This window comes from Microbacterium sp. NPDC076911 (assembly GCF_040687125.1).
GTDB lineage: Bacteria > Actinomycetota > Actinomycetes > Actinomycetales > Microbacteriaceae > Microbacterium.
Genome location: NZ_JBFBMP010000005.1, coordinates 1 through 57,535 on the forward strand (window position 1 = coordinate 1; position 57,535 = coordinate 57,535).

General features: G+C 62.0%; 52 protein-coding genes, 1 tRNA gene and 3 pseudogenes (1 of these 56 cut by a window edge). 35 read left to right on the top strand and 21 right to left on the bottom strand.

The features are described from left to right. Nucleotides 1–521 precede the first annotated feature (521 nt). A complete protein-coding gene (locus tag AB0O81_RS08915; protein WP_363583380.1) occupies nt 522–803 on the top strand; it encodes a DUF4031 domain-containing protein in 282 nt (93 codons plus the stop codon). On the opposite strand, the pseudogene AB0O81_RS08920 reads toward AB0O81_RS08915, so the two are convergent. After that, nucleotides 800–961, bottom strand: a pseudogene (locus tag AB0O81_RS08920) (hypothetical protein); the annotation flags it as partial. The gene AB0O81_RS08915 and the pseudogene AB0O81_RS08920 sit on opposite strands and share 4 nt — an antisense overlap. A gap of 61 nt (nt 962–1,022) precedes the next feature. Between AB0O81_RS08920 and AB0O81_RS08925 the strand changes: the two are divergent. From AB0O81_RS08925 to AB0O81_RS08935, 3 genes are all read left to right on the top strand, one after another. After that, complete coding sequence (locus AB0O81_RS08925; protein WP_363583382.1) at nt 1,023–1,367, top strand: hypothetical protein; 345 nt, start codon at nt 1,023–1,025, stop codon at nt 1,365–1,367. A gap of 227 nt (nt 1,368–1,594) precedes the next feature. Next, a complete protein-coding gene (locus tag AB0O81_RS08930; RefSeq protein ID WP_363583384.1) occupies nt 1,595–1,873 on the top strand; it encodes a helix-turn-helix transcriptional regulator in 279 nt (92 codons plus the stop codon). Continuing rightward, nucleotides 1,870–3,210, top strand: coding sequence for a type II toxin-antitoxin system HipA family toxin (locus AB0O81_RS08935; protein ID WP_363583386.1), 1,341 nt, complete (start codon nt 1,870–1,872; stop codon nt 3,208–3,210). Before AB0O81_RS08930 ends, AB0O81_RS08935 begins: the two co-directional genes overlap by 4 nt. A gap of 31 nt (nt 3,211–3,241) precedes the next feature. On the opposite strand, the gene AB0O81_RS08940 is transcribed toward AB0O81_RS08935, so the two are convergent. Then, a complete protein-coding gene (locus AB0O81_RS08940) occupies nt 3,242–3,373 on the bottom strand; it encodes a hypothetical protein (protein ID WP_363583388.1) in 132 nt (43 codons plus the stop codon). Nucleotides 3,374–3,744: 371 nt separating this feature from the next. On the opposite strand from AB0O81_RS08940, the gene AB0O81_RS08945 reads away from it, so the two are divergent. Beyond that, a complete protein-coding gene (locus tag AB0O81_RS08945) occupies nt 3,745–3,876 on the top strand; it encodes a hypothetical protein (RefSeq protein WP_363583390.1) in 132 nt (43 codons plus the stop codon). A 62-nt stretch (nt 3,877–3,938) separates the two neighbouring features. Here AB0O81_RS08945 and AB0O81_RS08950 read toward each other — a convergent pair whose 3' ends face one another. Next, nucleotides 3,939–4,964, bottom strand: coding sequence for a LacI family DNA-binding transcriptional regulator (locus AB0O81_RS08950; RefSeq protein WP_363583392.1), 1,026 nt, complete (start codon nt 4,962–4,964; stop codon nt 3,939–3,941). Between the two features lie 172 nt (nt 4,965–5,136). On the opposite strand from AB0O81_RS08950, the gene AB0O81_RS08955 reads away from it, so the two are divergent. From AB0O81_RS08955 to AB0O81_RS08975, 5 genes are read left to right on the top strand one after another with little or no spacing between them, the layout of a single operon-like run. Continuing rightward, on the top strand, nt 5,137–6,432 hold the full coding sequence (locus AB0O81_RS08955) for a sugar ABC transporter substrate-binding protein (protein ID WP_363583394.1): 1,296 nt from the start codon (nt 5,137–5,139) through the stop codon (nt 6,430–6,432). Between the two features lie 57 nt (nt 6,433–6,489). After that, nucleotides 6,490–7,446 carry a sugar ABC transporter permease gene (locus AB0O81_RS08960; protein WP_363583396.1) on the top strand — a complete coding sequence of 319 codons (957 nt, stop codon included), beginning with the start codon at nt 6,490–6,492 and terminating at the stop codon, nt 7,444–7,446. Continuing rightward, nucleotides 7,443–8,315 carry a carbohydrate ABC transporter permease gene (locus tag AB0O81_RS08965; protein WP_363583398.1) on the top strand — a complete coding sequence of 291 codons (873 nt, stop codon included), beginning with the start codon at nt 7,443–7,445 and terminating at the stop codon, nt 8,313–8,315. Before AB0O81_RS08960 ends, AB0O81_RS08965 begins: the two co-directional genes overlap by 4 nt. A 7-nt stretch (nt 8,316–8,322) precedes the next feature. Continuing rightward, entirely contained in the window at nt 8,323–9,342 is a 1,020-nt protein-coding gene (locus AB0O81_RS08970; protein WP_363583400.1) for a hypothetical protein, read from the top strand. A 56-nt stretch (nt 9,343–9,398) separates the two neighbouring features. After that, a complete protein-coding gene (locus AB0O81_RS08975) occupies nt 9,399–12,659 on the top strand; it encodes a discoidin domain-containing protein (protein ID WP_363583402.1) in 3,261 nt (1,086 codons plus the stop codon). 389 nt (nt 12,660–13,048) lie between these two features. Here the strand turns inward: AB0O81_RS08975 and AB0O81_RS08980 are convergent. After that, nucleotides 13,049–13,122: transfer RNA gene (locus tag AB0O81_RS08980), tRNA-Gly, on the bottom strand. 67 nt (nt 13,123–13,189) lie between these two features. Here AB0O81_RS08980 and dcd point away from each other — a divergent pair. Then, complete coding sequence (gene dcd, locus AB0O81_RS08985; RefSeq protein ID WP_363583404.1) at nt 13,190–13,795, top strand: dCTP deaminase; 606 nt, start codon at nt 13,190–13,192, stop codon at nt 13,793–13,795. Between the two features lie 105 nt (nt 13,796–13,900). Here the strand turns inward: dcd and AB0O81_RS08990 are convergent, their stop codons facing one another. After that, the gene (locus AB0O81_RS08990; protein ID WP_363583406.1) at nt 13,901–14,659 is read right to left on the bottom strand and encodes an SDR family oxidoreductase; all 759 of its coding nucleotides are present in this window, start codon (nt 14,657–14,659) and stop codon (nt 13,901–13,903) included. Beyond that, a complete protein-coding gene (locus AB0O81_RS08995; RefSeq protein ID WP_363583408.1) occupies nt 14,656–15,507 on the bottom strand; it encodes a fumarylacetoacetate hydrolase family protein in 852 nt (283 codons plus the stop codon). The genes AB0O81_RS08990 and AB0O81_RS08995 overlap by 4 nt, the downstream gene beginning before the upstream one ends. 198 nt (nt 15,508–15,705) lie before the next feature. Here AB0O81_RS08995 and AB0O81_RS09000 point away from each other — a divergent pair, with 198 nt between their 5' ends. After that, nucleotides 15,706–16,683, top strand: coding sequence for an aldo/keto reductase (locus tag AB0O81_RS09000; protein ID WP_363583410.1), 978 nt, complete (start codon nt 15,706–15,708; stop codon nt 16,681–16,683). 19 nt (nt 16,684–16,702) lie between these two features. Here AB0O81_RS09000 and AB0O81_RS09005 read toward each other — a convergent pair whose 3' ends face one another. Beyond that, nucleotides 16,703–17,443, bottom strand: a complete 741-nt coding sequence (locus AB0O81_RS09005) for a FadR/GntR family transcriptional regulator (RefSeq protein ID WP_363583412.1) — start codon at nt 17,441–17,443, stop codon at nt 16,703–16,705. 91 nt (nt 17,444–17,534) lie between these two features. Here AB0O81_RS09005 and AB0O81_RS09010 point away from each other — a divergent pair, with 91 nt between their 5' ends. Both AB0O81_RS09010 and AB0O81_RS09015 read left to right on the top strand, forming a co-directional pair. Further along, a complete protein-coding gene (locus tag AB0O81_RS09010; protein WP_363583414.1) occupies nt 17,535–18,428 on the top strand; it encodes an amidohydrolase family protein in 894 nt (297 codons plus the stop codon). Continuing rightward, nucleotides 18,425–18,748: an L-rhamnose mutarotase gene (locus tag AB0O81_RS09015; protein WP_337336603.1), complete on the top strand. Its 324-nt coding sequence runs from the start codon at nt 18,425–18,427 to the stop codon at nt 18,746–18,748. The genes AB0O81_RS09010 and AB0O81_RS09015 overlap by 4 nt, the downstream gene beginning before the upstream one ends. Before the next feature lie 8 nt (nt 18,749–18,756). Here AB0O81_RS09015 and AB0O81_RS09020 read toward each other — a convergent pair whose 3' ends face one another. From AB0O81_RS09020 to AB0O81_RS09055, 8 genes are all read right to left on the bottom strand, one after another. Beyond that, nucleotides 18,757–20,175 (bottom strand): FAD-dependent oxidoreductase, encoded by a 1,419-nt coding sequence (locus tag AB0O81_RS09020; RefSeq protein WP_363583417.1) that lies wholly within the window; start codon nt 20,173–20,175, stop codon nt 18,757–18,759. Continuing rightward, nucleotides 20,172–20,987 (bottom strand): uroporphyrinogen-III C-methyltransferase, encoded by an 816-nt coding sequence (gene cobA, locus AB0O81_RS09025; RefSeq protein ID WP_363583419.1) that lies wholly within the window; start codon nt 20,985–20,987, stop codon nt 20,172–20,174. The genes AB0O81_RS09020 and cobA overlap by 4 nt, the downstream gene beginning before the upstream one ends. A gap of 30 nt (nt 20,988–21,017) precedes the next feature. After that, complete coding sequence (locus AB0O81_RS09030) at nt 21,018–22,331, bottom strand: GTP-binding protein (protein ID WP_363583421.1); 1,314 nt, start codon at nt 22,329–22,331, stop codon at nt 21,018–21,020. Continuing rightward, entirely contained in the window at nt 22,331–23,254 is a 924-nt protein-coding gene (cysD, locus tag AB0O81_RS09035) for a sulfate adenylyltransferase subunit CysD (protein WP_363583423.1), read from the bottom strand. The genes AB0O81_RS09030 and cysD overlap by 1 nt, the downstream gene beginning before the upstream one ends. Beyond that, on the bottom strand, nt 23,251–23,994 hold the full coding sequence (locus AB0O81_RS09040) for a phosphoadenylyl-sulfate reductase (protein WP_363583425.1): 744 nt from the start codon (nt 23,992–23,994) through the stop codon (nt 23,251–23,253). The genes cysD and AB0O81_RS09040 overlap by 4 nt, the downstream gene beginning before the upstream one ends. Then, a complete protein-coding gene (locus AB0O81_RS09045; RefSeq protein ID WP_363583427.1) occupies nt 23,991–25,694 on the bottom strand; it encodes a nitrite/sulfite reductase in 1,704 nt (567 codons plus the stop codon). Before AB0O81_RS09045 ends, AB0O81_RS09040 begins: the two co-directional genes overlap by 4 nt. Before the next feature lie 135 nt (nt 25,695–25,829). Then, nucleotides 25,830–26,531, bottom strand: a complete 702-nt coding sequence (locus AB0O81_RS09050) for a CbiX/SirB N-terminal domain-containing protein (protein WP_363583429.1) — start codon at nt 26,529–26,531, stop codon at nt 25,830–25,832. Between the two features lie 99 nt (nt 26,532–26,630). Then, a complete protein-coding gene (locus tag AB0O81_RS09055) occupies nt 26,631–27,230 on the bottom strand; it encodes a hypothetical protein (RefSeq protein ID WP_363583431.1) in 600 nt (199 codons plus the stop codon). 112 nt (nt 27,231–27,342) lie between these two features. Here AB0O81_RS09055 and AB0O81_RS09060 point away from each other — a divergent pair, with 112 nt between their 5' ends. Continuing rightward, complete coding sequence (locus tag AB0O81_RS09060) at nt 27,343–27,891, top strand: MarR family winged helix-turn-helix transcriptional regulator (RefSeq protein ID WP_363583433.1); 549 nt, start codon at nt 27,343–27,345, stop codon at nt 27,889–27,891. A 148-nt stretch (nt 27,892–28,039) separates the two neighbouring features. Then, nucleotides 28,040–29,761: pseudogene (locus AB0O81_RS09065) on the top strand (BCCT family transporter). Nucleotides 29,762–29,765: 4 nt separating this feature from the next. Here the strand turns inward: AB0O81_RS09065 and AB0O81_RS09070 are convergent. Then, a complete protein-coding gene (locus AB0O81_RS09070; protein WP_363583435.1) occupies nt 29,766–31,142 on the bottom strand; it encodes an MFS transporter in 1,377 nt (458 codons plus the stop codon). Nucleotides 31,143–31,364: 222 nt separating this feature from the next. On the opposite strand from AB0O81_RS09070, the gene dnaK reads away from it, so the two are divergent. The 6 genes from dnaK (at nt 31,365) to AB0O81_RS09100 (ending at nt 37,285) form a co-directional block, all read left to right on the top strand. Further along, complete coding sequence (gene dnaK / locus AB0O81_RS09075) at nt 31,365–33,236, top strand: molecular chaperone DnaK (protein ID WP_363583437.1); 1,872 nt, start codon at nt 31,365–31,367, stop codon at nt 33,234–33,236. Nucleotides 33,237–33,238: 2 nt separating this feature from the next. Next, nucleotides 33,239–33,838 carry a nucleotide exchange factor GrpE gene (locus AB0O81_RS09080; RefSeq protein WP_363583439.1) on the top strand — a complete coding sequence of 200 codons (600 nt, stop codon included), beginning with the start codon at nt 33,239–33,241 and terminating at the stop codon, nt 33,836–33,838. An 18-nt stretch (nt 33,839–33,856) separates the two neighbouring features. After that, nucleotides 33,857–34,852 (top strand): DnaJ C-terminal domain-containing protein, encoded by a 996-nt coding sequence (locus AB0O81_RS09085; RefSeq protein ID WP_363583441.1) that lies wholly within the window; start codon nt 33,857–33,859, stop codon nt 34,850–34,852. Nucleotides 34,853–34,889: 37 nt separating this feature from the next. Beyond that, the gene (locus AB0O81_RS09090; protein WP_363583443.1) at nt 34,890–35,339 is read left to right on the top strand and encodes a MerR family transcriptional regulator; all 450 of its coding nucleotides are present in this window, start codon (nt 34,890–34,892) and stop codon (nt 35,337–35,339) included. Between the two features lie 83 nt (nt 35,340–35,422). Beyond that, nucleotides 35,423–36,490 carry a hypothetical protein gene (locus AB0O81_RS09095; RefSeq protein ID WP_363583445.1) on the top strand — a complete coding sequence of 356 codons (1,068 nt, stop codon included), beginning with the start codon at nt 35,423–35,425 and terminating at the stop codon, nt 36,488–36,490. A gap of 3 nt (nt 36,491–36,493) precedes the next feature. After that, entirely contained in the window at nt 36,494–37,285 is a 792-nt protein-coding gene (locus tag AB0O81_RS09100) for an ion channel (protein WP_363583447.1), read from the top strand. A 15-nt stretch (nt 37,286–37,300) separates the two neighbouring features. Here AB0O81_RS09100 and AB0O81_RS09105 read toward each other — a convergent pair whose 3' ends face one another. Continuing rightward, complete coding sequence (locus AB0O81_RS09105) at nt 37,301–37,423, bottom strand: hypothetical protein (RefSeq protein ID WP_363583449.1); 123 nt, start codon at nt 37,421–37,423, stop codon at nt 37,301–37,303. A 51-nt stretch (nt 37,424–37,474) separates the two neighbouring features. Between AB0O81_RS09105 and AB0O81_RS09110 the strand changes: the two genes are divergently transcribed. Further along, complete coding sequence (locus tag AB0O81_RS09110; protein WP_363583451.1) at nt 37,475–38,560, top strand: AI-2E family transporter; 1,086 nt, start codon at nt 37,475–37,477, stop codon at nt 38,558–38,560. A gap of 85 nt (nt 38,561–38,645) precedes the next feature. Next, entirely contained in the window at nt 38,646–40,115 is a 1,470-nt protein-coding gene (cls, locus tag AB0O81_RS09115) for a cardiolipin synthase (RefSeq protein ID WP_363583453.1), read from the top strand. Nucleotides 40,116–40,177: 62 nt separating this feature from the next. Here cls and AB0O81_RS09120 read toward each other — a convergent pair whose 3' ends face one another. From AB0O81_RS09120 to AB0O81_RS09130, 3 genes are all read right to left on the bottom strand, one after another. Continuing rightward, nucleotides 40,178–40,537, bottom strand: coding sequence for an SHOCT domain-containing protein (locus AB0O81_RS09120; protein WP_363583455.1), 360 nt, complete (start codon nt 40,535–40,537; stop codon nt 40,178–40,180). A gap of 2 nt (nt 40,538–40,539) precedes the next feature. Next, nucleotides 40,540–40,971 (bottom strand): DUF6325 family protein, encoded by a 432-nt coding sequence (locus AB0O81_RS09125; RefSeq protein ID WP_363583457.1) that lies wholly within the window; start codon nt 40,969–40,971, stop codon nt 40,540–40,542. Between the two features lie 103 nt (nt 40,972–41,074). Next, complete coding sequence (locus AB0O81_RS09130; protein WP_363583459.1) at nt 41,075–41,668, bottom strand: hypothetical protein; 594 nt, start codon at nt 41,666–41,668, stop codon at nt 41,075–41,077. Between the two features lie 126 nt (nt 41,669–41,794). Between AB0O81_RS09130 and AB0O81_RS09135 the strand changes: the two genes are divergently transcribed. The 3 genes from AB0O81_RS09135 to AB0O81_RS09145 all read left to right on the top strand — a co-directional run bounded on the left by AB0O81_RS09135 (nt 41,795) and on the right by AB0O81_RS09145 (nt 45,785). Next, nucleotides 41,795–43,012, top strand: coding sequence for a glycosyltransferase (locus tag AB0O81_RS09135; protein WP_363583936.1), 1,218 nt, complete (start codon nt 41,795–41,797; stop codon nt 43,010–43,012). Nucleotides 43,013–43,015: 3 nt separating this feature from the next. Continuing rightward, nucleotides 43,016–44,269, top strand: a complete 1,254-nt coding sequence (locus AB0O81_RS09140; protein WP_363583461.1) for a glycosyltransferase — start codon at nt 43,016–43,018, stop codon at nt 44,267–44,269. 541 nt (nt 44,270–44,810) lie between these two features. Further along, on the top strand, nt 44,811–45,785 hold the full coding sequence (locus AB0O81_RS09145) for a helix-turn-helix domain-containing protein (protein ID WP_363583463.1): 975 nt from the start codon (nt 44,811–44,813) through the stop codon (nt 45,783–45,785). 202 nt (nt 45,786–45,987) lie between these two features. On the opposite strand, the gene AB0O81_RS09150 is transcribed toward AB0O81_RS09145, so the two are convergent. Beyond that, entirely contained in the window at nt 45,988–47,025 is a 1,038-nt protein-coding gene (locus AB0O81_RS09150) for a 2-oxoglutarate and iron-dependent oxygenase domain-containing protein (RefSeq protein WP_363583465.1), read from the bottom strand. Between the two features lie 228 nt (nt 47,026–47,253). On the opposite strand from AB0O81_RS09150, the gene AB0O81_RS09155 reads away from it, so the two are divergent. The 8 genes and pseudogenes from AB0O81_RS09155 to AB0O81_RS09190 form a co-directional block, all read left to right on the top strand. After that, nucleotides 47,254–48,216 (top strand): hypothetical protein, encoded by a 963-nt coding sequence (locus tag AB0O81_RS09155; RefSeq protein ID WP_363583467.1) that lies wholly within the window; start codon nt 47,254–47,256, stop codon nt 48,214–48,216. Nucleotides 48,217–48,308: 92 nt separating this feature from the next. Then, nucleotides 48,309–49,277, top strand: coding sequence for a PDR/VanB family oxidoreductase (locus AB0O81_RS09160; RefSeq protein WP_363583469.1), 969 nt, complete (start codon nt 48,309–48,311; stop codon nt 49,275–49,277). Nucleotides 49,278–49,418: 141 nt separating this feature from the next. After that, the gene (locus tag AB0O81_RS09165) at nt 49,419–50,465 is read left to right on the top strand and encodes an ABC transporter substrate-binding protein (protein ID WP_363583471.1); all 1,047 of its coding nucleotides are present in this window, start codon (nt 49,419–49,421) and stop codon (nt 50,463–50,465) included. Further along, nucleotides 50,462–51,283 carry an ABC transporter ATP-binding protein gene (locus AB0O81_RS09170; RefSeq protein WP_363583473.1) on the top strand — a complete coding sequence of 274 codons (822 nt, stop codon included), beginning with the start codon at nt 50,462–50,464 and terminating at the stop codon, nt 51,281–51,283. Before AB0O81_RS09165 ends, AB0O81_RS09170 begins: the two co-directional genes overlap by 4 nt. Further along, nucleotides 51,280–52,929: an ABC transporter permease subunit gene (locus AB0O81_RS09175; protein ID WP_363583475.1), complete on the top strand. Its 1,650-nt coding sequence runs from the start codon at nt 51,280–51,282 to the stop codon at nt 52,927–52,929. The genes AB0O81_RS09170 and AB0O81_RS09175 overlap by 4 nt, the downstream gene beginning before the upstream one ends. Then, entirely contained in the window at nt 52,926–57,149 is a 4,224-nt protein-coding gene (locus AB0O81_RS09180) for a hypothetical protein (protein WP_363583477.1), read from the top strand. The genes AB0O81_RS09175 and AB0O81_RS09180 overlap by 4 nt, the downstream gene beginning before the upstream one ends. Before the next feature lie 62 nt (nt 57,150–57,211). Next, a pseudogene (locus AB0O81_RS09185) lies at nt 57,212–57,427 on the top strand (helix-turn-helix transcriptional regulator); the annotation flags it as partial. 3 nt (nt 57,428–57,430) lie between these two features. Further along, on the top strand, nt 57,431–57,535 hold the beginning of the coding sequence (locus tag AB0O81_RS09190; protein WP_363583938.1) for a cupin domain-containing protein. It continues 264 nt past the right edge of the window; the window shows 105 of its 369 coding nt (coding positions 1–105); its start codon is at nt 57,431–57,433; its stop codon lies off the right edge, out of view.

Genomic DNA, 57,535 nt, shown 5'->3' on the forward strand with positions numbered 1-57,535 from the left:
TGAACTCTTCCGAATACCTCATCATGATCAATTATTCCGATCTCGCCACCCTCGCGGGAAGCGGACAGGAGTCAACCAAACCTTCAGCAGACCCGTAATGCACCGCGTCGACCGCCCCAGTGGATTCGACCAGCCCCTGAACAGTCAGAACGGAATGACTCACCCGCACGGCACCCGTCTCGGAAGCGCGGTATGAGACGTCCCGAAGCCGCTCCAGCGTGCGTCGGGCCGTAAAGTCTTCGCTCACGAACTCGCTGAGCAGCTCCTCTGGCTGGAGTCCCCGTCGACGTGCAGCAGAGAGTAGTCGGAACGCCGGAGACGCCGATCCGCCCAATCGCGGACGGGCGCCCGTCCAGCCCGGCGTGCGGTGGATAGGTTTGCATGCGTGAGACGAGCAGACGAGGATCTCAGAGACTACGGGCGCGGTAGGCGCGCCCGCGGGGTCAACGTCGGTGCACCGCATAGGGGAACCGGCTGGAGCAACGAGCTCCGGCCCCGAATCGCCGAGCGCGGGGAGTGACATGACGGTGTACGTGGATGACATGCGGCGCATGGCCACAGTTGCGGGTCGCAAAGATCGCTGGTCGCACTTGATGGCCGACACGCCCGAGGAACTGTTCGCGTTCGCTGTGGCCATCGGGTTGAACCCGGAGTGGGTGCAGAAGCCGGGGACCTATCGTGAGCACTTCGATGTCACGGACGGGATCCGTCGGCGGGCCTTGGCCCATGGCGCGGTGGCCGTGGACTTCCTCGAACTCGGCAAGTGGGCCAGGCGGCGTCGGGCGACACTGAGCCCCGCCTAGTTCGCCTCGCTCAGCTCTCGGACGCCAGCGATGAGCGGGATGACATCAGGTCTGACGGTCCCGGCTTGCCTGAGGCGACTTCCGAGGTGCGTCGCGCTGATCCATGCATAGCCACCATCGCCCCACTGCGCGCCCCAAGAGTTGCGGAGCAGGAACCATGTCTCTTCGCGTACTGGGCGGAGGTCTCCATCTGTTGTCGGCGGGCGGACCTAGCCTTGTGTGACGATCTCGGATGGAGAAACCGACCCGGCATTGGGAACGAACCGCAGGTACAGCGACAGCATCGACCGTGACCTCGCGAAGGCGCATCTCACCCGTGTCGCCGCGGCCGGTCAGCTTGAGACGCTCACCACGGCTGAGCTACAGCTCGACGCTGTGGCTAGAACGGTCGACCCTGTCCCCAAGCCCGTCCGCGCCTGGGTGCGTTTTGGCGGTGAGCCTACGCTCGTTTACGCCGAGGCGTGTATGTGGACACCCCGCGCCGTCGCCATCCGGTTCAAGATCGGTGAGCGCGAGTACCGGTGCTGGGTGTGGGCATCCGCCGTTGAAGCTCTTAGCGAATGAGTAAGGCCAACCCGAGACCGCGATTATCGGGAATCGACCACGCAACCTGGTTTTCCCTTCGAGGGTCCGTGCTGCTGTTCGTAGCCCGGGTGTGGGGTGTCCGGGTGCGGACCCACCACCTTAGTCATGAGCGTATGTCGAGACATGGATGCGCATAGACTAAATGGCGGATATGATCGTCACAATCGTCATATTTGACGACTGCAGCCGTCAAGCCAGGAGTGAAGATGAGCGACAACCAGAACCTCGTGGACTTCGGACGGAATATCAGAGCCTGGCGCACGCTCTCCCGACTGTCAGCCACTGTTGTCGCTGAGCGCGCTGGCATTACCCGCGACACTCTGCGCTCACTGGAGCGGGGAGCGGGCTCGGTCAAGCTCGAAAATGCCTTCGCCGTACTGGAAGCCCTCGGTCTCGACAACAAGCTAAGTCACGCCCTCGACCCCACCTCCGATGAGCGCGGCCGCGCGCTACTTCGCCGCCACACCGGAGGAGGTCGCCGATGAGACTGGAAATCTCCGTTGTCCTCCCCTCGGGAGACGAAACGAGCGCCGGAACCGTGGACGACAGCGGCGGGGTCGTTGCATTCGAATACTCCCGCGAATACCTCTCCCATCCGGACTCCTACCCTTTGGCTCCTTCTTTGAGACTGGGTCGCGGCGAGTTCATCCCCGCTGGCACACGTCCCATGCTCGCGGGCCTTGCCGACGCGCAACCGGACACCTGGGGACGTCGCCTCATGCAGTCCATCGAACGTCGCACTACCGGTCGTTACCAGCACCTCCCTGAGCTAGACGTTCTCAGGCGCGTCGGTGACGCAGAGCGCCTCGGCGCGCTGCGCGTCTCCATGGACGGTGTGTACCAATCGCCACCCGACTACAAAACCGCTCGGCTGGCCGATCTTCCGGCGCTGATCACTGCGGCGAAAGCTTTCGAGCGCGGGGAGGAGGTCCCCGCTGACAAGCTCACGCTTCTGCAAGCTGGAACGAGCATGGGTGGCGCTCGACCCAAGGCCACCGTCCTCAACTCCCATGGTCAACTCGCGATCGCAAAGCTGCCGGCGCGAGAAGACTTCGGTGATGCGATGGCATGGGAGGCCACCTGCCTCGAGCTTGCTCGACGCTCTGGGATGAAGACCCCTCGCTTCGAGCACCACCGGTTTGAGTACAACTCCGTCTTGGTCGTGGAGCGCTTTGACCGGGCTGGTGGCCGTCGCTACGGGTACATCAGCGCGGACGGGATGTTGAACAAATCTCACGGTGAGTATGTCGACTACATCCGGATGGCAAGCGCCATGCAGAAGAACTCCGCGGGCGCAGACGCCGACTCGGCGGAACTGTTCCGACGGATCGCTTTCACACTTCTCGTCAACAACGTGGACGACCACATGCGAAACCACGGCTTCCTCCGCGAACGCAACGGATGGCGGATCGCTCCCGCCTTCGACATCAACCCGTTCTACAAGCTCGGCACATTGGAATCCACTCCCGTGAGTGCCGACGACGACCCCCGTGACCGGGACATCCGCCTGCTGCTGAAGAACCATGACGCATTCAGGCTGTCCGAGCCTGCTGCGTCCGACATCATCAGCGCTGTCGAAGCAGCAACCGCTGGCTGGCGGGACGTCGCTGTGGGTTTCGGGGTCGCTCCGGAAGCGCTCGGCACCATGTCTAACGCATTCGACGGCCCCAACCGGCAGCGCGCACACGTGCTCCCCCGCGGCAACAAAGGTCGCCTCTCCCCTGTCGAACCCAGCACCGAACCTCAACCACGTAACGCGGACGGCCGGTTTGGCCGAAAGAACTTGTCAGTGCCGGAGATTTCCCTTCCTGATGCCAACTGACGGACACGCTCGTCAATTTCTAACATTTTGGCTACTCCGTCCGCCAGTATTGCAGTGAAGGCATGGTGCTGAGGGCCAGGGGCACCACGGGGGTGCAAAGCACGATGGCGATGACGAGCGGCACGGTCGCTTCAAGAACGCTCACCCGGAGCGGGTCAGCCATGTGCGGGTCTAGCCGATTCATAGCAGCTCTATTGCCTCGATGCCTTTGAGTCCATATACGCGAAAGAGCGGGGTGCTTTTGAGTGCGGATAGCGCGCTCACGCGTGTTTGTTATTTCGCGGGCACTGCGTTGTGTGGGGTCAGAATCGGGTGGATGCACACCGTCATGCACGGGCGACGACCAGGCCCCCGGACTGTCGAGCCACGGGGACGCGCACAACGTTTGTGACCCCCTGACCCGGCGCTTGCGCTGGCCGGCACAGCCACGTGCACCGCGACCTATGAGGTCGTCGCGATGGATCCGACCGGCGCCGACCTGTCGAACACCGCCGTTGTCGAGGCCCTTTCGGTGCAGGGAGGCGCTGTCTGAAGATGACCACAGCGGTTGTTGCGGCGCAGAAGCTCGTGACGACCACGCAGCTTCCCGTCACCGGCGGCAGCAACACAGCTGCGATGCTGGTCGCCACGAGAGCTGCGGTGTTGCCGCTCTCGGACTGCGCGTGATGATCCGTGCGGGACGATGCAACCGCGACGTCTAGGACGCTTTCGGCTGTGTGCAGCGCGAGCTATCGCGCCGCACTCGAGGCGCGGGGGATGAATCGCGTGGGTACGCGTCGAATCCCGCCAGGACTTCGGCCTTCGGCCACCGCTCGGAGAAGCTCGTTCGCCGCCGCGTGACCCACATCGGTGAGGTTCAGGTCGACTGTAGACAGGTGGGGATTCGTTGCTTCGACCATTACGTCCCAGTTATCCAGACCCACGACCGCCACATCGCGCGGCACAACACGGCCCCGTTCGGTGAGGGCTTCGACAACGCCGCGCGCGAGCTGGTCGTTCCCGCAGATGATGCCGTCGACGTCATGGCCCGAGGCCAGCAGCTGGGTTGCCGCCAGTCGCCCCCAACTCTCTGTCCACTCCCCAAACAGCGGTTCGTGAACGAACTCGAGACCGTGCACGGCGAGTTCTGAGCTGATGGCCGACAAGCGTGCCGCAGTGCTGTCGTCGACGTCGCTGGGACCTGACACAAACGCAAGACGGCGGCGGCCGGTGGCCAACAGGTGGCGGGTCGCGGCCGCGACACCACCGGTGTCATCCGGGACGATCGACACATCGTCGGCTGAACGGGACCACGCCAGGGCGTAGATGACAGGCACGGGCTGTCGTCCGATCGAATTGCGGGCAGATATTCCGGTGCCTGTGACGAGAATGCCATCCACGTCCCTGCGAAGAAGCGAGTCGATAAAGTGCTGCTCACGAATCGCATCCCCTCGTCCATCGCAGACGATCAGTGCGATCTCGTGCTCTGCCAAGGTGTCAATCGCTCCGAGAACGACGGGCACGGTCAGGCGGCCGAACCGATCGCTTGTGATGAGTCCGATTGTGCGTGCGGACGCTTTCTGCTGACGGGGAGAGCGGATCTCATAGCCGAGTTCTTGTGCCCGTTCGATGATGCGCCGCCGCGTTGCCTCGTTCACAGAGCCGTTGCCCGAGAATGCTTTCGATACAGTGCCGACGGTGACGCCGGCGGCCGCGGCGACGTCTTTCGCCGTGACCTTTCGGCCGGTTCCTCCGGTCGGGGTAGGTTCAACCATGGCTGCAGTTTAGCAAGGTTGGAAATGTTTCTGATCGCTTCCGTGCCGACTTTTCTTCACTTCGGCCTTGATCTGTACTGTTCTTGTGCTGTAGCTTCCCATTGGAGGAAACAGTTGCCGACCGCACGGAAATATTTCCTTCCTGCATCACTCACGAACAATGGAGTTACTCATGAGAGCACATCCCACTCGAGTCCTCGCGGGGCTTGCGGGCATCGGAATGCTTGCCACCGCAGTCACCGCGTGTTCTAGCGGCAGCGCAGACACCCCCGACACCACCGAGATCACGGCAGCCGACACTGGCGCCGAGCTCAACCTCTGGGTACGTCCCGGCAACGAAGCCGTCACCGACGAGGTCGTCGCCGCGTACAACGAGACCCACGACAACCAGGTCACGATCACTCACGTGCCCGCCGATCAGTACATGACGAAGTTCGCGCAGTCCGCGCAGACGGATTCGCTGCCCGACCTGCTGGCAACTGACCTTGTCTTCATGCCCCAGGTCATCGACACCGGGGCGTTACTCGACCTCACCGAGTTGCTCGAACAAAGCGGCGCCGCCGGAAACCTCACACCCGCACACATCCAGGCGTCCACCCACGACGGCAGCGTCTACGGCGTCCCTTATGTCGCCGACACCAGCCTGTACCTCTACAACAAGGACCTCTTCGAGGAAGCAGGCCTTGACCCCGAAGCGCCGCCGACCACGTGGGAAGGCATCGCTGAGGCCGCGCTCGCCGTGAGCGAACTGGGCGACGACTACCAAGGCTTCTATGTCAGCGGTGGATGCTCAGGGTGCCTCTCGTACACACTGAGCCCGCTTTTCTGGGCGCAGGGCGCCGAGGTCGTCGATGCCGATGGCAAGTTCCACTACGACACCACCGACGTGCAAGACTCGCTGGCCTTTTTGCAGGGCCTCTCTGAAGCGGGCACCATCTCGCCCTCGTCCAAGACCGACACCGGAGAAGGCTTTTTCGCGGTGTTCGCCGCGGGAAAGACCGGCATTAACTTTGCCGGTGGAAACGGCGTGAACACCTCGACGATCGGCAGCGACCCCGAATTCGACTTCGGTCTTGCCCCCATTCCCGGACCGGTTGAGGGAGAGTGGGCCACCTTCTCAGGTGGCGACGCCCTCTCTATCGCCGGTGCGTCGCAGAACCTCAACGAGGCCTGGGACTTCGTCAACTGGCTCACCTCGCTCAGCACCTCCGAAGACGTCTACTTTTCGCTGCCGGCGATCCCGCCGCGCACTGACACCCAGGCACCGGAATCACTGGGAGAGCAATTCACGATTCCCGCCGAGCTCGTCAAGTCCGGCCAGACCTACGTCTCGCCCTGGTACAACGACGTTGTCGCCTCAGCGCAGGGTCCGTGGCTGGAAATGGTGCAAGACGCCATGTTCAATGGCGTTGACCCGGTAGAAGCAACGCGCACAGCGCAGCTTCGCGCTGACGAGATCACGCAGTAATCCCCCATTTGGCCGGTCGGCGTCGCGCCGACCGGCCCTTCCCCCTGAGGAGCCCCCTTGACGCTCACAGCTGGGCCCGCGACAACGCCCCGCCCACCGCATCCAGTCCCCGTCACGCTCCGTCCACGCCGACACGCTTCGGCGGCGCGACGCGAAGCGATCACCGGCTGGGCATTGGTGGCACCGACCGCCGTGCTGGTCGTGCTGTTTTTTCTGGTGCCTTTCGCCCTGACGATCTGGATGTCGTTCTTCGACTGGCCCACCTTTGGTCAGCCGGAGCCTGTGGGCTTCGCCAACTACGCAGACCTGCTGCAGCAATCCAGGTTCGGTGACGCGGTGGTTTTCACTCTCGCCTACACAGTCATCACCTCGGTCGTGGGAATCGCTCTGTCGCTGGGCCTTGCTCTGCTGGTGCGACCGCGCTTTTTCGGCCGGACCACCAGCCGCGCGGCGCTCTTTGCGCCGGTGACGATCGGGTTCGTCCCCGCAGGGTTGTTATGGCTTTCGATGAGCAATGCGCGCACCGGGGTCTTGCCCTGGATCGCCCAGCAGGTTGGGCTCGCGTCGAGCGGCGTCGATTGGTTTGCCGAACCCTTATCCACGCTCGCCATTGTCGTCATCATGACGGTATGGAAGACAGCCGGACTTGCCATGCTCGTGCTGCTAATCGGTATGGACTCGATCTCGCCGGAGATCTACGAGGCCGCTCGTTTGGATGGCGCCAACGCGTGGCACACCCTCACCCGGATCACTCTGCCGCTCATTGCAAAGCCTCTCTCGCTGGTGATTCTGATCACCGTGACGACAACGTTCTTGGCGTTCGACCAGTTCTACACGATGACCAAGGGTGGCCCCGACGGTTCGACCGTGACGGTCGTCTATTACCTCTACAACACGGCATTCGTCAGCTTTGATCGCGGATATGCCGCCGCCATCGCCGTTGTCATCGTCGTCATCATGGCCGTCTTCACAGTCATACAGGTGCGCCTGCAGCGCGGAAAGGCCGGATCATGACCCTCCTCTCCACGCGCGGCGATGCAGTAACCCGTCGGCGCCCGAAATCGAAGCGTGGCGTTCGCCCCCTTGTGGCCGGGGTGCTTGCAGCGCTCTTCGCCTTTCCCGTTGTCTGGACGGTGATCGGCAGTTTCAAGCCCTTCGCCGAAGCCAACGCGTCGCCGCCGGCCTGGTGGCCGAGCGAGCTGAGCTTCGAGAGCTACGAAAAACTTGGCGGAAGCTCGGGATCACTGTGGCTGTATGTCACGAATTCGCTCATGGTGACGCTCATGACCGTGGCCATCACTACGGTGGTAGCGACCCTCGGAGGCTACGCATTCGCCCGCTTTCGCTTCCCGGGCAAGGGTGCGTTGTTCGGCCTCACCGTCGGGATGCTTCTTGTGCCCTACCCGGCCCTGCTGGTGTCGCTATTCACCGTCATGATCTGGTTCGGCCTCACCAACTCCCTGTTCGGGTTGGCGCTGATCTACTCCACCTTCCAGATGCCGTTTGCCATCTACATGATGAAGAACTCGTTCGAGAGCATTCCCGGCGAGATCATCGAAGCAAGCGAGATAGACGGCTGCAGCCCGATCAATGCCCTCTATCGCTTGTTGTTGCCCCTCGTGGCCCCCGGCATGGTTACCGTCGCGCTCTTTGCCTTCCTTGCAGGCTGGAATGAGTTCATCGCGGCGCTCGTACTGCTCAACGACAACGCGATGTTCACTCTCCCGATCGCGCTGGTCAATGCGCAGAGCGGGCCCCTCAACACCATTGACTGGGGTGCTCTGCAAGCAGGCATCACCATAACCATGATGCCCTGCATCGTGCTGTTCATCGCTCTTCAGAAGTACTACGTATCCGGTCTGATCGCCGGTGCAGGAAAGTAGGCGCCGGATGACCACTTCGTCCCAGACATACCCCGCACATCGCATCCATACCCCGCACCGAGAAGGGCGTCTGATTGTCGCGCCGTCTGGGGTCGCAGGGCGCTTCGACTCTCACGCCGTGGACTGCCCGTTCGTCTTTACGGTCGACGGCAGGCGAGGGATGACCTATGTGGGTTGGGATGGCCTCGGATACCAGACGGCCCTTGCCTGGCAGCAACCAGACGGCAGCTGGCGCCATGAGGCGATCATTCTCACCCGTGAGCCTCATCATCCTCACCGTCGTTTTAATGCCGCCCTCACCTCGATCATGCGTGACAACGATCTCTGGTCATCCGGCGAGCTTCTGCGCATCGACGGGTGGTACTACGGCACGTACCACGCATACCCCGCGCAAGGCTACGAAGCGGGACCGGGAATGATCGGTATCGTGCGCAGCCGTGACTTGCTCAGTTGGGAAGACGTTGGTGCAACCCTTCACTCGGAGGATGGCGCGCCCTGGGAGCGTGGCGGACTCTACAAGTCATGGCTCATGATGGTAGACGGCGTTTTTCATCTCTTTTACAACGCGAAAGAAGGAGATGACTTCGGTTCGATGGCAGTGCCGCCACCGTGGATCGAACAAACGGGGCTTGCCACATCCACCGATCTCACGACATGGACTCGCGTCGCAGCGCAGCCGGTCTTACCGGTCGGTGGCGCCGGGGCTTTCGATGAGAGGTTCGCGTCCGATCCCTGTGTCCTGCGGGATGCGGACCACTGGGTCATGTTCTATTTTGGTCTCGCCGCGGACGGTCACGCACGCGAGGGCTACGCGACATCGCGTGACTTGGTGACCTGGACGAAGTCCGCTGACCTCCTGCTGGATGTTGGCACGCCCGGGGAGATCGACGCGCAACACGCACACAAGCCCGCCGTCGTCTACTGGGACGGGCGGCTTGAGCACTACTACTGCGCCGTCTCTTTGCCCGGTGCACCGCACACACTCGCACGCCCTGTGCGCGGCATTTCCCGGGCAACCAGCGCGTAGCCCCACATCGAGTACTCGACACGATCACACACTCGCCAAGATCAAAGGAGATCACGATGGTACGTTTCTCACGCCCACTCATGGCCTGCGCCGCACTCGCAATGGCGGTGGGCCTCGTTAGCGCGACGGGGCAGGTGCCAGTCGCCGCGGCGGCACCCGCGGACGTTCGGGTTGACGAAGTAGCCCATCAGGTTGAGCTTGTCTCTGACGATGTGGCGATGGTCATCGACTATGACGACGCACTTCGTATCACCTCGTTGCGACTGGGTGATGCCGAAGAGGAGGTGATGTCGATCACATCCGCGCAGGCGTCGTACACGTTCTCCCTCGACTCCGTGGGTCAGGTATTCGATGGCCAAGTCTCGTTCGGAGAAAGTCCCCGCAACCGTTGGACGTCGTACAGGTCTGCGAACGATGAAGACTGGATTGAGCTACACCTGGGCGATGAGCAGTTCGTGTCTGGCCTCGATGTTTCGGTCTGGGCAGACGGTGGCGGGGTCGTCGCTCCCGCCGCGATGTGGGCCGAGGTGTGGGTTGATGGAGCATGGCAGCCGGTTGCCGGTGCGACATCGAGCCCTGCGACTCCCACGGCTGGCTCGGTCAATGAGCTCAGGTTTATCGCGCAGCGCACGGATCGCGTGAGGTTGTGGCTCGAGAAGTCTGGTGGCGCGACCGGGGTGACGGAGGTTGAGGTTGTCGGCCCGGCTCAGCAGGTGGAAACGCTCGATTCCGCGCACCCCGCGGTGTCTGCAGTTCTTCCGGGGGCTGCGCCGCAGACCTCCTACACCTACACGGGGGATTCGGTCGCACACGTGACAGACGGAATCGTGTCGTACACCGAGTCACCACGCAACCGCTGGACGGCATACAAGTCACCCAACGCGTCAGACTGGATCACAGTGGATCTGGGATCTATCATCACGGTGGACGAACTCCACATTGATTTCTTTGAAGATGCAGGCGCCGTCCGTGCACCATCTTCGTACACGGTGGACTATTGGGACGGCGCGGCGTGGGCCGCCGTAACCGGTGTTGGCCGCGTGCCGTCATCTTCGACGGGAAACACCACGAACACCGTGAGTTTCGATCCCGTGAACACCTCACAGGTGCGGTTGACGATGGTGCACGCCGGATCGTATCGCAGCGGAGTGACCGAGCTCGTTGCCGCCGATTCCGGCACGCCCGTGGGACCAACTTGGGTCGGTACGCATGACCTCGCTTCGTCGCCGACGTTAACTGTTTCCGGATCGTCGGTCGTGTTCAGTGACGTGAGCTACGGGGGGATCGTCTCTGAAGAGTGGTCGTTCGATGTGGCACCTGACGGCATCTCTGTGGAGATTGATCGCACTTTCGATGTTGCGACGAACGTGAAAGACCAGACGTTTGTTGGGCTCGGGTTTCACGAAAAAGCATTCGACGTTGTGCAGCGCGTCGAAGACGGCGGAAGCCTGATTCTGCTGGATGACGACCGGGACACGAACAGATTCTTGTCGGCAGAGCCGTTACCCGAGCACACTACGGGAAGCTGGTTCGGCAACACGCAGTACGCAATTTACACGACCGATGTCGACCTCGTAGACAAGGCCAACGATCGGATTCTCAGCATTCGCGCTGCCTCTAGTGGAGAGAAGGGTCTCGTGATGCATCGGGACCCGGACCCGGCTAGCGAGAGAGCGCTGGAGCTCGACTTCGCGGTGGCCCCCACTCTGTCGCACCCCTCCGGGACCTACCTGCCCTTGGCCGTCTTTCAGACGGAGCGGTTCAGTGAGCGCAGTGTGGCTGCCGCTCACACGGATTCGATAGCCATGACCTTCTCGGGCGATCGACCGTTGGCCCACTACTACAACACACTCGAGATTCCCGCTGCCATGGGAATGAACTCGGAGACCATCTCGGGCATGCTCAACGACCTGTTGCGCTCCTCTGTGATTGACCTCAACGTGGGCATGGGCGACACCGACGTGAGCGGCATGGGTCCCTACGAGACGTGGTGGTATGCCCAGAACGCGACAGCGTTGCAGGCCGCGGGGGACGAGGGCTACCTCGACACGCTCAAGAACTTCGTGCGATTCATTGAGAACGAGAACTACCCGATTCATGGCACCGGACAACTGTGGGCGGTAAGCGCGCGAAACACCTCGTGGTACAAGGATTACTTCTTCGACACGTACGGCCAGTATGTCGCGGGCGTCGCGGCGATCTACCACCTGTCGGGCGATGACGCATGGTTGCTGGAGGTCGCACCGAGCGTTCGGGACTCTCTGGACTGGGTGCTTGCACGCGACACCAACTCCAACGGACTTGTCGAATCGTTCGGTGTCGGCATCACACAGTGGGATGATCAGACACAGATCGGCCAAGAGAGCGCATACGCCAATATCTTCCTTTACAAGGCACTGCACGACTGGGCGCAACTCGAAGAGGATGTCTTCACAGACGCCACCCTCGCCGCCCAATATCGTGCTCGCGCCGGTCAGATCGCGACCACACTCAACGCCGACACCTCGTCCGGTGGCTTCTGGTCATCGACAACGAAGTCGTATGTGCACTCGCGTGACCTTGCCGGCAACGTCCGAGGCGACGTCGCGCACGTGCACGACAACGCGATGGCTGTGAGCTTTGGGGTTGCCGATGAGGCACGATCGGTGGCCATCATGAACGAGTACAGCTCGTTCTATGACAGTAACGCGCTTACGCTCTTCCCGGCGCAGCGATTCAACTACACCGGCGGAGAGAACACCAACGCATTCCCCTCCTACCTCAACGGCAACGTCTTTCCGCAGATGACGCTTGAGATGATGAGTGCCTATGTGAGTGTCGGGGAATATGACCGCGCGACCGATCTGCTCGCTGAACTTGCAGCGCAGTACGACATCGATCAACTCGTGTACAACACGTACAACTGGGACATGTCCGCCGACAGGCGGCGAGAGCCATGGTTCGCGGCAAACGCACGTCCTGCCGCAGGACTGTATACGCAGCTGTTGGGCATCAGGCCAGCGGCAGACCACCTCGTTTTCGGCCCAATCCCGCACAGCGACCTCGATGGTGCCGAACTCAGCTATCACACCCAAGGGCACCAGTTCGACCTCGCAATCGTTGACATCGACACCCGCACCGTCAGCACGGACCAAAGCGGATACCCCGTCGTTTTGCAATGGCGCGATCTCACCCCCAACGCCGACTACGACGTTGAAGCCACCAACCACACGACAGGAACCACCGTCGTGACCGTGACCGCAACAGCCGAAGGGGAACTCTCGTACTCCTCCGCACAGGTCGGAGAGACCGAGTACTCGATCTCGTTAAGCCCCTAGGTGTACTGCCCAGGGACGTTGGTTGCGGTGTGACGCGATGGACGGGTGAAGACCTCCTGGTCGAGAGCGGAGCTGTCTAGGGCGTGTCTGACAATGTGAGGCGGGTGACCGTAGTGTGGGCGCAGGAGTCCAAGCGTTCCGCGTGTCGTCACCGTTCGCAATGGTCAAGTGCAGCCCAGCGGATCCTGGCTCTACGTCTGGATCGACGTTGACACTGACGTGATCGCCTATGTGGGCGGCACTGGGGGTGTCTTCTCGCAAGACCCGCCCCAAATTCTTCGCGATGAAGGCAGCCTAAATGGAGCGGAGATGGGTTGATCTGCGGAATCATCAGTCCGAACTACCTCTGGAAAGTCCGGAATACCTTTGGAAGTGACACTTCGGAGCTTTGGAGGGGATGACGGGAATCGAACCCGCGCTATCAGCTTGGGAAGCTGAAGTTCTGCCATTGAACTACATCCCCGTAGGCCGGGTAAAAGGCGTTTCGCCAGCATAACAAACCCCACCGGTCGCGCCGATAGGCTGAACCCGTGCTGCTCTCAGACCGCGACATCCGACTCGAGCTCGACGCTGGCCGCATTGGCCTTGACCCGTGGGATCCCGCCATGGTGCAACCCTCGAGCGTTGACGTTCGCCTCGACCGCTACTTTCGGCTGTTCGACAACCACAAATACCCCTTCATCGACCCGGCAGTCGACCAGCCTGAACTGACCCACTTGATCGAGACGGCGCCGAACGAGCCGTTCATTCTGCACCCCGGTGAGTTCGTGCTCGGCAGCACCTTTGAACAGATCACGCTGCCCGATGACATCGCAGCACGCCTCGAGGGCAAGTCTTCACTCGGCCGGCTTGGCCTACTAACTCACTCGACGGCCGGCTTTATCGACCCCGGCTTCTCGGGCCACGTGACGCTCGAACTCTCCAACGTCGCAACGCTTCCGATCAAGCTGTGGCCCGGCATGAAAATTGGTCAGGTCTGCTACTTCCGGCTGTCGTCGCCGACCGAGACTCCATACGGTTCGGGGCCCTACGGCAATCGGTACCAGGGACAACGGGGACCGACAGCATCCCGATCGTTCCAAAACTTCCACATCACCAACGTCGGCACGACTGACGCAGGCTCGCTCGGCGGTTAGCCTGCAAGCGTGCTCCGCACCGCGACCCACAGGGCCCAACGACATCAGGCCCAGAGCAAACCCGGCGATTGCCGGTTGCTCTGAGCCTGACAGCCTTCGTTGGCGTTACGACTTGGGGCGCACGCGAAGGTGGGTCACGCCACCATCAACGTCAAGCGCGATGCCGGTAGTCGAGCCCGACAGCGGGCTTGCGAGGTACACCACGCCACCGGCGACCTCTTCGGGTGTGACCATGCGACCGGTCGCCTGGCGGGCGTCGAGCGCGGCGCGCTCTTTCACCGGGTCGTCGAACTTCTGCAGCATCCGGTCGACAAACGGAGTCGACACGGTGCCGGGGCTCACACAGTTCACGCGCACACCCTCAGCAACGTGATCGGTGGCCATCGCAAACGTCAGCGCAAGAATCGCGCCCTTCGAGGCAGAGTAGACCGCGCGCTGCGGAAGTCCGTTGAGCGCAGCGATCGAGCAGATGTTGACGATGACAGCGTGATCCGACTTGCGCAGCCAAGGCAGCGCCGACGCGCTGACGCGTGCGGTGCCGGTGACGTTGATGTCGAGCACGCGAGCCCAGTCACTGTCGGTGGCTTCTTCGACGGTGCCGATCGCGCTGATACCCGCGCTGTTGACGACAATGTCGACGCCGCCGAACTTCTCAGCGATGGCAGCCATCGCAGCATCCACTGATTCGCGATCCGTGACGTTTCCGACAAACCCGGTGAGGTGCTCAGGCAGGTCTGCGGGGTTGAGGTCAAGCACGGCAACCTGCGCTCCGCGCTCGGCAAGTGCCGACGCCGTGGCTAGGCCGATTCCTGACGCTCCGCCCGTGACGACGGCGACAAGTCCGTCGAACTCGCCGGCGCTCATGCCTGCACCATCGTCTGACGTGAGCGGCCGAGGCCGTCGATCTCAAGCTCGACCACATCGCCATCGCGGAGATATGGCTGGCCTTCGATTCCGAGCGCAACACCGGCAGGGGTGCCTGTGTTGATGACGTCTCCTGGACGAAGAACCATGTACTGCGAGAGGTACCAGATCACATAGGCGATCGAGAAGATCTGTGCTGAGGTGTTGCCATTTTGATGCTGCTGGCCGTTTACCCAGAGGCGCAGACCGAGGTTTTGTGGGTCTTCGACCATGTCGGCGGGCACCAGGTCGGGGCCGAGCGGGTTGAAGGTCTCGCAGCTCTTGCCGAGATCCCATTGCCCGCTCTTCTCGAGCTGAAACTCCCGCTCCGAGACATCGTGAGAAAGCACATAGCCGGCGACGTGAGCAAGAGCCGCCTCGGGTGAATCGACGTAGCGCGCTTCGGTGCCGATGACGACACCCAGCTCGACCTCCCAGTCGGTCTTGACCGACTTGCGGGGGATCAGCACGTCGTCAAACGGGCCGCCGACGGTCGACGCATCTTTCATGAAGACGACGGGCTCGGCCGGAATGGCTGCGCCGGTCTCTTCGGCATGGTCGTGATAGTTCAAGCCGATGCAGACAACTTTGCCCGGGCGGGCGATGGGGGTTCCGACGCGCATCTCTGCGGCGCCGGCGAGCTCGGCAAGCTCACCCGCAGCGGCGGCCGCGCGAGCACGGGCGATGCCGTCGCTGGCGAGGAACGCACCATCGATATCGGCGGTCAACGAACGCAGGTCGAGTACGCGTCCTTCGTGGCGGATGACGGGAATCTCTTCACCGACGTTTCCGAGGCGTCCTAATGTCACGGTGTCTCCTTTGGATCAGGTGTGTTTAACGGTGGTCGGCGTGGCAACCCGCAGTCTGCTTTGACGCACCCGTTAAAGATCAGATGAATTCTAGCTCAGTTGCACCGGTTTTGGGGAAGAGGTCGAATCTTGGTCAGTCCGGCGATGACTTTCATCGTATGAATCGCTTAGAGTGGTGTGACTGACGGAGGGATCACCATGCGTACTCGCGCAACGCCGCGCGGACTTCAGCTGACAGAGCTGGGTCTTGGCGCCGCACAACTGGGCAACTTGTTTCGAGTCACTACCGAGCAAGAGACCGTTGAAACCGTTGATACCGCGTGGAACGCTGGCATTCGCTACTTCGACACGGCCCCGCACTACGGCCTCGGGCTTTCCGAGCGACGACTCGGCGAACAGCTGCGCTCACGACCGCGTGATGAGTATGTCGTCTCCACAAAAGTCGGACGACTGCTGGTGCCGACACCCGAGACTGCCGATCAACGCGACACTGAGGGCTATGACGTTCCCGCCGACCCCACACGGGTGTGGGACTTCAGTCGAGATGGAATTCTGCGCTCGGTCGAAGCATCGCTAGAGCGCACGGGGCTCGACCGCTTCGACATCCTCTATCTTCACGATCCCGAGAACCACTTTGAGCAGGCCTCTACCGAGGGCATCGGCGCGCTGATCGAATTGCGCGAGCAGGGCGTCGTTTCGGCAGTGGGCGCGGGCATGAACTATGCCGAACCGCTCGCTGAGCTGATTCGACGCGCTGACATCGATCTCGTGATGTGCGCGGGCCGGTTCACGCTGCTCGATGACACCGCAGTGGCTGACCTGCTGCCGCTCGCGCAGGAACGCGGCGTCGGCGTCGTCGCGGCGGGCGTCTACAACTCGGGGCTGTTGAGCAAGCCGCGCCCCGCCGCCGATGCCATGTTCGACTACCAGCCCGCACCCGCGGATTTGCTCGCTCGCACCAACGCCGTCGCCGATGTGTGCGAACGCCATGGCGTGACGCTGCCCGAGGCAGCCATCGCCTACGTGTACCGGCACCCGGCTGTCGTCAATGTCGTGCTCGGTGCTCGTGGCGAGCGGCAGGTGCAGTCCAACGTCGACCGCGCCGCGACTGACATTCCTGACGTGGTCTGGCGTGAGCTCGCTGACGCTGGGCTCATTCCGGCCGCGTTCGCGTGAGCGCGCACTCCGTTTCTGTTTAGGACGCTTCAGGGTCTTCGTCGGCATGCGCAGCGCTGAACTCTTCGACACCGAGCAGGTGCACCGCCATGCGGATGCGGGCTCGTTCGGAATCTCGTCGCACGAGTTCGTCGAGGATCGCGCGATGCTCGGCCTGAGTCTCTCGCACCGAACCGCGATGCGAGATCGCGCGCCAGAGTCGGGCACGAAAAGTGCGACCAACGAGCGTGTCGATCACCGCGGCCAGGGGAGGATTGCCGCTTGCGCGAGCGATCGTTCGATGAAAGCGGGTGTCGGCGTCGATGAACGACTCCAGATCCATCTCGGCGTCGGCTTGCAGGCTCTCATCAACTCCCGCCAGAATCGCTTCGAGTTCCGCGAGTTCGGTTTCGCTGAGTCGAGTCGCAGCGAGCGCCACGCTCTCGGTTTCAAGAATTCGGCGCACGGCCAGCAGATCGGCGGCGTGAGCGGGCTGTTGCAGGTCGGCAAGAAAGCCCAGGGGGCTGAGCAGGTTGCCGGGATCAAGCGCGGTCACATAGGTGCCGTCGCCCTGTCGAGTCTCGAGCACCCCGAGCGTCGCGAGCGCTCGCACTCCTTCTCGCAACGACCCTCGAGACACCCCCAGCTGAGTCGCCAGGTCTTTCTCGATGGGCAGACGCGAACCGGGCACCAGCGCGCCGCTCGTGAGCATTTGCTTGATGCCGCCGATTACTACATCGGTCTGCGAGCGGGCACCGCCCACCGCGTCGTCGTCGATCATGTCTGTCAGTGTACGGTTTTCCCGAAGTCATCCGATGTTCCCGCATGCTCGCGGGTCGAAGTCGAACGCGAGCCCACCATCAAGGAGAAACATGACCTTTCCGGTGATCGATGCCCACCAGCACGTCTGGGATCCCGGCCGCGCCGAATACGCGTGGCTGGGCCCCGAACTCGCGCCGATCAACACCGCGATGAGCTTCGAAGACGTCGCTCCCGAACTGCAGGCGTGTGGCGTCGGCTACACGGTGCAGGTGCAGTCCGCCGATAACGCGGAAGACACCGTGGTGATGCGGGCGTCGGCGGCTGCTCACGCCGAAGTCATTGGGGTCGTTGGCTACGCGCCCCTCGACGATGCCGCATCGGCAGAAGCCACCCTGAACTCGTGGGCCAGCGACTCGCTGATGGTGGGTGTGCGCATCTTGATTCACAACAAACCAGACCCTGACTGGCTGTTGCGGGCCGACGTGGCAGACGGGCTGGCACTGCTGCAGGAGCGCAATCTGGCGTTCGATGTGGTGGCCGAACTTCCGCGTCACCTCGAGATCGTGCCGATTCTCGCCGAACGCTTTCCCCAGTTGCGAATGGTGATTGACCACCTCGGCAAGCCGCCCATCGGCCTCGATAGCAATGAACCCTGGCACACTCTCATCACCGAGGCTGCCGCCTGCCCGAACGTATACGGCAAGGTCAGCGGACTCTATTCGGCGACGGGTGACCTCGACTCATGGACGACCGATACCGTGCGTGCGTCGTTCGAGCGTGCGGTAGAAGTCTTCGGCGCTCAGCGACTGATGTATGGCGGCGACTGGCCGGTTTCGATCCTCGCCGGCGGATACACCCGGGTGTGGAATGGGCTCAAGCCGCTGTTCGACTCGGTAAGCGAACAAGAGCGTGAATGGATGCTGGGTCGCACCGCCGCGCAGTTCTACCGACTCGACCCGCAGCGATTCGCTGCTGACCAAGATGCGACGAAGGAGAACCGATGAAGCGTGTGGCTTCGGTGATTGGCCTGCCCGCTGAAAACCGCGAAGAGTATGAGCGCTATCACGCTGCCGTGTGGCCGACGATTCTGGCCCGGTTGACGGCCAGCAACATCCACAACTACTCGATCTACCGACACGGCGAGCTGTTGTTTTCGTACTTCGAGTACACCGGTGATGACTACGAAGCCGACATGGCTGCCGTTGCCGCCGACCCCGAAACCCAGCGCTGGTGGGCCGTGCAAGAGCCGTTGCAACAGCCACTCGATGATCGCGCTGAGGGCGAATGGTGGAAAGAGCTACCCGAGGTGTTTCACCACGACTGACGTTCGGCTCAGGAGTCGATGAGCGCGCCGCTGCGCGAGATTTCCACCTGCTCGTCGCGCGGAACGACCTTCACGCGCTCGCGCGAGTGTTGGTGGTTCTCGCCGAGGGTGCGCTCGTGAGCGTCAAGCGCGCGCCAGCCGTCCCATGTTGTGAACGCGACGTCGCGAGAAGCAAGCAGATCGAGCACGTCTCCGCTGTCTGCGGGTGCCTCGAGCAGACCAGCTTGTGCGTCTGAGACCAGGTGCGCGATGGTCTCCATTGCGTCTGACTTGGTGTGGCCGATGAGCCCGACCGGGCCGCGCTTGATCCAACCGGTGGCGTAGAGTCCGCGCACCGCGGTGCCGCCGTCTTCAGCATCCAGTGCCGATGCGATATCGGTCACTCGCCCCTCAACGTTTGGAATGACTCCACGCACCTCGTCGAACGGAACTCCCAAGACGGGCGAGCCGAAGTAGCCGACGGCGCGATAGACCTGATCGATGTCGAAGTCACGGAACTCGCCGGTGCCGACCACGCTGCCATCGCCAGTCGGCGTGGTGCGCTCGAAGCGAAGGCCCTCAACCTTGGTCTTGCCGATGACTTCGACGGGTGCGTGATAGAAGTGCAGGTGCAGTCGGCGTGACGCTCCGGTCGACTCGCGCGTGCGCCAGCTGTTGAGCACGCGCAGCATGACCTTTAGCTGGTTGTTGGCGGGCACAACGCCTTCGAGATGAGCGAAGTCTTCGTCAGAGACGACGATGTCGACGTTGGGAACCTCGCCGAGCTCGCGCAGCTCGATCGGAGTGAACTTGATGTCTGCCGGTCCGCGTCGTCCGAAGACGTGCACATCGGTCACTTTCGAGGCCTCGAGACCGGCCAGCACGTTGTCAGCGATCTCGGTGGAACGCAGGTCTTCGGCATGCTTGGCCAGCACACGGGCAACATCGAGCGCGACATTGCCATTGCCGATGACGGCCACCTGGGATCCATCGAGGGTCCAGTCACGGGGTACGTCGGGGTGTCCGTCGAACCATGCCACGAAGTCGGCGGCGCCAAACGAGCCGGGCAGATCGATTCCGGGAATGTTCAGCGCAGCATCCCGAATCGCCCCGGTGGCGAACACCACTGCGTCGTACCGCTGCTGCAGCTCTTCGAGCGAAACATCGCGGCCGACCTCAACGTTGCCGATGAAGCGGATGGTGCGACCCGAGCCTGACTCATGCTGTGCGTCGAGCATTTCGTGCAGCGAATTGACGATGCCCTTGATGCGCGGGTGATCTGGCGCGACGCCGTAGCGGATGAGCCCGTACGGCGCGGGAAGGGACTCGAGCAGGTCGATCGCGACGGTGCCGCCGGCATCGCGCACAGCGTTCGAGAGAATGTTGCCCGCATAGATGCCGGCGGGTCCGGCGCCGATGATCGCGACGCGCAGATTGAGATCAGTCACTGCTTGATGCCTTTCAGGGAGTGCTCCGCGGTGAGTCGCGCGGAAAAGTCTTGTGACACCTCGAGTGAGCTGACTGCCCACTCGGCAGGGGCAAGAGGACTCACCCGAACGACGTCGCCGACAACGACGACCGCGGGTGAGCGAATACCTCGCTCGGCGGCTTGTGCCGCGATGGTGCCTAGGGTTCCAATGGTAATCCGCTCTCGTGGCCCGTGTGCGTCTTCGATCACCGCAACCGGGCAATCGCTGCCGCGCTCGCCGCGAGCGAGGGTCAGCGCCGAGTGTGCGAGCGTGCCCACGCCCATCAGCAGCAGCACGGTGTGATCGCGTCCGCCCGAGAGCTGCGCGATCTGGTCGTGGCCCGTGATCACCGTGAAGGCGGTGGCGAGGCCGCGGTGAGTCACGGGGATGCTCGCCACCGCGGGTGCAGCAATGGCGGAGGTGATTCCCGGAACCACTTCTACCTCGATGCCGGCCTTGCGGCACGCGTCGATTTCTTCACTGCCGCGCCCGAACACGTATGGGTCGCCGCCTTTGAGTCGAACCACATTCTTGCCCTGCAGTGCAAGCGTGACCAGCAGCTCATTGATGTTGTCTTGGGGCACCACATGGTTGCCGGGGCTCTTGCCCACGTCGATGATCTCGGCGGCGATGACGGTGCCCAGCGCCACGATGCCCTCAAGCACGCTGCGCGCGCCAAGACGATCGGCAACGATCACATCCGCCTGTTGCAGTGCGCGAAGACCCTTGAGCGTAAGCAGTTCAGGGTCGCCAGGTCCTGCGCCAACGAGCGCTACCTTTCCATGCGACATGAGATCTCCTTAGATAAGCGGTGAGCAGAGCTAGTTGCGAGTGATGCCGGCGGCGAGCGTCGCGCCCGATGACGGGTGAATCACGAGGAACGACCCGCCGTGGCGGCTCTTTGCATATGACTCAAGCGGCAGTTCCGTGGCCAGACGCAGAGTCACTCGCCCGATGTCATTCGTCTCCAGCGTGTCTGCGGGCTGATGAGTGAGGGCATCCAGGTCGTAGCGGGAGTCAATCTGCGCGACGAGTGCCTGCACCGTCGCTGTGCCGTGCTTGACCAAGACGCGTGAGCCGACCGTGAGTGCGCGCGCATCAAGCTGGAACAGTTCGGCTTCGATCTCGCGACGACCTGCAGGCAATGATCCGGATGCTGCGATCAGCGCTCCACGCGCGGTGTCAACGTCGTCGGCGAGTTCGATCGACACCGACTGTGGCGCTGCGGCGTAGTCAACCGAGACTCCTGCGACACGAATACCGCTGACGGTCGTTTTCGCCCCAGCTGGGAAGACTTCGACCTTGTCACCGACGTGCACTTCGCCCGAGGCAATGCGACCGGCCGAAGCGCGATAGTCGCGCAATCGCTCAGCCTCTGCAGCATCCGTCACGAGATGCGGTGCCAGCCCACCCTGTGGTCGCAACACCATCTGCACCGGCAGGCGGAAAGAGTCTTTCTTCTGGTTGGTGGTGTCAGCCGCCGGCAGGCTCTCTAGCAATTCAAGCAGCGCAGGGCCGGTGTACCAGGGGGTGCGCTCGGAGTGATCGACGATGTTGTCGCCCTCGAGCGCAGACACCGGAAGCACATGCAGGTTCAAAATGCCCAGTTCGAAGGCCACCCGCTCGGCCTGCGCGGCGACCAGTTCGAAACGTTGCTGAGAGTACTCAACGAGATCGATCTTGTTGACCGCAATGATCACGTTCGGCACGCGCAACAGAGCGACCACTGCGAGGTGACGGATCGTCTGTTCCAGCACTCCCTTGCGCCCATCAACGAGCACAATCACTGCATCGGCGGTGGTGGCCCCGGTGACCATGTTGCGGGTGTACTGCACGTGCCCGGGGCAGTCCGCGAGAATGAAGCTGCGGTTGCCGGTGGAGAAGTAGCGGTAGGCCACGTCGATAGTGATGCCCTGCTCGCGCTCGGCACGAAGGCCGTCGGTGAGCAGCGCGAAGTCGAACTCACCATGGGCGAAGCCGCGGTCGCTCGAGGTTCGTGCGACCTGCTCGAGCTGGTCGGCGAGGATCGCCTTCGAGTCGTGCAACAACCGGCCGACGAGCGTCGACTTACCGTCATCCACCGAGCCTGCCGTCGCGAAACGGAACAGTGTTGAGTCTGCGAGTGCGTCAGTCATCAGAAGTACCCATCTTTTTTGCGATCCTCCATGGCTGCCTCGCTGAGGCGGTCATCGGCACGAGTAGCGCCGCGCTCGGTGATGGTCGAGCGTGCGACCTCACCCACGATGGCGGCGAGGTCAGCAGCATCCGATTCCACTGCTCCGGTGCAACTCATGTCGCCCACGGTGCGGTAGCGAACCGTACGCAGCTCGACCCGCTCGTCGGCGCGCGGCGGTGAGAACTCTCCGACCGGGCGCCACATGCCATCGCGCTGGTAGACCTCGCGGTCGTGAGCGAAGTACAGCGGCGGCAGCTCAATGTTCTCGCGTTCGATGTAGCGCCAGATGTCGAGTTCGGTCCAGTTCGAAATGGGAAACGCGCGCACGTGTTGGCCAGGGGTGTGGCGCCCGTTGTAGAGGCTCCACAGCTCGGGTCGCTGGTTGCGAGGGTCCCACTGCCCGAACTCATCGCGCAACGAGATGATGCGCTCCTTGGCCCGCGCCTTGTCTTCGTCGCGTCGCGCTCCGCCGAAGACAGCGTCGTGGCGGCCAGCGGCGATCGCGTCGAGCAGCGGAACCGTCTGCAAGGGATTGCGGGTGCCGTCAGAACGCTCGTGCAAGCGACCGTCGTCGATGTAATCCTGCACGCGGGCGACCTCGAGCTTGACGCCGAGACGCTCGACCGTGCGATCGCGAAACGCGAGTACCTCGGGAAAGTTGTGCCCGGTGTCTACGTGTAGCACTGGGAAAGGCACGCGGCCCGGAGCAAACGCTTTGGTCGCCAGGTGAAGCACGACCACGGAGTCTTTGCCGCCCGAGAACAGCAGCACGGGCCGCTCGAATTCGGCGACGACCTCGCGGATGATGTGGATGGCCTCGGCTTCGAGCAGGTCGAGCGTCGACAGGTGAACAGACCCGGGGGTCAGGGTGTCAATAGTCATACGTGCAACCCGCATTCCGTTTTCGAAAGGCCAGCCCAACGGCCAGACCGAGGATCTTCACCAGGGGCGACCGCCTTGGTGCATGGCGCGCACCCGATGGAGGGATAGCCGTTGGTCACGAGCAAGTTCACCGGCACCTTGTGCCCGCCGGCGTAGTCGAGCAGGTCGTCAAAGGTCCACGAAGCAACCGGATTGATCTTCACGAGGCCGTTGCGCTCATCCCACTGCACGAGCGGGGTGTTCGCCCGTGTGGGGGCTTCGTCACGGCGGACGCCCGTGAACCAGACTTCGTAGCCGCCGAGCGCATCTTTCAGCGGGGCGACTTTGCGTCGATCGCAGCACAGCGCCGGGTCACGGTCGTGCAATTTTTCGCCGAACTCGGCGTCTTGCTCGGCGACTGTCTGCTCGGGCAGCACATCGACAATGCGCACGTCGAGGGCGCGACCGACTTCGTCGCGGGTGAAGCGCGTTTCGGCGAAGTGGTACCCCGTATCGAGAAAGAGCACGTCGACGCCGGGCAGGTGTTCTGCAACGAGATGGGGGAGCGCGGCGTCAGCCATCGAGCACGCGACCGCGGCAGCATCCGTGCCAAAATTCTCGGCTACCCACCGCACGACCTGTGCTGGCGTCGCTTCGTCTTCAGCGCCGCTGCGGAGTTCTTCGGCGCCTCGCTCGGCGATCGCCTTCAGCTCTTCGCGCGATCGCTTTACCTCGATGCGCGGCGCGAGTGAGACGGTCATTGCAGTGCCTCTTCTTCGGCCCGGTGAGCCCACTGCGCGAACGTCTCATCGTTTTCGGCGTCGCGGTCTTCGAGGAAACGCTTGACAACACGGTCGACGTAGTCAGCGATGCCATCTGCGGCGACCTTGAGTCCGCGCACGGTGCGGCCAAGACCTGCCTCGTCGCGGTTGTCAGAGGCGAGACCTCCACCGAGGTGCACCTGATAGCCGGGAACCTGCTCGCCGTCGATCGTGACGAGCTGGCCCTTCAGCCCGATGTCGGCGGTTTGAATGCGCGCGCAAGAGTTGGGGCAGCCGTTGACGTGCAGGCTGATCGGGTGGGGAAGATCGAAGGCGTCGAGGCGCTCTTCGAGGTCGAGTACCGCAGCCGTCGCGAACGCCTTGGTCTCGACGATCGCGAGCTTGCAGAACTCGATTCCGGTGCACGCGATCGTGCCGCGGCGAATCAGACTCGGGCGCGCCTGCAGGCCGAGGTCATCGAGGCCCTTGATGAGCGACTCCACTCGGTCTTCAGGAATGTCGAGAATGACAATCTTCTGGTGGGGGGTGGTACGAATGCGGCTGGAGCCATGGTCTTCCACCAGTTCCGCGAGTTGTGTGAGCATGGGGCCAGAGATGCGGCCCACGATGGGGGTGGCGCCGACATAGAAGCGGCCGTCTTTCTGGCGGTGCACTCCGACATGGTCGCCTGCGGTCAGGGGCTTGGGAGCGGCCGGGCCATCGGGAAGCGCGTAGCCGAGGTATTCGTCTTGCAAAATCTGGCGAAACTTCTCGGGACCCCACTCGGCGAGTAGGAACTTGAGGCGGGCCTTGTTGCGCAGTCGGCGGTAGCCGTAGTCGCGAAAGATCTGCGCAACGCCGTGCCATACTTCGGTGACCTCGTCGGGCGTAACGAATGCGCCGAGGCGCTCGCCGAGCCGCGGCGATGCCGAGAGCCCGCCGCCGACCCAAAGGTCGTAGCCGACGCCGAGTTCAGGGTGCTCGACCGCCACGAACGCCACGTCGTTGATCTCGTGCACCACGTCTTGACTGGGGTGACCGGTGATCGCGGTCTTGAACTTGCGGGGCAGGTTGGCGAGGGTTTCATCGCCGATGAAACGTGACGTGATGGAGTTGATCTGCGGGGTGGGGTCGATCAGCTCGTCGGCGGCGATCCCGGCAACAGGAGAGCCCAGCACCACGCGCGGAACGTCTCCGCACGCCTCAGTGGTGCCCAAGCCGATGGCCTCGAGGCGGCGCCATATCTCTGGCATCGACTCGACTTCAACCCAGTGCAGCTGCACGTTCTGGCGGTCGGTGAGGTCTGCAGTGCCGCGGCCGAATTCGGTGGAAATTTCGCCGATTACCCGCACTTGATCCGTAGTGAGCTGGCCGCCGTCAATGCGCACGCGCAGCATGAAGTACTCGTCTTCAAGCTCATGTGGTTCAAGAGTCGCGGTGCGGCCACCGTCGATGCCCGGCTTGCGTTGAGTGTAAAGACCCCAGACGCGAAAGCGCCCGTGAAGGTCGGTGGGGTCGATCGATGCGAACCCACCCTTGGAGTAGATGTTCTCGATGCGCTCGCGAACGGCCAGACCGTTGTCGACCTGTTTCCACTCTTCATTGGCGTTGAGTGGCGCTTTGCCGTCGATGTTCCACTGACCGTTGGGCTTCGACGAGGGGCGTCGCGGGGTGCGGGTCTCAGTGTTGCTAGTCGTCATGATGGCCTCCGATGTCCGGGCGTCCCCGGGCGTGAGCATCGATCTGCCCACTCACCGAGAGTAAGAGCGCTCAAAGGAGGTCGGTGCAAGTGACGTCAAGCAGCGTTAAGGGGCGTAACGCGGCGACACAGAAGGTCAGTCGCCAGGCAGCATGCTGCGGTAGCGATCCACCACGAGAGCCACGAGTTCGCCAGCGGGCTCATCGTCGTCGAGCAGGGGTCGGGCGACGTGCGCGCCCTCGGCGAGGCGGGTTGCGAGATCGTGAAAGTACCCGGGCGCGAGCAGATAGTTGGCGACCACGACGCGCTCGGCGCCCGCCTCGCGTGCGGCTTCGAGCGCTGTGCCGAGGCGTGGTTCGGTTGCGGCTAAGAAGCCGACCGTCACCGCTCGGTCGAGCCTTTCGCTCAGCATCCGCCCGATGGTTCTGCAGTCTTCGTTCGCCCGCTCATCGCTCGAGCCCGCGACGGCAAGCACGATTGCGTCTGCGTGCGCGGGGTTCAGCGGGGCGAGGCGCGCGATGAGAGCGTCGACGAGACGCGGATCTGGACCGAGCGCTGGAGAGATGGTGACGTTGTGGCGATGCGCGGACTGTTCCTTCAGGTCGATGCGCACGTGGTAGCCAGCAGAAAGCAACAGGGGAACGATGACGACAGGCTGAGCTTCGTCAATATCAGCGAGGGATGCAGCGACATCGGGCTGCTGCACATCGACGTGGCCCAGGCGCACCATGACGTCAGGTAGCTGTGCGGCGACCGCCGCGGCGAGAGCCTCAACCGCAGCTTGGCCAGCGGCCGACGAGGTGCCGTGCGAGATCGCAATCAGTGCAGGGGCCGTCACTCCTCCATTGTGCCGTGCATGCCACGGGTGGGTTGCCGGGAAAGTCCCCGGCCGTTCAGGCGGCCGGGGACACCGGGGTGGGGAAGGGCGCTGCGTGTCTCATACCTCGGGGGTGCCGGGGGCGAACCCACGGTGCATGTTCGGGCCGTGATCGCGGTGGATGTTGTGATCTCGTGGCTCGGGGGTGTCGTGCGAGCCGTGTCCGTGTCGCCCGTGTCCGCAGCGGCGCCCGTGGCGTCGGCCGAATCTACGCCCTCTGGAGCCTCGCGGTGAATTCTCGTCCCACCCGAGTTCTCGGGCGATGGATTCCAGCGATGCCAGGGTGGTGGCGAAGTCTTCGGGCGAGACTGAGCCCGCGACGCGGGCGCGGATGCCGCGAACGAGTTCGTCGAGTCGAGCCTTCGTGGCAAGCCCTTCGTCGGTGAGCGACCAAGTGCCGTCACCGCTCTCGTCGGCCCATCCGCGTTTGCGGAGCCGTTGCAGATGCTTGCTTTTTCGAGCGAGTCGCTCTGCGAGTCCAGGCATGTCAACGTCGCCGGACAGCGCGGTGAGCAGCATCCACTCACGGCGTGAAACGCCTTCTGCGTCAAGGGTGCTCGCAAACTCATCAGCGATGAGACGGTCGACGACGCGCAGCCAGAAGCCGAGCGGTCGAGGGGCCGGAACTGCCCCTTTGGTGGTGTCGTTTTCGGTATTCATGGGAAGTCCTTTCAGGGCGGCCGTGCCGCCAAATATTTACATGTCAAAAAGCATGTATATGTACAGTGACATACGAATGGAAAGTATGTCAAGTTGCATGTAAATTAGACGGATGCCGAACAGTCCCGCCGAATCCGCTCAGCACGCCGACGAAATCGCCGCCGCGCTGGCCCGCGTGCGTGGTCGTCGGATGCCACGGCCGCCGTGGGCCAAAGAGGGCCTCGCCCGGCACTCAGAACACGATCGCAATGGCCGTGATCACCCGTCTTCGCACGGACGCGGGCGCGGCGGCCCCCCGTGGGCAGACGGAGCCGGGCGTTTCGGCGGGCCAGCGCGGATGCGCCTGCTGGAGGCACTCGTTGCAGCATCCCACCCCCTCACCATTGGTGAGATCGCCGAAGCGGTGAACGTTGATCAGCCCCGTGCATCCCGATTGGTGCAACAGGGAGTCGAGCATGAACTGGTGCGTCGCGAGATAGACCCTGATGATGCTCGACGCAGCCGCGTCGCCCTCACGGAACGCGGGCACCGAATAGTTCAGGACTTCACGGGTAACCGGCGAGAGGCGATCGACTCGGCACTTTCGACCTTCACAGACACCGAGCGCGCTGACCTCGCCCGACTGCTGACGAAGCTGGCCGACGGCTGGCCGCAGTCGTAGCCATACACGCAGCGCACGTCACAGCACAAGTTATCGACGACACCTCCCGCTGGTGAGCGCCAGTCGATAGCGTGTCAGCGTGACAGATACCGAGACTGATTCAGCCCCACCGAGAAACAGCACCAGTTCAAGCGGCATTTTGCGCTGGGTGTTCTGGCCCGCAGCGGCCGTCATACTCGCCTTCAGCGCCTTCGCCTTGATCGCGCCCTCGGCTGCCGAAGCGATGTTCGGTGCGATTCAGTCGTCCATCGTCAATGCTTTCAACTGGTACTACGTCGTGCTCGCGGCATTCTTCGTGGTGTTCGCCCTGACCATGGGGTTCTCTCGCTTCGGCGATATCAAACTCGGCAAGGACGACGACAAGCCGGAGTTCTCGGTGGGGGCGTGATTCTCGCTGCTCTTCGCCGCCGGTATGGGCATCGGGCTGGTCTTTTACGGGGTCAGCGAGCCACTCAGCCACTACGTGGACCCGCGCCCCGGCGTCACTGGTCCCTCTGACGTGCTCGCGCAGTCTGCGCTCACCCAGACGTATTTGCACTGGGGAGTGCAGGCCTGGTCGATCTACGTTGTCGTCGGCCTTGCGCTCGCCTACGCGATTCACCGCCGTGGTCGGCCGATTTCGATCCGCTGGACGCTTGAGCCGATTCTCGGCGAGAAGCGAGTGCTCGGGGGTTGGGGCCACACCATCGATGTGATCGCGCTCGTCGGCACGCTTTTCGGTGTCGCTACTTCGCTTGGGCTTGGCGTAATGCAGATCAGCGCGGGCCTTGAGTCGGCCGGGCTTGCTGAACCATCGACGGGCCTGCAGGTTGTGATCATCGGTGTGATCACCTTCTTCGTGCTGATGTCGGTGCTTTCAGGTGTCACCAAGGGCATGAAGTGGCTATCGTCGACCAACCTGATCTTGGCCGGACTGTTACTTCTTTACATCTTGATCTTCGGTCAGACTGAGTTCCTGTTGCGCGAGTGGGTGCAGTCGATCGGTGGATACATTCAAAACTTCGTCGGTCTGTCGTTCAACACGAGTGCCTTCCAGGGCGAAGAGGGCGAGGCGTGGCAGGCCGCGTGGACCTCGTTCTACTGGGGTTGGTGGATCTCGTGGGCGCCCTTCGTCGGAATCTTCATCGCACGCATCTCAAAGGGTCGTTCGGTGCGCGAGTTTGTCCTCGGCGTGATCATCGTGCCTACGCTGCTGGGAATTCTGTGGTTCGCAGTTCTCGGCGGTTCGGCGCTCTACCTTGAGATGAACGACCCAGGCTCGATGACGCTGCCCGACGGGTCGGTCGATCTCGAGGGCTCGATCTTCCAGCTGTTGACGTTCTTCCCGGGCACCTCGGTGCTCACAATCGGTGTGATCCTGCTGATCTCGATCTTCTTCGTCACTTCGTCAGACTCTGGAGCGCTGGTGATGGGAATGATCGCAACGGGCGGCAATCAAGAACCCGCCAAATGGGTGCGTACCTTCTTCACGCTCGTCACTGCGATCCTCGCGGTATCGCTGCTCATCGCCGGCGGTCTGACAGCCATTCAGACGGCGGCCATCACGATCGCGCTGCCGTTCAGTGTGGTGATGCTGCTGATCTGTTGGGCGACCGTGGTTGCCTTCCGCCGTGAACGCCATGCATACGACCTCGCGAAACGCGCGGCCTTTGTCGAGCGCATTGGCGACTTCTATGGACTCGAAGTCGAGCAGGCAGACCGTCAGGGCATTCGCTTTCCGAAGTGGCTTGGCAGGCGCCAGCGAGCGCCGCATGACGCTGAGGTTGATGCGGCTGCGAAGGTAGTCGCTGCCGCCGATCTCAATGAAGCGGTTCCAGGGTCAGCGCCCGAGCCCACGGCCTCTGCCAAGGATCAGCCCGGCGACCTCTGAGCGGTCAGGCGCTGAGCTTGTTCTGTGTTGCCTTGACCGGCAGCAACAAGAGCAAGCCAGCCACGAGCACCAGCACGATGCCCAAGATGCCGAAGTAGGCCTCTCCCGAGATCGCAACGAATAGCGCGAACATGGTCGGTGCGAGGAATGAGACGGCGCGGCCGGTGGTCGCGTAAAGGCCGAAGACTTCTCCCTCGCGTCCCGGCGGGATCACTCGCGCAAGGAATGTTCGGGATGCTGATTGTGCGGGCCCGACAAAGAGGGTGAGAGCCAAACCGGCGGTCCAGAACACGATGGCTCCACCGTCGTGCAGGAAGAACACGAGCAGCCCCGACACGATCAGACCGATGAGTGCGGCGATGATCACCGGCTTCGCGCCCAGACGATCGTCGAGAACACCCACGGCGATGGTCGAGATGCCCGCCACGACGTTGGCGGCGATGGCGAAGATGATCACTTCGCCCGGTGAGAACCCGAAGACCGATGCTGCGAGTACGCCGCCGAAGGTGAATACGCCAGCGAGCCCGTCGCGGAACACGGCGCTTGCGAGCAAGAACCACACCGTCGGGCGGCTTTCGCGCCAGAGGCGGGCGATGTCTCTACCCAGGCGCGCGTACGACCCGAAGAAGCTCACCTTGTCGCGCTTGACGCCGACGCCCTTGTACTCGGGAACAAAGAGGAGAACCGGAATAGCGAAGATGCCGAACCAGAGCGCCGAGGTCAGCACCGTTGCACGAACGTCCATGCCGTTCTCGCTGGTGATGCCGAACAGGCCTACCTCAGGCGCGATGAAGCCGAAGTAGACGATGAGAAGCAGAACGATTCCACCGATGTAGCCCAGTCCCCAACCAAAGCCGCTGACTCGCCCAATCGACCGCGGCGTCGAAATCTGCAGAAGCATCGAGTTGTAGTTCACGCCCGCGAATTCGAAGAAGATGTTGCCGGCAGCCAACAGCCCGAGCCCGAGCCAAAGGAACGAGGGGTCGGGCTGAACGAAGAACATTGCCGCCGTCAGCGCCACCACGATGTAGGTGTTGACAGCAAGCCAGAGTTTGCGGCGCCCTGAAGTATCGGAGCGTTGACCGGTGACCGGTGCAAGCACGGCGATCAGCAGACCAGCACCCGCGAGCGCCCAGCCGATCTGAGCCTCGACTGTTCCGGTGGGTCCGAAGCTCGAGCTTGCCAGATAGACGGTGAAGACGAACGACGTGATCACGGCGTTGAACGCTGCCGAACCCCAATCCCACAGACCCCAGGCGAGCACTATCTTCTTGCTGGTGCGGGTCGGCCCCTCGTTCACGACGGCTGCGGCCATCGCATCGGTGGGGGTCATCCCCTTGAAATCGGGCAGTGAAGAATCGGGGCGTTCGGGCGCACTCATGTGCACACGCTATTGCTCCGTGGTGAACAAGCGGTAGCGTGCGGCCCACTTTCATGACCATTTCTGAAAAGTTGATATGAGGTGTATCAACTTCATTTGACACCATTGAGCACCCCGGGTAGCCTTGAGCCATCACGACTCAACTATTCAAAGAGTCGCCCAATACTTCCCATATACGCACGGCCGCAGCATCCGCTCGGCCAAAATGAAGGAGAAACACACATGGCACGTGCTGTAGGAATCGACCTCGGAACGACTAACTCGGTCGTCAGCGTCCTCGAGGGTGGCGAGCCCAAGGTCATCGCCAACGCAGAGGGCTTCCGCACCACCCCTTCGGTGGTCGCCTACACGAAAGATGGCGAGGTGCTCGTCGGTGAGACCGCAAAGCGCCAGGCTGTTACCAACGTTGACCGCACCGTCGCCAGCGTCAAGCGCCACATCGGCACCGACTGGACCTTCGAGGTTGACGGCAAGAAGTGGACGCCGCAGGAGATCTCGGCTCGCATTCTGATGAAGCTGAAGCGCGACGCCGAGGAATACCTCGGTGACACCGTGACCGACGCTGTCATCACCGTTCCCGCCTACTTCAACGATGCTGAGCGTCAGGCAACAAAAGAAGCCGGTGAAGTTGCTGGACTCAACGTTCTTCGTATCATCAACGAGCCCACGGCCGCCGCTCTGGCGTACGGCCTTGACAAGGGCAAGGAAGATGAACTGATTCTCGTCTTCGACCTCGGTGGCGGAACGTTCGATGTCTCGCTGCTCGAAGTGGGCAAGGATGACGACTTCTCGACCATTCAGGTTCGCTCGACCTCCGGTGACAACCGCCTCGGTGGTGACGACTGGGACCAGCGCGTAGTCGAGTACCTGATCAAGCAGTTCAAGGAGACCACCGGCGTTGACGTCTCGGGCGACAAGATCGCTCTGCAGCGTCTCAAGGAGGCCGCTGAGCAGGCAAAGAAGGAACTGTCGAGCTCGAACTCGACCAGCATTAACCTGCCCTACCTGTCGCTGACTGACTCCGGCCCCGTATCGCTGAGCGAGACGCTTTCGCGTGCGAAGTTCGAAGATCTCACCAAGGATCTTCTCGACCGCACCAAGAAGCCTTTCGAAGACGTCATTCGCGAAGCCGGCGTCAAGGTTGCCGACATCGATCACGTTGTGCTCGTCGGTGGCTCCACGCGTATGCCTGCCGTTGCTGAGCTCGTCAAGAAGGAAGCTGGCAAGGAAGCGAACAAGGGCGTGAACCCTGATGAGGTCGTCGCCGTCGGCGCCGCCCTTCAGGCTGGCGTTCTCAAGGGTGAGCGCAAGGATGTGCTGCTCATCGATGTCACTCCCCTGAGCCTCGGTATCGAGACCAAGGGTGGCATCATGACCAAGCTCATCGAGCGCAACACGGCCATCCCGACCAAGCGCAGCGAGACTTTCACCACCGCTGATGACAACCAGCCGTCAGTGGCGATCCAGGTGTTCCAGGGTGAGCGTGACTTCACTCGCGACAACAAGCCGCTCGGAACCTTCGAGCTCACGGGTATTGCTCCGGCTCCGCGAGGCATTCCGCAGGTTGAGGTCACCTTCGATATCGACGCCAACGGCATCGTGCACGTGTCTGCGAAAGACAAGGGCACGGGCAAGGAGCAGTCGATGACGATCACCGGCGGTTCGTCGTTGCCGAAGGAAGACATCGAGCGCATGGTCAAGGAAGCGGAAGAGAACGCTGCCGAAGACAAGAAGCGCCGCGAGTCGGCTGAGGTTCGCAACCAGGCTGAGACGCTCTCGTACTCGATCGAGAAGCTCATCAAGGAGAACGAAGACAAGCTGCCCGAAGAGGTCAAGACCGAGGTTCAGGCCGACGTTGACGCACTCAAGGCTGCGCTCGCCGGTGAAGACGACGAAGCGGTGAAGACTGCATTCGAGAAGCTCAACGAGAGCCAGGGCAAGCTCGGCGAAGCAATCTACGCTTCGAGCCAGGCTGATGCCGCTGCTGCACCCGACGCTGAGGCCCCGACCGATGAGGCCGGTTCGGCATCTGATGAAGATGTCGTAGACGCCGAGGTTGTCGAGGACGAAGACGACAAGGAAAACAACAAGTAGTTATGGCTGACAAGGACTTCGAAGAGCCAGGCGCTGAAGAGCACGGCGAAGACGAGGTCCTCGGCGATGAGGGGTCGGAGACGCAGGTCTCCGACCCCGACCCGCAGGAGGAGCTCACCGTCGATGACATCCTGGGAGCTGAGCAGAACACTGATGCTGCCGCAGAAGACGCGGTGCTCGCTGACCTTGAGTCGGCGCTGCTGAACGACCTAAAGCGTCTTCAGGCCGAGTACGCGAACTACCGCCGTCGCACGGAAGACCAGCGCGAAGTCGAGATGGAGCGCGCGAAGGGTTCCATCGCCAAGGGACTTCTCCCGGTGCTTGATGACCTCGACCGCGCTGAGAAGCACGGAGACCTCGAAGAGGGAACCGCGTTCTTCCCGATCGCTGAAAAGCTGCGCGCAGTGGCCGAGCGGATGGGACTGACGACCTATGGCGTAGCCGGTGAAGCGTTTGACCCGCAGCAGCACGAAGCCATTTTCCAGGCGCCCACCCCCGGTGCGACCGAAGCGACCATCCTTGAGGTGGTCGAAATCGGCTACCGCCTGGGATCAGTGGAACTGCGTCCGGCGAAAGTCGTTGTCGCTGTTCCCGCCGAATAGACCGGTCAAGGAGGAACCATGGCCAGTCAGGACTGGTTCGACAAGGACTTCTACAAGACGCTCGGGGTCTCAAAAGAGGTCACCGACGCGGATCTGAAGAAGACCTATCGCAAGCTCGCGCGCAAGTACCACCCTGATTCCAACCAGGGGGATGCTTCCGCCGAAGCGAAGTTCAAAGAGGTCAGCGAGGCTTACTCGGTGCTCTCTGATGCTGAGCAACGTGCGGAGTATGACCAGATTCGCGCGATGGGTTCCGGCGCACGCTTCACTTCTGGTGGTGGCGGCGCCACGGGCGGCTTTGAAGACGTGTTCAGCATGTTTTCACAAGGTCGTGGCGCCCGGCCTAGCACCAGCGGCCCCGAGTACGAAGACATCTTCTCGATGTTCAATCAGCAAGGTGGCGGCTTCGGCAACGGGCGTTTCGGTCAATCGACCGGTGGCTTCCGGGGCTACGGCGGACCCACGCGTGGTGCAGATGTCACGGCTCGCACCACGGTCGACTTCATCACGGCCACCAAGGGTGAGACCATCACGCTTCAGGGCGAAGACGGCAAACCCTTCAAAGTCAAGATTCCCGCTGGCATCGCTGACGGTCAGAAAGTGCGCTTGCGCGGTCGTGGGCGCACATCGCCCGATGGCGGCGAGAACGGAGATGTAGTTGTGGCGGTATCTGTGCGGCCGCACCCGGTGTTCACCCGTGATGGGCTGAACCTTCGGGTGACCGTTCCGGTGACATTCACCGAAGCGGCATTGGGAGCGACGATCGAAGTGCCCACTCTCGGCGGCGACCCCGTCAAGCTGCGGGTTGCTCCCGGCACACCTTCGGGTCGTGTCCTTCGTGTCAAAGGCCGCGGAGTGCAGAGCCCGAAGGGTCTGGGCGATCTGCTTGCAGAAGTTCAGGTCGCGGTGCCGTCGCACCTCGATGACGCTGCTCGTGAAGCGCTCGAGAAGTTTCAGGCGCTCGAGCCCCACGAGAACCCACGCGCGGATCTCATGTCGAAAGCACGCGGCTAATAGGCTCATTTCACCATGATCGCGAGGAGGATGGCAGATGGCTGAGCAAGATCGGCTTGACGAAGACGCCCCCCTCCTCGCGATCGCTGTTGCCGCCGATCTGGCGGGAATGCACCCCCAGACGTTGCGCCAGTACGACCGCATCGGACTCGTCGTTCCCGCGCGCACCCAAGGCGGTTCGCGCCGGTATTCGCTGCGCCACGTCGAACAGTTGCGCGAGGTCGCGCGCCTTTCAGCCGAGGGGCTGAGTCTGCCCGGCATTGCGCGCATTCTCGATCTAGAGGACGAAGTGCGAGGCCTCCGCCGACGCGTCGCAGAACTTGAGAAGCAGGTGCGCACCGAGATCGGCAACCGCCCGGGCGCACGCGTTTTCGCAGCAGGGGCGACCGGCGCTGTTGTGACGCTGCGGCATGGTTCGCGCGTGCGGCGGGCGACCGAAGTGGTGCTGTGGAGCCCGCCTCGACCTGACGCGAACGACCAACGCTAGGTGTGCCGGCGTGGTGCGGCCGTCTCAGCGGTGACGGGCGCGTGCGCTGCGTGCAGATGGTTCAGCGACGCTAAAGTCGTCGCGTGACTAAAGAGCACCCTGCAACGAGGCGCGAACTGCGACTGCGTGTTCCTGCCGCGCCCCATAACGACAGGGAACGCTCACTTGAGACTCTGGCGCTCGGGGTCGGCGCAATCGCGTTTGTCGTTGTTGGGCTGCTTGCTCTGATCGTTTTTCAGCTCCAGGAGGCGCCCATTGCTGGTCCGGGATCGGTGGGCCAGTTCGCCGCAGTAGCCTCTGCGGTCGCAGCGTTCCTTGCTTTCATCGCCGGGCGGTATGTGGTGCATGACCGCGCTGCTGGTCACTCGATGTCCGCGCTTGACGTGCTCGACATCGTCGCTCTGGCTTTCGCGCACGCGGTAATCGCCCTGCTTTCGATGACTCTTCTCGCAGTCATTCTTGAAGAGGGATTCATCGACGCGAAAGTGTTCGCGCTGTTCGTTGTGATCATCTCTGGCGCTGCTGCGTCGGGAACGGCGTACTTTACGTTCTTTTCGTCCACGCACATGGATCTGCAACTTCTGGCGATCATGCTCGCGGTCTTTTTGGTCGAGGGAGTGCTGGCGGCCATGCTCACGGCGTCAGATCCACACTGGTGGATGGATAACCTGAGCGCGCTCGGAATGACCGACGATCTCTCGTCGCTCACGTTCAATCTCACACTGATCGTCGCCGGTTTTATCCTGACAACCCTCGCGCGCTATGCGACACGTTCCATACCCACCCCCAACGTGCGCGGGCTTCGCAATGTGCGCATGACGCTCGTCATCGTAGGCATCTTCCTGGCCCTGGTGGGGGTGTTTACCGTCGATGAGTTCTTCGGGATTCATACCGCCGTTGCCTCGGGCATGGTTTTCGCCTTCGCGACGCTGGTCTTTCGCCTTCACCGCTGGATCCCGGGTTTACCTCAGGCGTTCATCATGCTTGGCTACGTGTTTGTCGGTGTGATCCTGCTGCTTGCGATCTATTTCGCCATTGGCTATTACACACTGACCGCAGTGGAACTCGTCGCGGGGATTCTTGTCTTCACTTGGGTTGTACTGTTCATTCGCAACGCGGCTGCGCTTCAACAGGATGCGCAGCGAGGCTGACTCATGGCAAAACTGACAGAAGAACGATGGCGCCATCTCACCCGCGTGCCACTCATCGTGGCATCCGTCGTGTTCATCGTCGTCTATTCGTGGCAGGTGATTGCCGACTTTCAGGGAACCGCCTTCATGACTGCTCGACTCATCATGGGCTTCACCTGGGTGGTCTTCGCTGTCGACTACGTCGTGCGACTGGGACTTGCGCGTCAAAAACGGCACTGGTTCGTGGGGCACCTGTTTGATTTCACTGTCGTGATATTGCCGGCGCTGCGTCCGTTGCGCTTGCTTCAAGCGTTGACGCTCGTGGGCGGAGTCAGGTACAGCCAAGGCACCGCCATTCGCAGTCGGCTCGCTGTGTATGGCGCTGGCGCAGTCGTCATTCTCATCTGGATCGGCTCACTCTCGGTGCTTGATGCCGAGCGCAACGCACCTGGCGCAAACATCGTGAACTTCGGTGACTCGATTTGGTGGGCTGCGGTGACGATGAGCACTGTGGGTTACGGCGACTACTACCCGGTGACGCTGACGGGGCGACTGGTGGCGGCGTTGCTAATGAGCGCGGCCGTGGCGCTCGTCGGCGTGGTGACCGCGACGCTCGCGTCGTGGGTTATTGAGTTTGCTTCGCGGGGTCACGATGATGACGAGGCATCCACTCGAGGCCAAGTTCGTGAGCTTGCGCGGCAGGTCAGCGACATCGCGGCCCGACTGGGTGAAGTTCCCGCGACTGAGACCACGCGCACGGCTGAGCCAGAAGTGCCGCCTCGCCCGCCGCTACCGCCGACCGCTGAGTCGAATTAGCGACGCGAGCGTTGCTCACCACGCCATCGAGCCCGGCGCGCCCTTGAAAGGGCCCGCGATGTCAGGCGTAACCCAGCCACCGTAGAAGCTGCCGGGTTGCGCGAGAACCGGCACACCATCGATCGTGCAATTCTCCATCTGCGCCGGGACCCCAGGACAGCGGGCCGCGCGTTCAGATACGCTTGCGCCGTGAGACGTCAGCCCCCGCAACCTACTCCCGCACCAACGCCGGCTCCACCGGCGCTTTCGCCTACGCTGTCTGTGTTGATCGGCCTGGCGGCTACCGTCATAGCGCTCGCGGGGATGTTCCTGGCACGCGACCTCGTCGGTCCGCTGGTGCTCGGTGCAGTGCTGGTGATCATCTGCCACCCGATTCGGTTCCCGCTCGAGCGCAAGGGCTGGCCGCGTTGGGCCGCCACCACAGCAGTAATCGTTGTGGCGTATCTGATTCTCGCGGTGCTCGTAGCACTGCTGTTCTTCGCGGGAACCCAGTTTGCTCAGTTGGTTGTCGACTACTCGGGAGAGCTGCAGAAAACCATTCAGGGCATCGTCACGTCACTCCAAGATCTGGGCCTCGACTCCACCACCGCCTCTGCCGCGGCAAGCGTGCTGTCACCGTCAACGATCCTGTCTTTTGCATCCTCGCTGGGCAGCACCGTGCTTGCGGTACTCACCGCATTCTTCTTCGTAGTCGCCTACATCATCTTCATGGCCGCAGATGGGGCTCGCTACGCGCGCGCCGACACCGCCTTCGGCCCGTCGATTCGACCCACGGTCGATCGGGTGCGCGCCTATAACGGTGGCGTGCGAAAGTACTACGTCGTCAATGCCAGCTTCGGCGCGATCGTGGCGATCATCGACGGCCTCGCGCTGTGGGCGTTGGATATTCCTGCCCCCGCCGTATGGGCAATCCTCGCCTTCGTGACGAACTTCGTGCCGAACATCGGATTTGTGCTCGGTCTCGTGCCGCCCGCGTTGCTTGCGCTGGTTGTTGGCGGTTGGCCGCTCTTTTTCGCGGTGGTGGCAATCTATTGCGTCGTCAATGTGACCTTGCAGGTTTTGGTGCAGCCCAAGTTCGTGAGCGACGCCGTGAACCTATCACTCACGCTGAGCTTCTTCTCAGTGATTTTCTGGACCTTCATCATCGGTCCGCTGGGCGCGATCCTGTCCATCCCGCTGACGCTTCTCGTGCGTGCTCTGGTGCTCGATTCAGACCCGTCGCAGCGATGGCTACGGTGGCTTTCAGGTGATATTGACGCCACCAGCCTCAAATAGCCGCTGCGCATCAACGGATCACGATAACGTGTGCACTCACGGCGGTCGCCCGACCGCGTGACCTTATAACGCGATATGGATGTTGATGGACGCTGTACTCGGTAGCAACCTGATGTGGATTGGCGCAGTGCTGTTGCACGTGGCGATCAGTGTCACGGCCCTGATCGTGCTTCCCAAGCATCGCAAACCGACAGCCGCGATGGCGTGGTTGCTTGCGATCATCCTGGTGCCATATCTCGGCATCTTGCTGTATCTGTTGATCGGAAGCATCAAGCTCCCGAAGTCTCGCCGTGACAAGCAGGCGCAGATCGACGCCATCATCGCGGAGCGTGTCGCTGCGGCTGGAGTTGAAGTCGACGACACCACGTGGCCCGCGCACTTTCGCACCATCGTCGCGCAGAATCAGCGACTCACGAAACTTCCACCGCAAGAGAACAACAGCGCCGCGCTCTTCGGAGACTACGAGCAGTCCATCGTTGAGATGGCCAAAGCGATGGATGCTGCCGAGCGCTACATCCACGTGGAGTTCTTCATCGTCTCGAACGACAAGACCACCGCACCGTTCTTCGCCGCTATGGAAGCCGCGGTGGCCCGCGGCGTCACGGTTCGCCTATTGGCAGATCACGTGTCTTCACGTCGTGCCGTCAATTCCAAAGAGACCTTTGCCGAGCTTGACCGCATCGGAGTGCAGTGGGAGTGGCTCTTGCCGGTAATGCCGTTCAAGGGCAAGTATCAGCGGCCTGACCTGCGCAATCACCGCAAGCTAGTGGTGATCGACGGCAAGGTCGCGTTCATGGGTTCGCAGAACCTCATCGACCGCACCTATAACACCCCGAAGAACATCGCGCGCGGACTCAAATGGCAAGAACTGGTGTCGCGTTTCGAGGGCCCAGTCGTCGCATCCATTGATGCGACATTCCTGACCGACTGGTTTATCGAGACGGGCGACCTGCTCGATGACGAGCAGGTCGCGGCTATCGATGTGCCCCGCCCCGTCGACGGCGAACTGGTGTGTCAATTGGTGCCCAGTGGCCCGGGCTACACCACTGAGAACAACCTGCGACTGTTCCTCTCGCTCATCCACTCCGCCAGCGAACGGGTCATCATCACGAGCCCGTACTTCGTGCCCGACGAAGCGATGGTGTACGCCATCACTACGGCGTGCGAGCGGGGCATCGAAGTGCAGCTTTTCGTCTCAGAGGTAGGAGACCAAGGCCTCGTGTACCACGCGCAGCGGTCGTACTACGAGACGTTGCTTGACGCGGGGGTGCGCATCTTCTTGTACCCCGGCCCATTCATCCTTCACTCGAAGCACTTCTCGATTGACGACGACGTGGCGGTGATCGGCTCCAGCAACATGGACATCCGATCCTTCAGCTTGAACATGGAGATTTCGATGATGGTGCGCGGACAGTCCTTTGTTGAGGGCATGCGTGCAGTCGAGCAGGGCTACCGCGATATCAGTCGGGAATTGACCCTCGAGCAGTGGCGCGCGGAGCCCAGCAAAGCGACCTTCCTTGATGGGGTTGCTCGCCTCACGTCGGCGTTGAACTGAGTCGCTAGCAACACGAAAACGCGGGTGCCCGAACGAATGGTTCGGGCACCCGCGTTTTCGATCTAGCCGAGGAGCTTGGCCTTCGCGGCCGCAAACTCAGCGTCGTTCAAGATGCCTGCCTCTTTGAGGCCCGCAAGCTTCTGCAGTTCGGCGACGACGTCGACTCCAGCGGTCGGTGCTGCGGGTGCGGGCGGGGCCGCATATGCGGCGGCAGCTTGCTGCTGAGCGACAGCATCTGCAGCGGCCTGCTGCATCGCCGCTTGCTGTTGGGCTGCCTGGTACTGCTCTTGCTCAGCCTGTTGCTGAGCTTTGCGCTGCGAGGAACCCGCGACTGCGCCGCTGACGGCGGTGGCCGTTCCAGCAACCACGGCGGTACGGGCAGCGAGTCCGATAAGGCCGGGACGGCCCATGCGACGACGCATAATTATTCTCCTTCGTCTTCTACTGCATCAGCGATCGCGTTCACGATCGGGGCTGGAATGCGCTCGGCGCTGAGCACGACGCCTCCAGACGCGGCGACCTTGGAGGCAAGTTCACGCTGGAATGCCAGTTCGAACGCGACAAGCATCGCGTTGGCGCCCGCGGGAACGAGCTCTGCGAGTTCTGCAACATCTTCTTCACCGGTGATGCCAGCTGCACCGAGGACGATCTCGCCGAGCCCAAAGTCTTCGCCATCTTCGATCTCGATGATGGCGACGTCGCCATCATCCGACTTCGAGATGAGCATGAAGTCGAGCAGGTTGACCTTGTCGGTCGACACCAGCTCGATCAGAGCCTCCATGACACCGGGGTCTGGACGTTCTCCTTCGAATCCGACGAGGTAGAGCTCGACGGGTCCGTACCGAAATTCGGTCATGGGGTTCCCTTCTTGTAGTCGCAACTGACGAGTCGAGCGTAGCGCGATCGGAGGTTGGGTTCCTCTAACAATCAACGCAAAATCCGCGCCCATCGTCCACGCGTCAGGAGGGGTCGATACGCAGCACGGTCGGGGATTCGCCGACCGCGACGTCATCGACGGTGCGCAACGTGCGGGCGAGGTCGTCGATCGAACCGATCACAGTGCCGAAGCGCTCGCGGTCGCCGCATACGGCGGTCACCGTGATGATGTGTGTGCCCGTATCCCACGTGTAGGTTGCGAACGGGGGCGTCTTCCCATCCCCGGGCAGGGGCACCACCAGCTTTTCGCCGACGCCGAGATAGGCATTGCGAAAATTCTCGGTGTCGTCGTACTCCATCGGCATCATTGCGCGGGCGGTGCGCAGCTGTGGCGTCGCCTCTTGCACCTGCGCCATCGCAACGACCAGTTCAGCGTCTGCCTTCCACACCCACACCAGCACTCGGCCCGCGGCCTTCTTCATCAGCATCGGAGCTGCTTGGCTGATCGCCCAGGCAGCAAAACCACTGGCGGGTCGTGCTGTCGAACCGGCGGTAGCGCTCGCCTGTGTGAGCAGCATCCTGATCGCGGCCTTGCGATGGCGGCGGCCACGAAAGCCAATCGAATCGGTTACGGGCACCCAAAGGTGGGGATCGGCATCGGCCTGCAAACGGGGCATGTCAACCAGCGTACGCACGGCCGCGCATAACTGCCTGAGAGAGCGCCTCGGGTAGGGTAGATGCCGCGCCTCAGCGACCCCCTAAGCCGCACCGCCGCACCGCCGCACAGACAGGCCTACATAACCGTGACCGTTCCCGCGACGCCCGACGAGCAGAACGCTGCCGCCGCGAGCCCCCGTCCTTTGACGATTCTGATCGGCGCCGACACATTCCTTCCGCATGTGAACGGAGCCGCACGTTTCGCGGAGCGGTTGGCCGCTGGCATGGTGCAACGTGGCCACGAGGTGCACGTCGAGGCGCCCAGTGCGACTCACGCTGAACACGGCACGTTCGACGAGGTCATCGAAGGCCAGAACATGACCGTGCACCGAATTCCATCGCGCCGATACCTGCCGCACGACTGGCTCACGTTCGTATGGCCATGGATGTCGAAGTACTATGCGCGCAAGGTGCTCGATCAGGTCAACCCCGACGTCGTGCACATTCAGTCGCATATCTTGATCGGCCGTGGCCTCTCGCGTGAAGCGGCCAAGCGCGGCATCCCGATCATCGCGACCAACCACGTGATGCCCGAGAATGTGCTCGACTTCACCGTTCTTCCGACCGCGTGGAACGACTACATTCTCAAGTTGGCGTGGGACGACGCCGAGCGAACCTTCGCCCTCACCGAAGCTGTGACGACGCCCACGAGGCGCGCCGCCGATTTTCTGGAATCGACGGTCAACGTCAAGAACGTGATCCCCATCAGCTGCGGAATTCAAGCCAGCAACTACACCGCTGATTTCGAACCGCGTGATGCCAATCGCATGGTGTTTGTCGGGCGACTCACTACCGAGAAGCAGATTGACGTTGTGTTGAACGCGATGACGCTGCTTGCTCCAGAGCTCGACGTCACTTTCGATATCGTCGGCAAGGGTGACCAGCGCCGCAATCTTGAGCAACTCGTCGCACAGTTGGGGCTGAGTGAGCGCGTGCGCTTTCACGGGCACACGACCGACGAAGAGCTTCGCGGTCTGCTTACCAACGCGAGCTTGTTCGTAATCGCGTCGATTGCAGAACTTCAATCAATCGCGACCATGGAAGCGATGGCCTCGGGATTGCCTATTGTTGCAGCGAACGCGGTCGCGCTGCCGCACCTCGTGCACGACGGTGAGAACGGCTACCTCTTCGAGCCGGGCAATGTTGAGGACCTCGCGGCCAAAATAACCATGGTTCTGGCGCAGCCTGCGGAAGAGCGCTTGCGCATGCAGCGTGCTTCGCTCGAAGGAGTGAAGGTGCATGACATGAAGCGCACGCTCGACACCTTCGAGGCGCTGTACCGCGGCGAGCCCTTGCCGGAGTAGCCCGTGCACATTGTGATGTTCGGCGACCAGCACATCGAGTCACTCGGGGGTGCTCAGGTCTCGATGCGTCTGCAACGCCGCTTTCTTGAGAAGGCGGGCCACACCGTCACCGTCGTTGCCCCGGCGATGCACGGAGTGCGCGGCGACCTCTTCATGGACGGAGCCTATGTCGACATGCCATCGGTGCCGATCACTCCCGACCGGGAGTACTCGCTCACATGGCCCTCGCGGAGGAACGATCGATGGGTGGATGCTGCGCTCGCCGCGCGCCCGCGAGCAGACGTCGTGCACATTCAGGCTGACTTCTGGGGTGCGTTCATCGGGCACCGATTCGCTGCGCGGCATCAGCTGCCCGTGGTGCACACCATGCACAACAGGGTCGATGTGGGAATCGCGGCGACCGCACCGTTTCCCGCTCTCGTGTTGCGGGTGCTCAACGCTTGGCAACGACGCGTACTTGGAGTCACCGAGCCGGAGCCCGCCGGCCTCGACGGGTGGGCATTTCTACGGCGCTTCGCGCTGCGTTCCGACGCGGTTACCGCTCCGTCGGCGCACTTCGCCAGGCGCCTCGAAGCGCACGGCGTCGTGCCGGGTGGCAGCGTGGGTGCGTCACGACAGGGTGCGCGGCAAGCGCCTCGTGTCGATGTCGTGTGGAATGGGATCGATGACGAGATGCTTGCCGACGTGCTGAGCGATGCGCCGCGAGAGCGCGAGAGCGGGCGCCCCCGGTTCGTGTGGCTTGGCCGCATGAGCCCCGAGAAGCGCTTGTTGCCGTTCTTGGCCGCCCTTGCTGCCTCGGGCGCGGATGCTGAAGTTGAGATCATCGGTGATGGCGCCGAGCGGCGTGCGGCCGAGAGATTCGTCGCAAAGCGCGGGCTCGAGGGCGCGGTGACGTTCTCGGGAAAACTGCCGTACGCCCAGGTGCTGCGCCGGATTGCGGCTGCCGATGCCGTGGTGCAGACATCGATCGGGTTCGAGACACAGGGAATGACCGTGTTCGAGGCGGCGTCGCTCGGCACTCCCTCGATCGTGTGTGACCCTGACATCGGGACCGAACTCGGCTCGGGGTACTGGGCGGTGGCTGAAACCGCGCGAACTGCCCGAACCGTGTCGGCGCTTGCAGGTGCACTCCGCGTGGCGGCTGCAGAGATCGCTGCTGGCACGCCGGTCAAGGTTGCCGCCGACGTTCGAGAGAAGTTTCGCCAGTCATCGCGTACCGCCGCGATGGTTGAGGTGTACGAGCGCGTCACCGGCTGACGCGCTGCGGCGCAGCATCCACTTCGCCGCCCCGCACTGGCACTTCGCTGCCCCCGCACTGGCACTTCGCTGGCCCCGCACTGGCACTTCGCCGCCCCGCACTGGCACTTCGCCGAGACATGACTTCGTGCGTGAGACGTGTTTGAGTGCGCCCTGTTTCGTGCACGAGATCTCGGTTCGCTGCGCGGTGCGCGGTGGTGCGGCGTGCGGTGGTGCGCGGTGCGGCGCGGTGGTGCGCGGTGGTGCGCGGTGCGGTGCGGTGCGGCGCGGTGGTGTGCGGTGTGTGGTGCGCGGTGTGGTGCGGTGTGCGGTGCGCGGTGGTGCGGGTGCGGCGTCACGGTAGGCGCGTGCGGTCGGTGGGGATGGCTCGGTAGCCGTCGCGCGCGACGGCGATGAGCGAACCGGCAACACCAGCGACGGACAAAGTGACAACGACGATGAGTGTGATCATGGCAGAAACGCTACGCTTGCATGAGAACTGCCGCGAGTGGCAGAATTGCCAGTGTTCGTACGAAACCTGCCATACGCTAAAGGAGCCACGATGCACACCGTCGCCGTGATTGTTCAAGACGGGTTCGCCCCGTTCGAGTTTGGCGTTGCGTGCGAAGCGTTCGGGCTCGACCGCTCAGACGAGGGCATCCCGAACTTCGATTTCAGGGTGGTTACCCCTGAGCCGGGCGTTGTGAACTCGCGTATGGGCTTCTCGCTCAACGTCGACAGCGATCTTTCGTTCGCCTACGAAGCTGACCTGGTCGTTGTCTCGCCGGTGCCGAGCGAGTTCTGGGCAGAACCAGACCCCCGAGTGCTCGACGTGGTGCGCGCCGCCGCGGCGCGAGAAGCGTGGGTGCTCAGCGTCTGCAGCGGATCATTCATCATCGCCGCGTCAGGAGTGCTCGACGGGCGAAAAGCGACGACTCACTGGCGGTACGCCGCAAAGATGACCTCGATGTATCCGCAGATCGAAGTCGACCCCGACGCGCTGTACGTGCAGGATGGGCGCATCATCACGAGCGCTGGTACCGCGGCGGGGCTTGACGCTTGTCTTCATCTGCTGAGACAAGAGCTCGGTGCTGAGCTCACCAACAAGATCGCCCGGCGCATGGTGGTGCCGCCACAGCGTGATGGCGGTCAGGCGCAGTTCATCAACACCCCGATTCCCGAGGTCGAGTCGCTGTCGTTGTCACGCGTAGCCGATTGGATGCTGAATAACCTGCGCTTCGACCTCACCGTTGACCAGCTCGCCGCGAAAGCCCATATGTCACCGCGCACCTTCGCTCGCAGGTTCAAGGCCGACTTCGGCGCGACCCCGGCCGCGTGGGTCGCTCGACAACGCATCATTCACGCGCAGCGACTGCTGGAGCAGACCGATCTCGCGCTTGAGCGCATCGCTGATGAATCGGGCTTCGGCTCAGCCGCGGTTTTGCGGCAGAACTTCGCCCGCGTGCTCGGCACGACGCCGACGGCCTATCGCGCGCGGTTCACCTGCATGCCCGAGGCGCCTACGGCTGTCGCGTAGCATCTGGTCACCCGACGACGTTGGGCAACCCGACCTGCTCGGTGCAGCGCTCTTCACCTCAAGCACCTTCATGGCGGTGAACGTCTACCGCGGTGGAGAATGGGCTGGCGTCGCGCAGCCCGCGACACGGCAGAGATTGAGCATCACGGCTGAGCGGCACGCGCACCACGCTGCTCTGGCGCGCGTGCCCGGACGGCGGCGTTCAGAGAGAAGCGCGCACCCGGCTGCTCTCACGCACAGCGCTGGTGTTTGACACGCCCGCGCGTGACCCCTGCAGCTTTGCGTGCAAATGGTCGTGCACCGTGATCGGCTCATAGAGAGCTTCCTCGCCGGCGTCGACGCACTGTGGCAGCGGCGAAACTACGGCATCCCAATCGAAGCTGTGAAAGTAAGCCACACTTCGTCGACGCTGGATAGTTCCGTCGACAACCGGAGGCTTCACCCGGTGCAGAGTCGACATCCACTTGTCATTGGTCAAACGTGCGGTGATATCGCCGAGATTCACCAGGAGTGCGCCATCATCAGGGCTCACATCATGCCAGTTGCCGTCTGTGCCAAGCACCTGGAGGCCCTTAACCTGATCTGCCCACAACAGCGTCACCACACCGTAGTCCGTATGCTCGCCCATGCCGCGAAGATCGCCATCAAGGGTGACTTCTAGCCCGGGGGTAAGCGCATAGTTATTCATCCGCATGGTGCCGGTGGCCGCGTGAGACTTTGCCGCGAAATAGCCGTCGGGCAGGCCAAGAGCATCTTCGAAAACATCCATTAGCACTGACGCGACTTCCCGAACCGCGTGAAAGTAGCGCAACACTGGTTCGCGGAATGTCTCGCTGGGCCAGACATTCTCTTGGTAGTCGTCTTCCGGAAGCTCGACATCAGGGTAGTACGAGCGGTCGAGGCCGATATTAAACGCCTCGAAGAAGTCGTTCATCTTATTTGCGGGTTCTACTCCAAGGCTCAAGCTCGTCGCTTCAGATTTGGGCGGTGCATAGCCACGGTTGATGCCCGGAGGTGTGCGAAACTCCGACTTCTCATCCACGGTTTTGTCTGCGAAAAATTCGTCCATGGCTCCGGCTAGTCCAGCGATGACGTCGTCGCCGATGCCGTGGCCATGTACTTGGACGAAGCCCACCTCGCGGCACGCTGAGTCAGCAAGCTGAGCGACAGCTTGCTTTGAATCTTCGGATCCGCCGTTCAGATAAGCGGAGATATCGATGGATGGTACGGAAAATGACACGGAGGTCTCCTTCACTCGAATAGCGCTCGACTTACGTAGCGCTGACTGATTGAGACACTTCACGTGTTTCCGGCATGGCCCTCCCAGTGTGAGGGGCTCCGCAAATACCAAGTGCTGGCATCAAGTATGGGAGCACATTGTTTCGGCAGTGTTTCATTTTTCCGGGAGGCTAGGGGCCACGCTCTTTCGGACCGCATACTGAACGCTCAACGTAGGAAGGATGCTTGTGTGATCGAGCTGCCGGGTGTGGATGAGCGCACATGGAGCTACTCGTGGGATCGGCGGCCTGATCCGCGTTTGGTTGAATTGGTCTCTCGCGACGCAGCCTTGGGATGCTTGAGCGAGATCACAACCGCAGGCACCGGACCCATCAACATCGAATTCTGGGCAGACCACGACGCCCATGTCCAACAAATTGTGGCGGCGGTGGGACCAAAACGGGTGTTCGCGTTTACGTGGCAGGGGCACCGCCTAAGAGTCGATCCGGGACGACTGGTCGCAGCGCACGATTCGAACGTTGAGTGGGGGCGCTGGCATGACATGTCGAGCGTTGCGGATCTGGCGCAGAAGGTAGTCAGCTTTGCTACCGACGTGACCCCAAGACTCGTCAGCGGCTCCTCGGTGGCGTCAGTGGGAATCGGTCAGTCGGATGAGCTCAGCTATCTTGCGGGTCGATTTGTGGGAACGTTTCGGGGGGCGTCCCGACGTGAAGCGGTGAACGAGATCTCGTTGGATATACGCAAAGCCCTCGAGCGCGCTCAGATTCCGGGGTACATTCCCGACTTTTCTCCGGTTGCGGATGCGCTGTACGTGAACCACGACGGTGGCCTTGTGCTCGCAGGCACGCACTCGGCCCGGGCGGCAGAGGCGGCGTACGCGCCAGCACAGATCCTGCTCTGTTTGAGGCTGCTTCGGCTGTGGATGAGCACCGATACCCAAGCTCCAGTGGTGCTCGCCGATGTGATGAGCGCACGGAGGGCAGCCAACTTGGCAGGGAGTCGCGCCGTGTCTGTGTCAACCGCGCCGAAGACCTCCGCACTTGTCGCCGTCGAGGCGGGGATGTCCGAGAGGCTGCGCGCTCGCCTGCGAGCAGTGTGGGCGGCCATTGTCGCGGCAGACATCCCCGAGGCCAGGGATTTAAGTGTGATCGAGGTTGATCGGGCCGGGGCCTTGCAAGCGCTCACCCTGTGAATCTGACAGCCGTCAGTACTTTGACCGCAGTGGTGCCTGCTCTATGTTGTTGCCTGTACAAACATTTCCGACATTGTGAACGAGGTAACAGCATGAACGCGTTAAAGCTCAGAGTGCGCGCGATTTCTCATCCCCTACCTGAAGTTCTGGTCGCGGAACTAGAGGCTGCCGATGGTTCGACGTTGCCGGCTTGGACGCCGGGTTCGCATGTTGAACTCGACCTCGGGGAAGGAATGTCGCGACAGTACTCGCTCTGTGGCGATGCCGCCGATCTGTCTACTTGGCACATCGCTGTTCGGTTGCGGCAGCAAGGAGGCGGAGGATCGCAGCGCATCCATCAGACCTTTACGGCCGGGCATGAGCTCACTTGCCGAGCGGTTCGGAACCGGATGCCGATGCCTGAGGGCGACGAGATCGTGTTTCTTGCGGGAGGAATAGGGATCACGCCGCTCATCCCAATGATGCGCGCGGCCCAGGCTAAGGCGGTCGCGTGGAGGCTGATCTACACGGGCCGAGAAGACACCTCAATGTTTGCGCTGTCGGAGTTGGTGGCCGCCTTCGGTGACCGAGTAATCCCGCATTTTTCCGCGATTTCTGGGCGGATTGACGTCAATGCAAGTTTGGAGAAATTTCCCGCAGTTACTGCCGTCGTGGCGTGCGGTCCGGCCGGGCTCATGCAGGCCGCACGTGACTTCGCAACAGAAAACGGTGTTGCATGTGTCACTGAAGCGTTTGATTCTTCTGCCGCAGTCGCAGAGGTAGCCACCGCTGTTTCGCCCGACGCTTTAGCGGACACCGGTTTCATCGTGGAACTTGCAAACACCGGAGGGGAAGTGCCTGTTAGACCCGATCAGAGCGTTCTCTCTGCTCTCGAAGAAGCGGGGGTTGTCGTCGCCTCATCGTGTCGAGAGGGGTACTGCGGTACCTGTGAGACGGTCGTTGTCGCGGGTGAGATCGACCATCGCGACACCGTGATGATGCCGGAAGAGCATGCTGACACCGATCTGATGATGGTCTGCGTATCGCGGTGTCGCACCGGTCGTTTGGTGTTGGAACTATGAGTTGAGCTCGAAATAGGGAGAGTTTACGGCGGCGAATCATCTTGAAACCTGCCCGCAACTTATAGGCCGCATTGTTGATATTAGTAACAACCCGTTCGTGTACCACTCCCATTTTTCCCACACGGAATTGAGACCACACTCATGGCTACAAAATCTTCGCGTCGCTCGCACCTGACTTACTCGCTGTCAGTTGGCGCGGTTCTCGCTCTCTCACTCGCAGGTTGTTCTGCCGAGGCTTCGTCGGACTCGGCGACTGATGAAACAGACGAACTGCGCGAGGTGATGTATCAGCTGTCGTGGACTGACTCGGTGCAGTTCGGCGGCACATACCAGGCACTCGACGCCGGCTTCTTCGAAGACGCTGGTCTCGACGTCACGTTGGCGCCGGGTGGCCCCAACGTTGCGGGTGACGTCAACACCGTGAGTGGCGAATCGCTCGTCAACATTTCCGGCGGTGACGGTGTTGCGCTCTCAAACGAATCTGGCGCGGGCCTCGTGATTGTTGCACGTCAGTATCAGAAGGCTCCGTCCACGATTCTTTCGCTCGGGGAGAACCCGCTGAAGACGCCTGAAGACCTCGTCGGCATGAAGATTGGTGTGGCGGGAACCGACACCCCAGCACTCGACGCTTTCTTGTCGATCAACGGCCTGTCAGAAGATGACGTCGAGTTCGTGCCAACGCAGTATGACCCGGCAGCGCTCGTCGCTGGCCAGATCGATGCCATTTTCTGCTTCTACAACGACCTCCCGCTCGCTCTTGAAGCTCAGGGCATCGAGGGTTACTCGATGCTGCTGTCTGACTTCGGCTATAACCCCATGAGCCAGGTGTACACGGTCCTCGCTGAGAACCTTGAAGACGACGAGAAGCGCGAAGAGATCAAAGACCTCCTCACCGCCGACTTCCAGGGATGGGAGCTTTACAAGGAAGACACCGACGCTGCGGCAGAGCTCACCGTGAGCATGTTCCCGGACGCTGGCCTCGACCTTGATACCCAGCTTCGACAGGCTGACGTCCAGCTCGACCTGATGTTCTCTGATGTCACCGATGAGAATGGGTTTGGCTGGTTCACTGACGAAGAGGTTGCTGAGAACGTAGCCCTCTATGAGTTGCTTGGAATCGAAGCCGACGAGACACTTTGGGACCGTTCGCTTCTCGAAGAGATCTACGCTGACGGGCCTGAGGCGTGAGTTCACCCACTCTCGATGTGTCGGCGGGGCCGCTTGTAGCGTGCTCCGCCGTCACAAAGACGTTCGATACCAACAAGGGTGAGTTCACCGCGCTCGATGGCGTCGACTTGACTCTCGAACCCGGCACACTCACCGCACTGGTGGGCCCGTCGGGGTGTGGCAAGTCGACGTTGCTTCGAATCATTGCCGGTCTCGAGAGTGCCGACGATTCAGAGGCGATCTCGATCGATGGGATCTCTCCTCTCGAAATGCGCAAGCGGGGAGAGATCGCCATCGCGTTTCAAGACGCCTCCCTGTTGCCATGGAGAACAGCTCGGTCCAACGTCATGCTGGCCCAGCGGTTGGCGCACCAGCGGCCCGATAAGGCCTACGTTGATGAGCTATTGACAGTGGTCGGACTCGCGGGATTCGAAACCACAAAACCCGCTCAGATGTCGGGTGGTATGCGCCAGCGAGTGGCGATTGCACGGTGCTTGGCGACTTCACCCCGCCTCATGTTGTTGGACGAGCCGTTCGGCGCCGTTGATGAACTGACCCGTCGGCGGCTCAACCTTGAGCTTCCTCCCACCTGGGCGGGCCGTGGAGTCACCACTTTGTTGGTGACTCACTCAATCCCGGAGGCGGTGCTACTCGCCGACACCGTGATCGTGATGGCCTCGAAGCCAGGCCGTATCGCCGCACGCGTCGACATCGATATCGATCGACCACGTCGCGCAGCTCACCTCCATTCCCACCGATACCACGAGCTTGTTGACCAGATCGGTACGCTCTTGGGCGTCGATGCTGATGAGCGAGCGGCTGAGGCAAAGACGGCATGACCATGACACTCGACAAGCTCGCCGCGCAGACGACGGAGCGCAATTCCGCGCCGTCGTCTCGCAAGAAGAAGCGAGTTCCTCTCGGACCAGCGGCACGTACGCTTGTCGGCTGGATGCTGCTCGTCGCCTTCTGGGAGTTTGTCGCGGTCGTTCCGCTCGGCGGAATGCATCTCATCGCAGCCCCCACTGCGATCGTCGTCAATATCTACGAGAACGCCGCCCTCTACGCAAGAGCCTTCGCAATTACGGGCACTTCAGCATTTCTTGGCTACGTTATCGGGAACCTTGTCGCGATCGCTTTGGCCGTCTTTGTGGCGATGCTTCCTCGTTCCGAGCACATCGTGTTGCGGATGGCGCTTGTCGTATATTGCCTGCCGTTGATTGCTCTTGGCCCGCTGCTTCGGCTCGTATTCGGCCTTGGCAATGGTCCCCAAATCACGCTCGCCGCGATCGCGGTCTATTACATGACCTTGGTGCCGCTTCTTGTCGGTTTGCGGGCTGTTCCCGCGAGCTGGCTCGATCTAGTGTCAAGCTACGGAAGAGGGCGTTTGACGGCTCTGTTCGTGGTGCGAGCGCGCGCCTGCACGCCGTATCTCGTGGCGGGCCTGCAGGTGGCGGTGCCTGCAGCATTTCTCGGTGCACTTGTTGGCGAATTCACCGGCGCAAACACCGGCGTGGGCGTGCTGTCGATTCAAGCCCTCAGGAGCCTGAACAGCGACTCGCTGTGGGCGCTGTCTACCCTGAGTGCAGCCGTTTCTGTCGTGTTCTACGTGCTGGTGGGATGGATCGGCAAGAAGTTCACCTCTGAGCAGCCGCCCGTCATCATGGCATCGCCCGACACAGGTGCGGGGCGACTGGGTTGGCAACGTCGGATGAAGGGCGTGCTCGAGGGCGTCATCGTAGCGATTCTCTCGCTGGGTCTGTGGGTCGGGTTCTTTGCCGTCTTTGACCTCAATCCGTATTTCGCCAAGTCGCCAATCGACGTGTGGCAGTACCTGTTCACCTCGGCTAGCGCGGCGATCGACAGGGTAGAGATCTTCGACGCGCTGGCCACCACCGCTGCGGTCGCAATACCCGGCTACTTTGCTGGGTTGATTCTCGGCGTGGTCGTTGCTGCAGTTTTCGACTTAGCTCCGTCGGTGCGACGAACTGTGACTCCCGTCACGCTTGCGCTGCGGTGTATTCCGATCGTCGCGATTGCGCCTCTGCTTGTTCAAATGCTTGGCCGCGGCGCATTCGGAATGATCGTGATCGTCGCCTTGATGACTTTTTTCCCCACGCTGGTCGCCTCGATGACGGGATTGCGTCAAACGCCTGGTCAGGTCATCGATGTCTTCGACACATTTGCGACCTCACCGGTGCGCACCTTGCTTCTTGCTCGCGTCCCGGCGATGCTTCCGGCGTTCTTCTCGGCGGCTCGCATCGCGGCCCCGAGCGCAATCTTGGCTGCGACGGTTGCAGAGTGGCTCGCCACCGGCACCGGCATCGGCAACCTCCTAGCTGTCACCGCAGCGACCAGTCGATATGACGCACTATGGTCTACGACGGTTGTTCTGACGGTGGCTGCAGTATTTGCCTATTGGATCGTCGAACTTGCCGAGCGTTCGGTCCTGCGTGTCATGGCTCCCGAGCAGGGAACGCTGTGACCGCACGGTCTCGCGTGCTCTCCGCACACTCGACCGACCTGTTTGTCGACACGCCGGAGGGCTGTCTGCAAGTCGTCCGCGTGCGCGTGGAGTGCCCACCAGGGTCTGGTCCCACTATCGTCTCTGTAGTCGGGGCAGACGTCATGGGTGACGCCGAACTGCCCGTGCGTTCCGGCATCTTTTGCGTGGACGTCCCAGTGTCAACGACTGGGGCCTTCGCGACAGAACTGCCGGCACGCGTATCACTGTACTTCGGCGAAGATCGCACGTGGGTGACGAGCGCCGACGTCACGGTGGTTGTCGCCGAGCCGGGGTGGAGCATCCACCTTGTTTCACACTTCCACTTCGATCCGGTGTGGTGGAACACACAGGCCGGGTCGGTCACGGAATGGGAACACACCGTCTGGTCTGGTTCTCCGCAGCTGCTGTTTCAGAAATCAGCGGTGGATGTGTTGCTTGATCATCTACGTCGCGCTGAGAGCGACCCGCAATACCGTTTCGTCGTGGCGGAACTGGACTATCTCAAACCCTTCCGCGATCGCTATCCGGAATATCGGGAGACGCTTGATCGGCTCATTGCCCAGCAACGAGTTGAAGTCGTCGGCGGAACGACGAACGAACCTGATTCAGTTCTGCCCGCAATAGAGACGTTGCGTCGTAACTTTCGCTTTGGTTTGCAGTACCAGCGAGACGTGATGAAAGCCCCTGTTTCAACGGCGTGGGCGCTTGATGTATTCGGGCATGCACCGCAGTTTCCCGCAGTCGCGGCCGAGGCGGGGCTTTCATCGGTGGCCTTGGCGCGCGGCGCTTACCACCAGTGGGGGCAGTTGCGAAACGACGCTTTTGACAGCCCGCATGATGAACCACGCCAGCACTCCACCGACGCGTTGTGGACAGCTCCGGGCGGCAGCGCACTGCAATTGCACTCACTCCCCATGCACTACACCGGTGGCCATCCAATTGATACGGCGGACACCCTGGAAGAAGCTGAGGCGCTGCTAATGCAGTGGCTTGCGTTGATGTCGCCGCATGCCTCTGCCCGATCGGTACTTGTGCCAGCTGGGACTGATCTCGCCCCGCCCGTGCGATGGATCACTGAACTTCCGCGGCATTTCGCTGAACACTATGCCTGGCCAAAGGTGAAGTGCTCTTTGCCGAGTGAGTTTTTCGGAGAAGTCGCTGCGCAATCACTGCTCGCGCCGAGACTCGGACATGCTGAGGGGCTTCGGGTGCTGACTCGGGACCTAAACCCAATCTATACCGGAAAAGACGTGAGCTACGCAGACATCAAGGCTGCTCATTCGCGCATCGAACGCTCCGCGATTGACGCTGAAATCTGGGCTTCGTTGCTAGGGCGGGCATCACTCGGGGGTGCAGACCTTGACCGTGTTTGGCGGATACTCGTCTGGCTCTCACACCACGACGCCGTGACGGGAACAAGTTCAGATCAGGTCTACATAGATATGGTCGCAATGTGGATGGAAGCTGGCGACATCGTGCGTCGTGCGCTGGGTTCGACACTCCACGCGCTGGGGTCACAGATCGACGCAAGTGCGCGCCAAGGGGTGGCATTTGTTGTCGCGAACTCGCAGAGCCAAGACATCGGGGGCGTGGTTCGGACCACGCTGGATGTGAGAGCGAACGGTTCCGTAGGGCTATCGGTGGTAGACGAGGCAGGGCAGACAGTGCCCGTCGTCGTTGACGGCGCCACCTTCTCAGATGATGGTGTGTTGCTTGAAGCCGAGCTGAGCGTATCGGTGACTAGCGTTCCAGGCGTCGGTTACACGACGCTTTGGGCGGTAGGAGCGGAGAGTGTTCCTCAATGGATAGATGATTACGAAACGACAATCCGGTCTTCTCGCCACGAAGTCGAGGTTGACCCCATGCGCGGCGGCGGCATCATTCGCTTCATTGATAAGCGTGTAGGGCGCGATCTTGTTGCGGATGGGGCGCTTGCTGGCGAACTTGTCGCTGACTTTGAACATCCGACCCATCCGCATGTTGGCGAGGGCCCTTGGCATCTACTTCCGACCGGCGAACGCGAACGCGTTGGAGAAAGACCCGCAACGCGAACAACGCGGCAGCGCAGTCCGATCGGTGAGCGGCTTGTCGTCGAAGGCCCCCTGCCTGATGCCTGCGGGGTGAAAGCACGACACACGACTACATACTTTCTCCCGGTGCGCGACGGTGCGAGTCTGGAGGTCTCGCACCGGCTCGAAGGTCAATCCATTGACAATCGGCTCCTACGCGTTTCGTGGCCCGTGCCAGTTCCTGGATCGCGACCTGTCGTCGCGGCAGGTGAAGCGGTCATCGGTCGTGGACACGGCTTCACGACGGCCGACAGTGCTGTGCACCCGTGGACTCTCGACAGCGCCTTTCATGGTTGGTTCGCACAAAGCTCGGTGTGCAGAGTGGTCGCGGGCAACACCTACCGAGCCATCGGGGCTGCTGAAATCATCGCCGGCGCTGCCGATCCCGCGTCGCAACATCTCGGCGATGTGCTTTCCTTGGCGTTCGCGCGCTCCGGCGTGACGGCAACACCAACGAGAGACATCGATGCACGTGTCGGTGACCTGAACTTGGACAGCAACCTCATCGACGTGCGCGTTGTGATCAGCGGCCTTGATGAAGATTCGATCCCGACAGCGACGCTACTTCGACAGCCGGGGTTGCGCCTCAATGAGGGGGTGACTTGGATTCCAGCGCGCGAGAGCCTGGAGCATCAATGGGTTCCCGGTGCTGATCTCACTAGCGTGGCCGCTCTGCCGATTCTCGCGATTGTCGCTAAAACTGTGGAGCAACGCCAGCGCTTGGTTTCGGCTCTGGTTGAGCACCTAGACGCAAGCCACGAGATAGTTGTGGACTCTTCTTCACCATTCGGCCCGGGCGGCGAGTTGGTGCACGGTGAGCACCAGTTCGAAGATCTGACAATCGCCATCGTGACGCTAGACGCGCATAGCGGAGTCATCGAAACTGACGGCACGATGTGGTTGAACCTGCGTCGTTCCAGCACCGCGTGGCCCTCTGGGCAGTGGATTGATCCGCCCCGACGGACCCTTCCCGACGGATCAGCGTTTGGCTCGCAGCACTGGACACATGAAGTGAATTACATGGTCGTGGTGGGGGAAGGCGATTGGCGCAGTGCTCAGATCGATAATTGCGCCGACCGCTTTCTTCGGCCGCTGCGAGTCCACCCCATCATGGGTAGCGGGCACGGTCCCGCGTCTACGCGCCTGCTCGAGCTCAGCGCGGGCGCAAAACTCGAGGCACTGCGTCCCACGGAGCACGCGGCTGCGTCTCTGCGGGTGAGTCAGCTGGGAAGCACGCCAATGGATGCGATAATTCGCACCCAGACGACGGTCAAAGCAGCCCATGTGTCAAACCTCCACGATGTTCAGGCAACCCCGTTGCGCAGCAGTCCCAAGGGATGGGCGATCGAGATTCCGCCGGTTGCGAGCACGAGTGTGCTGCTTGATCTGGACGTGGCCGAGCAACCGACGCAACGAGCTTTTGGCACGCCCATCTTCAGTCGGTGGTGGACCCAGAATTCCGGGCCGCCTCCTGCGAACGGGTTGCCGGTGTGTGTGCACCTACGTCCAGTTCGCGCCGAACGGATGCTGTCGAGCCAAGAATTCGATGTTGTCATCTCCTCGGATGCTGAGAACGGCAATGAAGTAGAACTTGAATTTGTATTACCGAAAGGGACCGACCTCATCGGAGAGCCGAGATCGTTTCGCGTGCAAGCGGGCGGCCATGTCACACACCGGTATTCCATTGCGGGTGATGCCTCAGCGTGTTCGGTTGTCGTCGTGGGAACCCCAAGCGATAACGCATACCCCAGCACATGGGACATTGCCCACCTGGGGCCGAAACGCACGGCAGAAATGGTCTCCTGGACTAGGCAACCGTCGGCGGTTGTGCTGTCCGCAGGTAGCACCGGCAAGATAGTCGCCAATGTGAAATGGACTGGATCGATTCCCGTTCAGGCCGAAGCAAGAGTTGTGTCACCTTTTGGGTCGTGGGAGCTCTTTGTGGATCCCGTGCACTGGGCCGAGTTGCTTCCCGACACTGAGTCCGAGTTTGCGTTTTCGTTAGCTGCGCCACGCGGTTTCGCCCCGGGAAGTTGGTGGGGAATGATCGTGGTCCGGGTGGCTGATCGCGTTATCTACAGTCGCGCTGTCGATATTGTCGTTGATAACGAGCGGAACGGAACGACATGAGCCTAGACCTACATGGCGCACATACAGCGGCTGACGGCACGGACACGAGCCCGTTGGCAAGCATGCCGAGAGATGACGCACCCTCCACGACTCCCGAAGAGCGGTTGGGGGCAGCTGTGCGGCGACGCCGCAAGGCATTGGGAATGACCCTGACCGAGCTAGCGAAAGCCTCTCAGTTATCGCACCCCTTCGTGAGTCAAGTGGAGCGGGGGCGTTCAAGCCCGAGCATGGCATCGCTACATCGGATCGCCCAGGCGCTGGGAACTAACCAACCGTCGCTCATGGCAGAAGCTGATTCCGACAAACCCGATCCCGACGTTGGGCTCGTTCGTGCAGGGTCTGGCGTTCCGGTTTCGAACCCTGGTGGCACCGCCCGCACGATGGTT

Bases quoted from the DNA above. Each gene is read 5' to 3' on its own strand.
- AB0O81_RS08915 (WP_363583380.1), top strand. From the start codon at position 522: ATGACGGTGTACGTGGATGACATGCGGCGCATGGCCACAGTTGCGGGT.
- AB0O81_RS08930 (WP_363583384.1), top strand. From the start codon at position 1,595: ATGAGCGACAACCAGAACCTCGTGGACTTCGGACGGAATATCAGAGCC.
- AB0O81_RS08935 (WP_363583386.1), top strand. From the start codon at position 1,870: ATGAGACTGGAAATCTCCGTTGTCCTCCCCTCGGGAGACGAAACGAGC.
- AB0O81_RS08940 (WP_363583388.1), bottom strand. From the start codon at position 3,373: ATGGCTGACCCGCTCCGGGTGAGCGTTCTTGAAGCGACCGTGCCGCTC.
- AB0O81_RS08945 (WP_363583390.1), top strand. From the start codon at position 3,745: ATGACCACAGCGGTTGTTGCGGCGCAGAAGCTCGTGACGACCACGCAG.
- AB0O81_RS08950 (WP_363583392.1), bottom strand. From the start codon at position 4,964: ATGGTTGAACCTACCCCGACCGGAGGAACCGGCCGAAAGGTCACGGCG.
- AB0O81_RS08955 (WP_363583394.1), top strand. From the start codon at position 5,137: ATGAGAGCACATCCCACTCGAGTCCTCGCGGGGCTTGCGGGCATCGGA.
- AB0O81_RS08965 (WP_363583398.1), top strand. From the start codon at position 7,443: ATGACCCTCCTCTCCACGCGCGGCGATGCAGTAACCCGTCGGCGCCCG.
- AB0O81_RS08970 (WP_363583400.1), top strand. From the start codon at position 8,323: ATGACCACTTCGTCCCAGACATACCCCGCACATCGCATCCATACCCCG.
- AB0O81_RS08975 (WP_363583402.1), top strand. From the start codon at position 9,399: ATGGTACGTTTCTCACGCCCACTCATGGCCTGCGCCGCACTCGCAATG.
- AB0O81_RS08990 (WP_363583406.1), bottom strand. From the start codon at position 14,659: ATGAGCGCCGGCGAGTTCGACGGACTTGTCGCCGTCGTCACGGGCGGA.
- AB0O81_RS09000 (WP_363583410.1), top strand. From the start codon at position 15,706: ATGCGTACTCGCGCAACGCCGCGCGGACTTCAGCTGACAGAGCTGGGT.
- AB0O81_RS09005 (WP_363583412.1), bottom strand. From the start codon at position 17,443: ATGATCGACGACGACGCGGTGGGCGGTGCCCGCTCGCAGACCGATGTA.
- AB0O81_RS09010 (WP_363583414.1), top strand. From the start codon at position 17,535: ATGACCTTTCCGGTGATCGATGCCCACCAGCACGTCTGGGATCCCGGC.
- AB0O81_RS09015 (WP_337336603.1), top strand. From the start codon at position 18,425: ATGAAGCGTGTGGCTTCGGTGATTGGCCTGCCCGCTGAAAACCGCGAA.
- cobA (WP_363583419.1), bottom strand. From the start codon at position 20,987: ATGTCGCATGGAAAGGTAGCGCTCGTTGGCGCAGGACCTGGCGACCCT.
- AB0O81_RS09030 (WP_363583421.1), bottom strand. From the start codon at position 22,331: ATGACTGACGCACTCGCAGACTCAACACTGTTCCGTTTCGCGACGGCA.
- cysD (WP_363583423.1), bottom strand. From the start codon at position 23,254: ATGACTATTGACACCCTGACCCCCGGGTCTGTTCACCTGTCGACGCTC.
- AB0O81_RS09040 (WP_363583425.1), bottom strand. From the start codon at position 23,994: ATGACCGTCTCACTCGCGCCGCGCATCGAGGTAAAGCGATCGCGCGAA.
- AB0O81_RS09045 (WP_363583427.1), bottom strand. From the start codon at position 25,694: ATGACGACTAGCAACACTGAGACCCGCACCCCGCGACGCCCCTCGTCG.
- AB0O81_RS09055 (WP_363583431.1), bottom strand. From the start codon at position 27,230: ATGAATACCGAAAACGACACCACCAAAGGGGCAGTTCCGGCCCCTCGA.
- AB0O81_RS09060 (WP_363583433.1), top strand. From the start codon at position 27,343: ATGCCGAACAGTCCCGCCGAATCCGCTCAGCACGCCGACGAAATCGCC.
- AB0O81_RS09070 (WP_363583435.1), bottom strand. From the start codon at position 31,142: ATGAGTGCGCCCGAACGCCCCGATTCTTCACTGCCCGATTTCAAGGGG.
- dnaK (WP_363583437.1), top strand. From the start codon at position 31,365: ATGGCACGTGCTGTAGGAATCGACCTCGGAACGACTAACTCGGTCGTC.
- AB0O81_RS09080 (WP_363583439.1), top strand. From the start codon at position 33,239: ATGGCTGACAAGGACTTCGAAGAGCCAGGCGCTGAAGAGCACGGCGAA.
- AB0O81_RS09085 (WP_363583441.1), top strand. From the start codon at position 33,857: ATGGCCAGTCAGGACTGGTTCGACAAGGACTTCTACAAGACGCTCGGG.
- AB0O81_RS09090 (WP_363583443.1), top strand. From the start codon at position 34,890: ATGGCTGAGCAAGATCGGCTTGACGAAGACGCCCCCCTCCTCGCGATC.
- AB0O81_RS09100 (WP_363583447.1), top strand. From the start codon at position 36,494: ATGGCAAAACTGACAGAAGAACGATGGCGCCATCTCACCCGCGTGCCA.
- AB0O81_RS09105 (WP_363583449.1), bottom strand. From the start codon at position 37,423: ATGGAGAATTGCACGATCGATGGTGTGCCGGTTCTCGCGCAACCCGGC.
- cls (WP_363583453.1), top strand. From the start codon at position 38,646: ATGGACGCTGTACTCGGTAGCAACCTGATGTGGATTGGCGCAGTGCTG.
- AB0O81_RS09120 (WP_363583455.1), bottom strand. From the start codon at position 40,537: ATGCGTCGTCGCATGGGCCGTCCCGGCCTTATCGGACTCGCTGCCCGT.
- AB0O81_RS09125 (WP_363583457.1), bottom strand. From the start codon at position 40,971: ATGACCGAATTTCGGTACGGACCCGTCGAGCTCTACCTCGTCGGATTC.
- AB0O81_RS09130 (WP_363583459.1), bottom strand. From the start codon at position 41,668: ATGCCCCGTTTGCAGGCCGATGCCGATCCCCACCTTTGGGTGCCCGTA.
- AB0O81_RS09145 (WP_363583463.1), top strand. From the start codon at position 44,811: ATGCACACCGTCGCCGTGATTGTTCAAGACGGGTTCGCCCCGTTCGAG.
- AB0O81_RS09160 (WP_363583469.1), top strand. From the start codon at position 48,309: ATGAACGCGTTAAAGCTCAGAGTGCGCGCGATTTCTCATCCCCTACCT.
- AB0O81_RS09165 (WP_363583471.1), top strand. From the start codon at position 49,419: ATGGCTACAAAATCTTCGCGTCGCTCGCACCTGACTTACTCGCTGTCA.
- AB0O81_RS09175 (WP_363583475.1), top strand. From the start codon at position 51,280: ATGACCATGACACTCGACAAGCTCGCCGCGCAGACGACGGAGCGCAAT.